A 57,671-nucleotide genomic window follows, 5' to 3' on the forward strand; every position below is an offset into this window, starting at 1 on the left:
GCGCGACGGCCTCGCCGCCGGTGAACGTCAGCCCGCGCACCCCCGTCGGCCCGTCGGAGAAGGCCATCGGCTCCAGCCCGATCCGCGGCTCCCCGGCGAGGGTGAACATCGTCGCCCCGGTGAGCAGCCGCACCTTGGTCGGCAGGTCGAGGCGGGCGACCAGCTCGCCGTACGGCGTCTCGTCGGCGGTCATCCGCGCTCTCCTCGGGGTCGGGGGTCGGCACGACCCGGAAACTGAACGACACGTTAATTAGTCCGCCGGCGGGTGTCCAGCCGCGGACTTGTAATCTCGCGAGGTGAGCACCGAGGCGGCGTCCCCGCACCCCTGGCTGCGCGTCGAGCGCGGCGGACCGGGCGGGGTCGTCCGGACCGTCACGCTGGCCAACCCCGCCGAGCGCAACGCGATGACCCCGAGCCTGTGGCGCGCGCTGGCCCAGGTCGCGGAGCAGACCCCGGACGACGTCCGCGTCGTCGTGCTGCGCGGGGAGGGACGCTCGTTCTGCGCCGGCCTGCACCGCGCGCTGCTGACCCCCGGCGGGCTCGAGGGCGAGGACGACATGCTCGCCGTCGCCGGCTCCGGGCAGGAGGCGGCCGAGGCGATGATCGAGCAGTACCAGGCCGGCTTCACCGCCTGGTCGCGGCTGCCCGCGGTCGTCGTCGCCGCCGTCCAGGGGCACGCCATCGGCGGCGGCTTCCAGCTCGCCCTCGCCGCCGACCTGCGGGTCGTCGCCGACGACGTGCAGCTCGCGATGCGCGAGACCGCCCTCGGCATGGTCCCCGACCTCGCCGGCACGTCGCCGCTCGTGCACCTCGTCGGCTACGCCCACGCCCTGGAGATCTGCGCGACGGGCCGGTACGTCGGCGCCGAGGAGGCCCACGCGCTCGGCCTGGCCAACGTCATCGCCCCCGCCGGCGGGCTCGACGCCGCCGTCGAGCAGGTCGTGGGCGCGTTGCTGGCCGCCCCCGCGGCGGCGCTGCGCGAGCTCAAGCCGCTGCTGCGGCACGCCGTCGACGCGGCGCCCGAGGACCAGCAGGCGCTCGAGCGGCGCACCAACGCCCGGCTGCTCGGGGCGATGGCCCGTGGTGCCGGCCCGTCCGGCCCGGGTGCCGGTCCGGGATCCGGGTCGGAATAGCGGTGCCGCGCCGTGACGCTGAGCACCAGGTGACGCCGAACCCCACCCCGTCCGAGCAGGGGACCCGATGAGCCAGCACGCCGGCTGGATGATGATGCGCTCGCTGTCGTCCGACTCCTCGGTGAAGAAGCAGGCGCTGCCGCCCGGGACGGGGCGGCGGGTGCTGGGCTACGCGACGCCGTACACCCGCTCGCTGCTGGCCTTCCTCGTCCTCGTCGTCGCCGACGCCGTCGTCCTCGTCGCGACCCCGCTCCTGCTGCGTGACATCGTCGACCTCGGGGTCACCCCGAAGGACAGCGGCGTCGTCGTGCGGCTCTCGCTGCTCGTGGGGCTGCTCGCGCTCGTCGACGCCGGCCTCACGGTCTGGCAGCGGTGGTACTCAGCGCGGATCGGCGAGGGGCTCATCTACGACCTGCGGGCCGAGGTCTTCGCGCACGTCCTGCGCCAGCCGATCGCCTTCTTCACCCGCGCGCAGACGGGCTCGCTGGTCAGCCGGCTCAACACCGACGTCGTCGGGGCGCAGGCCGCGTTCACCACCGTGCTGTCGTCGGTGGTGAGCAACGCGGTGAGCCTCGTCCTCATCGTCGGCGCCATGCTCAGCCTGTCGTGGCAGCTGACCCTGGGCGCGCTGCTGCTCGTCCCGTTCTTCCTCGTGCCGGCCAAGCTCATGGGGCACCGGCTGGCCGACTTGTCCTACCAGCAGATGACCCTCAACGCCGACATGGGCACCCGGATGACCGAGCGCTTCAACGTCGCCGGCGCCCTGCTCGTCAAGCTCTTCGGCAACCCCCGCCGCGAGGACGAGGAGTACGCCGTGCGCGCCTCCGCCGTCCGCGACGCCGGCGTCGCCATCGCCATCAACCGGACCTTCTTCCTCGTCGGCCTCTCGCTCGTGGCGTCGCTGGCCACCGCGATGGTCTACGGGTTCGGCGGCGTGATGGCCGTCTCCGGCGGGCTCACCGTCGGGACGCTGCTCGCGCTCGCGGCCCTGCTGGCCCGGCTCTACGCGCCGCTCACCGCGCTGTCGAACGTGCGGGTCGACATCATGACGGCCCTCGTCTCGTTCTCCCGGGTCTTCGAGGTGCTCGACCTCCCGCCGCTGGTCAAGGAGCCCGAGCACCCGCGGCCGCTGCCGGCGGGCGCGCTCGGTGTCGAGCTGGACGACGTGTCCTTCCGCTACCCCGGGGCGGACGAGGTCTCGCTCGCCTCGCTCGAGGCGATCGGCACCGGTGACCGGGCGGCGGGCTCCACCGTCCTGCGGGGCGTCTCGTTCACCGCCCGGCCGGGCGAGCTCGTCGCCCTCGTGGGCCCGAGCGGCGCGGGCAAGACGACGATCACCTCGCTCGTCGCGCGGCTCTACGACCCGACCGGCGGTGCCGTCCGGCTCGGCGGGGTCGACCTGCGCGAGGTCCCCTCGACCGACCTGCGCGAGGCCGTGGGGGTCGTCACCCAGGAGGCGCACCTCTTCCACGACACCATCCGCGCCAACCTCGCCTACGTCCGCCCCGACGCCACCGAGGCGCAGATGCGCGACGCCCTGCGTTCGGCGCACGTGCTCGCGCTCGTCGACGCCCTGCCCGAGGGCCTGGACACCGTCGTCGGCGACCGCGGCCACCGCCTCTCGGGCGGCGAGAAGCAGCGCCTGGCCATCGCCCGCCTGCTGCTGCGCGGACCGCGCGTCGTCGTCCTCGACGAGGCGACCGCCCACCTGGACTCGGAGTCCGAGGCGGCCGTCCAGCGCGCGCTCGACGCCGCCCTCGACGGCCGGACGGCGCTCGTCATCGCCCACCGCCTCTCCACCGTCCGCGGCGCCGACCAGATCCTCGTCGTCGACGGCGGGCGGATCGTCGAGCGCGGCACGCACGCCGAGCTCCTGGCCCGCGGCGGGCTCTACGCGGACCTCCACGAGACCCAGTTCGCCGACCCCCAGGGGATCGTGACCGCTCCGTGACCTGACGCGTCTAGCGTGCCCGTATGGACGAGGTGGAGGCCTACGTCGCGGGGCTCGAGGAGGCCGACGCGTCAGCCCTGCGGCACGTCGTCGACCTGGCCCGCGAGGTCGCGCCGACGGCGGTCGAGGGCCGCAGCTACGGCATCCCCGTCCTCAAGCTCGACGGGCGCCCGCTCGTGGGCGTGCTGGCCGCCAAGGGGCACCTCAGCCTCTTCCCGTTCAGCCCCGAGGCCATCTCGGCGGTGGCCGACCGGCTGACCGGCTGGTCGCGCTCCACCGGCACGGTGCGCTTCTCCGCCCAGGCGCCGCTGCCCGACGACGTCGTGCGCGACCTCGTGGCGGCCCGGGCCGACGAGATCGCCCGCGAGCCGGCGCGCTAGCCGTCCTCCTCGTCCCAGATCCGCACCTTCCTGGGCTTGCGCGGCGCGGCGGCGGGAACCAGCTCGCGCTCGCCGGTGGCGACCTTCACGGGCGCGCCCTCCGCCGCGAGGGCGTCGCGCTCCTGGCGCCACAGCCGGATCCGGTAGCCGTAGAACACGAAGCCGAACACGGAGAAGAGCCACCACTGGAAGGCGTAGGCCTGGTTCGGGCCGAGGTCGGTGTCCGGGGCCTCCAGCGGGGTGGGCCGCGGCGGCGTCGCCCCGGCGGGCGTCCGCTCGCTCTCCAGCTGCAGGTACGTCGGCGCGAGGTCGGCCCCGCCGAGCGAGCGCTGCGCGTCGGGCAGCGCGATGCTCGCCAGCTGGTCGCGGGGCAGGTCCTTGCCGAGCGACGGCTCGGTCCGGCGCAGCCAGCCCTGCACGGTCACCGTGCCGGTCGGCGGCGGTGGAGCGGTCGGCAGGTCGGCGGCGGTGTCGCCGCTGGCCACCCAGCCGCGGTCGACGAGCAGGCGCAGCGGCCTGCCGTCGACGCTCGTGGTGAACGCCGACAGCAGCTCGAAGCCGGGGTTGTCGCTGAGGGCGCGGTTGCGCACGTAGAGCACCGGGGCGACGTCGTACGAGCCCGTGGCGGTGACCCGGGTCCACTCCGTGGTCGCGGTGGGCGGCAGCCGCCCGGCCACCGCGGCGAGCGGCACCGGCGTCGCCGCGTAGTGGGTGTGCACGGTCGTCGCGCGGGTCTGCTTGTCCTCGTACTTGCCCCACTGCCAGCGGCCGAGGAACACGCAGGCCACCGCGAACAGCACGGCCACGAGCAGGCCGAGCAGCCAGCGCGGGGAGACCAGCGTGCGGACCACCCTTCGACGGTACGCGACCCCGTGGGGCGCGATCGCCCCGGGCCGTGCGGCCACGTGCCGTAGGTTGGGGGGTATGACACAGCTGGTCGACACCTTCGGGCGGGTGGCACGGGACCTGCGGGTGTCGGTCACGGACCGGTGCAACCTGCGCTGCACCTACTGCATGCCCGCCGAGGGCCTGCCGTGGATGCCCAAGGACGAGATGCTCACCGACGAGGAGCTGCTGCGCCTCGTCGGGGTCTTCGTCGGCCTCGGGGTGCGCCAGGTGCGGCTGACCGGCGGCGAGCCGCTGCTGCGGCGCACCATCGTCGACGTCGTCGCCGGGATCACCGCCCTGACGCCGCGGCCCCAGGTCGCGATGACGACCAACGGCATCGGGCTGGCCCGGCTCGCGCAGCCGCTGGCCGAGGCCGGGCTGGACCGGGTCAACGTCAGCCTCGACACCATCGACCCGGAGGTGTTCCGGCGGCTCACCCGCCGCGACCGCCTCGACGACGTCGAGAAGGGTCTGGCCGCCGCGGCCGAGGCGGGCCTGACGCCCGTCAAGGTCAACGCCGTCGCGATGCGCGGGGTCAACGACCACGTCGTCGCCGACGTCCTCGGCTGGTGCCTCGACCGCGGCTACGAGCTGCGGTTCATCGAGCAGATGCCGCTCGACGCCCAGCACGGCTGGGACCGGACCGAGATGATCTCCGCGCAGGAGCTGCGGGAGCGGCTGTCCGAGCGCTACACCCTCACGCCGCTGCCGGACCGCGAGCGCGGCAGCGCCCCGGCCGAGCGGTTCCTCGTCGACGGCGGTCCCGCGACGGTCGGGATCATCGCCAGCGTCTCCGAGCCGTTCTGCGGCTCGTGCGACCGGACCCGGCTCACCGCCGACGGCCAGGTGCGCAACTGCCTCTTCAGCCACCGCGAGACCGACCTGCGCGGACCGCTGCGCGACGGCGCGAGCGACGAGGAGCTCGCCGGGCTGATCCGCGGGGAGATGTGGCGCAAGGCACGGGGTCACGGCATCGGCGAGCCGGACTTCGTCCAGCCCGACCGGCCGATGTCGTCGATCGGCGGCTGAGACCCGGTCGTCAGGCCGACGTCAGGTCAGGCCGACGTCACCCGTCGGCGGGCTCGAGCTCGCCGACGGGGACGGCGTCGCGCAGGAAACCGCGCATCGACAGGAAGTCCGACAGCGAGCCGACGTGCTCGTCGCACGCGAGCCAGACCTTGCGGCGGTCGGCGTCGTGCAGCCGCGGGTTGTTCCACCGCAGGCCGGTGGTCGCGTGCTGCCGGCACCCCTTGGCGCTGCAGAGCAGCTCGGGCGTCACCGGTGCTCGGCGTCGCGCACCTGCTCGCCCGGCAGGGGATCCTCGACCACCGTGCCGGTCAGGGCCTGCGGCTGCGTTCTGCGCGGGTCGACGGTCGTCCGGCCGGTGGCGTTCTTGCCGGGGCCGACCGCGTTGGCGAGGACCACCGCGATGTAGGGCAGGACGACGGCCCCGGCGACGAAGGTCCAGCGCAGCCACCCGGAGGTGAGGATGGCGCCGACGAAGCACAGGCCGCGCAGACCCATGGCGGTGAGGTAGCGCCGGGCCCGGTCGGCGCGGTCCGCACCGGGGGAGGACGGCACGTCGGTCACCGACTGGACGGGCTGGTGAGGGGCCCCGTGGAGCACGTGCGGGGACCCGTGGGACCCCTGCGACCCGTGCGTCCCGGGGGTGGGTGTCGGGCTGCTGGTCACCCTGCCAGCCTACGTCGGGGGTCCGACACCCGCCCCCGTGGGACGGCAGGCCGCAGGCGTGGCCCCGGTCACGCCGCGAGTCGTCGTACCGCGGGGTAGTCGGCTAGGTTCGTCGCCGTCCGGACCACGGGCCGCGCACCCCGCCGACCCCACCCAAACCCCCCGATCCACCCGACCCGACCGAGAGCGAGCCCGCCATGTCCGACACCGCGAGCAGCCCGACCCCGCAGCGGGTCCTCGTCACGGGCGGCAACCGCGGCATCGGCCTGGCCATCGCCCGCGCGTTCGCGGACGCCGGTGACGACGTCGTCGTCACCTACCGCTCGGGCGAGCCCCCGGAGGGCCTGCAGGGCGTGCGCTGCGAGGTGACCGACACGGCCTCGGTCGACGCCGCGTTCGACGAGGCCGAGCAGCTGCTCGGCGGCCCGGTCGAGGTGCTCGTCGCCAACGCCGGCATCACCCGCGACGGCCTGCTCATGCGGATGAGCGACGACGACTTCGACGCCGTCCTGCAGGCCAACCTCGCCGGCGCCTTCCGCTGCGCCCGCCGCGCCACCAAGGGCATGATCCGCGCCCGCAAGGGCCGGCTGATCTTCATCAGCAGCGTCTCCGGGCTGACCGGGGCGCCCGGGCAGGCCAACTACTCGGCCAGCAAGGCCGGCCTCGTCGGCCTGGCCCGCTCGGTCGCCCGCGAGCTCGGCGGCCGCGGCATCACGGCCAACGTCGTGGCCCCCGGCTTCATCGAGACCGACATGACGGCCGCGCTGTCGCAGGACGTGCGCGACGGGTACGTCGCGACCATCCCGATGCGCCGTTTCGCGCAGGTCGAGGAGGTCGCCGGGGTGGTCCGCTTCCTCGCGAGCCCCGCCGCGGGCTACGTCACCGGCGCCGTCGTGCCGGTCGACGGCGGTCTCGGCATGGGCCACTGAGACACGACCAGCCCGTACGACGACCCCACCTCCACCCCCCGCACCCGTCCCACCCCACCCCGCCAGAAGGGCAGCACCATGGGAATCCTCGAGGGCAAGCGCCTGCTCGTGACCGGTGTCCTCATGGACACCTCGATCGCCTTCCACATCGCGAAGATCGCCCAGGAGGAGGGCGCGCAGGTCGTGCTGACCTCCTTCGGGCGGACGATGAAGATCACCTCGACGATCGCCAAGCGGCTGCCGACGACCCCGCCGGTCGTCGAGCTCGACGTCAGCGACCAGGCGCACCTCGACAGCCTCACCGACCGGCTGCGCGAGCACGTCGACGGCCTCGACGGCGTCGTGCACTCCATCGGGTTCGCCCCGCCGGGCGCGTTCAACTTCATGGAGGGCACCTGGGACGACGTGTCCACCGCGGTGCAGATCTCGGCCTACTCGCTCAAGGGCCTCGCGGCCGCGGCGCTGCCGATGATGTCCCCCGGCGGCAGCGTCGTCGGCCTGACCTTCGACGCGAAGTTCGCCTGGCCGGTCTACGACTGGATGGGCGTGGCCAAGGCCGCCTTCGAGGCGACCAACCGCTACCTGGCCCGCGACCTCGGCGCCAAGGGCATCCGCTCCAACCTCGTCTCGGCCGGCCCGATCCGCACGACGGCGGCCAAGTCGATCCCCGGCTTCGACCAGTTCGAGAAGGTGTGGGGCGACCGCGCCCCCCTGGGCTGGGACCTCACCGACCCGGTGCCGGCCGCCCGCGCCTGCGTCGCGCTGCTCAGCGACTGGTTCCCGGCGACGACGGGCGAGATCGTCCACGTCGACGGCGGCGTGCACGCGATGGGCCAGTGAGCACGACCCCGCAGACCCCGCAGACCCCGGAGAGCGAGCGGGCCGGCGGCGTCACCGTCGCCGAGGTCCGGGTGCTCGACGGGCCGAACCTCTACTTCACCCGGCCGGCCGTCAAGGTCAGCCTCCGGCTGCCGGGGTACCTCGCGCTCGACCGCAAGGCGGCCACGGAGCTGGCCCGGCTCGTCGGGCTCGGCGCGTCGAGCCCGGGCAAGCCGGGGACGGCGCAGCGCCAGCGCTTCGTCATGCGCTTCGCCGCGCACGTGACGCGGCGGCTGGCCACGCTGGTCGGGGTGCAGCGGATCGCCGTACGGACGCGGACCGGGCGAGGCGTCGACGAGGTCGTCGTGGCCATCCCGTGGCGGCACCGCGAGTGGGGCCGGGCGACCGGCGAGGAGCTCGGGCCGGTGCTCGAGGGGCTGCTCGAGGTGCACGCGCAGGACCCCGTGGACGCCGCCGACGTCGAGGACGTCCTCGAGGCGGCCGCGGAGCGGGTCCGCGAGACCGACCCCGGGCCCGCCAGCCAGGTCGTCGTCCCCCAGGTGCCGGTCGTGTCGATCACCGGCACCAACGGCAAGACGACGACGACGCGGCTCGTCGCCCACATCAGCATGACCGCGGGGTTCGTCACCGCGTGGAGCTCGACCTCCGGCGTCGTCGTCATGGGCGAGACGATCGAGGCGGGCGACTACTCCGGACCGAGCGGCGCGCGGGCCGTGCTCGCCACCCCGGGCCTGGAGATCGGGGTCCTGGAGACCGCGCGCGGCGGGATGCTGCTGCGTGGCATGGGCGTCGCGAGCAACGACGTCAGCGTCGTCACCAACGTCACCGCCGACCACCTGGGTCTGCAGGGCATCGACACGCTCGACCAGCTCGCCGAGGTCAAGGCCATCGTCACGACGGTGACCAAGCCCGACGGGTGGGTCGTGCTCAACGGCGACGACCCGCGCGTGTGGGCCATGCGGCACCGGATCCGGGCCCGGCCGTGGGCGTTCAGCCTCGACCCGGACTCGCCGGCGCTGCGCGAGTCGCTCGACGCCGGGGGCCGCGGGGTGACCCTGCTCGACGGCGAGATCGTCGTCCTCTCGCGGGGCAAGGACCCCGACCGGCTGGCCCGGGTCGTCGACGTGCCCGTCACGCTGTCGGGGCTGTCGCGGTTCAACATCGCCAACGCCCTGGCCGGCGCCGCGGCGGCGCTCGGGCTGGGGATGCCGCGCTCCGCCGTCGTCGAGGGGCTGAAGTCCTTCGCGCCCGACCCGGTGCTCAACGAGGGCCGGCTCAACACGTACTCCGTGCCGGTCGGGGCGGACGACGCGGCCGCCGCCGAGCGGGGGACCGCCACGGTCATCCTCGACATGGCCCACAACGAGGCCGGCCTCGAGGCGCTGCTCGAGGTGGCCCACGGGCTCAAGACGCCGGGGGCGCGGGTCCACGTCGGGATCGGCGCGACGGGGGACCGGCCGGACGAGGCCATCGAGGGGCTCGGCGAGATCGCCGGCAAGTCGGCCGACCGGGTCGTCATCGCGCACAAGCCGAAGTACCTGCGCGGGCGCACCATCGAGGACATCGACGGCCACCTGCGCGCCGGTCTGGCCCGGGTCGGCACGGTCGACGTCGAGACGTACGAGACCGAGCTGGGCGGGCTCGAGGCCCTGCTCGACGCCGCCCGTCCCGGCGACGTCGTCGCCTACATGGCGCACGACGAGCGCCCCCGGTGCGCGGCCCGGCTGGTCGAGCTCGGCGGCTCGTCCGACGACCCGCGGACGATCCGCCGCAAGGTCGTCGAGGCCCGCGGCGGGCACGAGCTCGACGCCGAGATCGCCGAGCTGTGGGCGCTGGACGACGCGGCCGAGCGGGTCTCGCGGTTCCGGGCGCTCGTGGGCGACCGTCCGCGCGACCTGCGGCTGGCCTACGAGCTGGCCTGCGCGCTGAGCGAGGCGGGCGAGGACTCGGAGGCGGTCGAGCTGCACGTCGCGACCGTCGCCCGGGGTCTGCGCGAGCCCTTCCGGCACCGTGCGCAGCTGCGCGCCGCCGCGGGTGTGCGCACCCTCGGCCGCCTCGACGAGGCCCTCGACCTGCTCGACGAGGTGTCGACCACCCACCCGGGCAGCGTCGCCGCGGCCGCGCTGCGCGGGCTCGTCCTCGCCGACGCCGGCCGGGAGCGCGAGGCCGTCGCCGACCTGCTCGACGCCCTGCTCGACCACGCCGCCGACGAGGACGCGACGTCGTACCGGGCCGCCGTCCGCGCCCAGGCCGAGGCCCTGCGCGAAGGCTGACCCCCGCGAATCGGATTCGGTGCGCCTGGCTCGGGTCGTGACCCGAGCCGAGTGGGCCGGATCCGATTCGGATCGCTCGGCTCGGACTCACCCGAATCGGATTCGAGGCGCCTGGCTCGGGTCGTGACCCGAGCCGAGTGGGCCGAATCCGATTCGGGTCGCTCAGAACAGCGTGCGGACGAGGTCGACGACGACGGGGTCGGCGGCGTCGGCGTCGTCGACGACCGGGATGAGCGACCAGCGGTCGAAGGCCGTGCACGGGTGGGACAGGCCGAGCCGGACGACGTCGCCGACGCGCACCGGGGCGGGGGTCCCGGCGTCCCAGCGCAGGAACGCGTGCTGGTCGGCCAGGGCGGTCACCGCCACCCCTTCCAGCCGTACGACGCCCTGATCGCCCACCGGCTCGTCGGGTCGCGCGCGACGCCGTTGCACCGTCGGCAGGCCGAGGTCGAACGGCACGTCGCGCTTGCCCGCGTCGGCGAGGGCGAGGCCCGGCTCGGGCTGGGACAGCACCCGCGCCCACGCGTGCATCGCCGCCCGCAGCCGGGGACCCTCTCCGCGCGCGTCCCCGCCGAACGGCGACAGCCCCTCGTAGTGGCCGTCGTCGTGGACGAGCGACGCGCCGCTGCGCAGGACCACGTCCGCACCGGACGGGGCGAGCGGGGCGAGGACCTCGGCGACGACGTCGGGGTAGGCGCTGCCGCCGCAGGTGACGAGCGGCCGGCGGCCGCCGGCCCGCAGGGCGTCGTACGCCTGCTCGGCGTCGAGGCGCTCGTGCAGGGCCCGCAGGTCCTCGACGTAAGCGCGCACCGCGGCGAGGTCGTCGGCGCCCGCCCCCGACGCGACGACGCCCTCGTACCCGCCGACGCCGCCGAGGCGCAGCACCGGGCTCGCGACCAGCGCCCGCGCGACGGCGACCGCCGTCTCGAGGTCCCGCGCCCCGGTGCGCGCACCGGCCCGCCCGAGCTCGACGAGCACCGTCGGGCCACGGGCCCCTGCGAGGGCGTCCTCCATCAGCGCGACCGCCTCGAGAGAGTCGACCCAGACGACGACCTCGACGTCCGGGTGCGCCGCGAGGTCGTCGGCCAGCCAGCGCAGCGTGCCGGGGGAGAGCAGCTCGTTGGCGACGAGGACGCGCCGTACCCCGAACCGGCGCGCCACGGCCAGCTGGGCGCCCGTGGCGACGGTGATCCCCCAGGCGCCCGCGTCGAGCTGCTCGGCCCACAGCCGCGGCGCCATCGTCGTCTTGCCGTGCGGCGCCAGCCCCAGCCCGCGCTCGGCGCACCAGGCGGCGACCGCGTCCCGGTTCGCGGTCAGCGCACCCCGGTCGAGGGTGAGCACCGGCGTCGACAGCTCGGCGAGCCGCGGTCGTCGCTCGCGCACCTGCGCGACCGTCAGCCCCCACAGCGACGGCGGTATCGCCTTGGACCGCTCGTCGACGACCTCGTCGTCGAGGGCGGCGACCGCCGCGACGTCGTACGGCGCCGCGTCGCTCACCCCCGCCTCACACGACCCCGGGCGCGCGGTCGGGCTCCGCGGCCCTGCGGGCCTTCTTGTCGTCGCTGGGCAGCGGCTCGTCGACGACCTGGACCGCGTCCGCCCCGTCCGCGCTGGGAGCCTCGGCCCCGTCCTCCGCGGACGCGGAGCTGCCGATGGCCTCCTCCTCGGCCTCGGTGCCCTCGGCGGTCGCGGTCTGCGACAGCTCGGTCGGGTCGAGGTCGGGGTCGCCGACGAGGTCGCCGGCGTGCGAGCCGGCCTGCGCCCACGACGTCCGGGTCTCCAGCTCGCCGAGGACCGTCGCGTGCTGGTCGACGCAGAGCATGACGAGGTCGCCGGCGTTGGCGCGGGCCATGACGTGCGCGACGGCGGTCAGCTCGTCGAGGACGACCTCGACCTGGCGGCACCGGGCCCCGGAAGCCATCGCCGACCGGACGCCCTCGGCGATGAGCGTCGCGCTCTCGCCCGCGGGGCGGCCGCGCAGCCGCTCGTCCTCGCGGACGACGACGACGTCGAAGTGCTGCGCCGCGACCTCGCCGAGCTCGCGCAGGTCGTCGTCGCGGCGGTCGCCGGCGGCACCGATCATCCCGATCCGCGACATCCGCTGCTCGGTGCGGCCCTGCTGCTGCTCGGCGTAGGCGTCGACGAAGCCGCCGAGCGCGCGCATGCCGGCGGCGTTGTGGCAGTAGTCGATGAAGACCTCGACCCCGCCGACCTGGACCTGGTTCATCCGCCCCGGCGACAGGTAGTAGTTCGTCGTGAAGGTCCGCAGGCCCTGCCGGATGTCGTGCAGCGGCGCGCCGGCCGCGAACGCGGCACCGGTGGCCGCGAGGGCGTTGGCGACGTTGAAGCGCGCCGTCCCGCCGAAGGTGCTGGGCAGCAGGTGCGTCCACGCCAGCTGCATCGAGCGCCGGCCGTGGCGGATGACGATCATCTCGCCACGATCGGTCGGCTCGAGGACGACGGCGCGGCCGCCGCGCCGGCACGCCTTCTCGATGAACTCGCGCGGCTCGCTGCCCGGAGCCTCGAGCGAGAACCAGACGACGTCGCCGCGGCAGCGTCGGCGCATCTCGCGCACGAGCGGGTCGTCGGCGTTGAGGACGGCGAAGCCGTGGCGCGGGACGGCCTCGACGATGACCGCCTTGACCTCGGCGAGCTGCTCGAGGGTGTCGACGCCGCGCAGGCCGAGGTGGTCGGCGGCGACGTTGGTCACGACGGCGACGTCGTTGCGGTCGTAGCCGAGCCCCTCGCGGATGATGCCGCCGCGGGCGACCTCCATGACCGCGAAGTCGACCCGCGGGTTCTGCAGGACCATCCGCGCCGACTTCGGTCCGGACGCGTCGGCCTTGATGACGAGCCGCTCGTCGATGACGACGCCGTCGGTCGAGGTCATCCCGACCTTGCGGCCGAGGCCCTTGAAGATGTGCGCGATCATCCGCGACGTCGTCGTCTTGCCGTTGGTGCCGGTGACGGCGACGATCGGCACGCGCGACGGCGCGCCCGGCGGGAAGAGCAGGTCGACGACCGGCTTGGCGACGAACTGCGGCACGCCGACCGTCGGGTGCGTGTGCATCCGGAAACCCGGCGCCGCGTTGACCTCGCAGATCGCGCCGCCGGTCTCGCGCACCGGCGAGGCGATGTCGGGCGCGATGAAGTCGATCCCGGCGACGTCGAGCCCGACGACCCGCGCGGCCTCCTCGGCGATCTCGACGTTGTCCGGGTGGGCGTCGAAGGTGCGGTCGATGGAGATGCCGCCGGTCGACATGTTGCCGGTGAGCGCCAGCTTGACCATCTCGCCGGCGGCGGGCACCGAGGTGAGCGAGTGGCCCTGGTCGGCGAGCACCTCCTCGGCGGCGGCGTCGACCTTGATCTTCGTCAGCACCTTCTCGTGACCGACCCCGCGGCGGGGGTCGGCGTTGGTCTGCTCGACCAGCTCGGCGACCGTGTGCTCCCCGTCGCCGACGACGTGCGCCGGGACGCGCTCGGCGATGGCGACCATGTGCCCGCCGACGATGAGGCAGCGGTAGTCGCGGCCGGTGACGAACGACTCGACGATGAGGGTGCCGCGCCGGGACTCGGCCTTGGCGACGTCGTACGCCCGCTCGACGTCCTCGACCGACTGCAGGTCGAGGCAGACCCCGCGCCCGTGGTTGCCGTCGAGCGGCTTGACGACGACGGGGAAGCCGATCTTGCGTGCCGCCTCGACCGCCCCGGCCATCGTGCGCACGGTCTCCTGGCGCGGGACCGGCAGGCCGGCGCTGGCCAGCAGCGTGCCGGTGAGGTCCTTGTCGCTGGCGATGTCGACGGCCAGCGAGGAGGTCTGGGACGTCATCGTCGCCCGGATGCGCTGCTGGTGCACGCCCTGCCCCAGCTGCACGAGCGAGGCGCTGTTGAGCCGGATCCACGGGATGTCGCGGCTGGCCGCCTCCTCGATGATCGCCGCCGTCGACGGCCCGAAGGCGGTGCGCTGCGCCAGGCGCAGGAAGTCGTCGAGCGCCTCGCCGAAGACGAAGTCGTCCTGCGGCTGCACGAGGTGGTTCACCAGCCGTACGGCGAGCCGTCCGGCCGCCAGCCCCACGGTCTCGTCGGTGTAGCCGTAGATGACGTTGTAGTGCCCCGGCCGACCGCGGACCGCGCGGGTCTTGCCGCGCCGCTGGTCGTGGCCGGCCTCGCTCTGCAGCTGCAGGGCGATGTGCTCGGCGACGTGGCCGAGCCACGTCCCCTCCTCGAGCCGCTCGACGAACCCGCCGGCGTGCCCGCGCGAGCACCCGTGCCGGCGCAGACCGGGCAGCGCCTCGAGCAGCCCGTCGGTGAACCCGGGCAGCGTGTCGCTGGGGTAGCCCTCGAGGACGCCGAGGTCGACCACGAGGTGGATCGCCCGGTCGTAGGACCACAGGTTCGGCCCGCGGTAGACGCGCGACTCGACGACGCGCAGGTCCGGGGCGGCGGGGCCGGTCGGGGTGGGGCGCTGGGCGGCCACGGGGACCTCCTGTCGGGCCGAAGGGGGGTGTCGCGGTGGGCGGGGGCCCACCGCGGGTCAGGAACTCTCGTGCTGCTGCTCGGGCTGCTGCTCGTCGTGCGGGGAGTGCTCGGTGGTGCTCGGTGCCGGCGGGGTGGGCTCGGCCTGACGCTCGCGCGCGGACGCCCCGCGCACGTCGACGTCGGGGTGCCGCTCGACGAAGTCGGTCAGCCGGGCGTCGCGCAGGTCGAACGTAGCGCCCGCGGGCAGGCTGTGCACGACCGCCCCGGAGACCAGCAGGGGGGCTCGGCGACGCGCGTCCGGCGCGTCGGTGACGGCCTGGCGGGCGTCGACGACGAAGACGCCGCCGGCGCCGTGGACGCGCAGCTCCTGCTCGTCGCGGATCTCGGCGGCGGTGTTCTCGTCGATGCCCACGCCGAGCAGCTGCGGCGAGTTCGCGACGATCGACAGCAGCCGCCCGTAGCGGCCGCGCTGGTCGAAGTGCTGGTCGAGCACGACGTCGTCGAGCAGCCCGAGCCCGGCCGTCAGCTGGCTCATCCGCTGGCGGGGCGTGATGCCCTCGTCGCCCATGGAGATCATGAACCGGCTCATGATCGAGGCCCCGGCCGAGGTACCGCCGACGACGACCCCCCGCTGGTACGCCGCGTGCACGGCGTCACCGACGGGGGTGCCGGGGTAGTACTGGCTCAGCTTGAGCTGGCTGCCGCCGGAGAAGAAGATCCCCGTCGCCGAGGCCATCCGCTCGACCAGCGCGGGGTCCGCGGCCTCCTGGCGCGACTCGACGTGGACGACCGACACCTCGACGCTCGCGTGCAGGCGGGTGAAGACCCGCGTGTAGGTCTCGACGACCTCGTCGACGAACGACGAGGCCGTCGGGACGACGACCACACGGGCCTTCCTTCCGCCGGCCAGCGACAGGAAGCGCTTGAGGACGACGGAGCTGCCGACCTTGTCCTCCGCCCCGCCGATGACGTAGAGGGTGCGCCGCTTGCGCGACTTCGCCTTGCCGGACGTCGACCTCGCCATCCGGCAACCCTAGGGGGCGCCCCGTCGGTCACGTCGACCACGTCCGCGCGACGTGCTCCAGCGTGTCGACCACTGAGGCCGGCAGCCGCCGCCGCCGAACCGTGCGGGCCGCCACCGCGAGGGCGCCGGTGACCTCCGCGCCGCGGCGCAGCGGGACGGCGACGGCGACCGCGCCGGGCAGCAGCGGTCCGCTGTCCCCGTGCTCGTGGCCGTCGCGCCGGATCCGCTCCAGGGCCCCGGTGAGCCGGGCGGAGGCGGCCGGGTCGCCGCCCGCCCCGAGGGCGACCCGCCGTCGCTCGTCGGCCGGCCGCCAGGCGAGCAGGACCCGGCCGGCCGCCGTCGCCGCCAGGGAGGTGCGCACCCGCGCCGACAGGGCGACGTCGAAGGCCTCGTCGGTGCCGGCCCAGTCGACGTACACAGCGGTGTCACCGACCCGGGCGGCCAGGAGCACGGGCAGCCCGGTGGCGGCCGAGAGGTGCTGCAGGGCCTCGTGCGGGATGGCGGGCACCGGCGCGCTGCCCGCCCGCGTGGCCAGCACCCAGGGCGCGGGGCCGAGGACGTACCGCCGGTCGCGCTCGTCGAGGTAGCCCGTGGCGACGAGGCCGTCGACGAGCTTCTGGACCGAGGAGACCGGGGCGTCGAGCCGGCCGGCCAGCTCCGTGAGCGAGAGGCCGGAGCCGTCCCCGGCCACCGCGTCGAGGAGAGCCGCGACGCGGTCGACCGTCCGGTGGTGCTTCCGCATATGGGTAAACGTAGCCCCATATGCGGAAGGGTCTACGGCTCCCGGTCGTTGCCCGGGACATGACGTCGTCCCCCGCCCCCGCAGTCCCGTCCACCGACGACCTCCCTGACGGTCCGCTCGCCGGGCTGCGCGTGCTCGACCTCGCCTCGGTCGTCATGGGCCCCTACGCCTGCCAGATCCTCGGCGACCTCGGCGCCGACGTCGTCAAGGTCGAGCCGCCGACCGGGGACATGACCCGGCGCACCAGCCCGCAGGTCCGCCCCGGGATGAGTGCGCTGGCCATGCACGTCAACCGCAACAAGCGCTCGCTCGCGCTCGACCTCAAGACGGAGCAGGGCCGGGGCGTGTTCGACGACCTGCTCGCCACCGCCGACGTCCTCGTCACCAACATGCGCCCGGCCGCGCTGGCGCGGCTCGGTCTCGACCCGGACACCGTCGCCGAGCGCTTCCCGCGGCTGGTGCTCTGCCGGGCCCAGGGCTTCCGCAGCGACTCGCCGCTGGCCGACCGCGCGGCGTACGACGAGATCGTCCAGGCCTCCTCGGGGATGGTCGACCTCGTGCGGCGGGCGACCGGCACGCCGTCGTACGTGCCGTCGATCCTCGCCGACAAGGTGTGCGCGTTGACGATCGCCTACTCGGTCCTCGCCGCCGTCGTGCACCAGCGGGCCACCGGTCGCGGCCAGGTGGTCGAGGTCCCGATGACCGACACCCTGCTCGCCTTCAACCTCGTCGAGCACCTCGCAGGGGAGACGGCGGTGCCCGCGGTCGGTCCGACCGGCTTCCCGCGCTCGATGGCGCCGCGGCACGAGGCGGTCCGCACCGCCGACGGCTGGGTGTGCCTGCTGCCCTACACGCCCCGGGACATCGCCTCGCTCTTCCGCGCCGTCGGCCGCGACGACCTCGCCGCCGACCCGCGCTTCGCCGACCCCTCCGCGCTGGCCCGCCACCTCGGCGACCTCTACGCCCTGCTCGCGGAGCTCGCGCCGAGCCGCACCACCGAGCAGTGGGCGGCGCTGTGCGCCGATCACTCGGTCCCCTTCGCGCCGGTGCTCGAGGTGGACGACGCCGCGCACGACCCGTACGTCGTCGAGGGCGGCCTGCTCGCCGAGCGCCCCGACGGGGCGGGTGGGACGTACCGCTCGATCGGCCAGCCGATCCGCTTCTCGCGCACCCCGGCGGGCGAGCGGCGTCCCGCGCCCGCCCTCGGCGCCGACGACGACGACCTGCTGCGCGAGCTGGGGTACGACGCCGCGAGGGTCACCGCCCTGCGCGACGCGGGCGTCCTCGGCGGGCCGGTCAGCCCCCGCTGACCGGCGCGACCGGGGCCGGCGTCGGGGTGCCGTCGAGGTCGTCGGCCTCCTCGATCTCGTCGCGGGTGATCCCGAGCAGGTAGAGCACCGTGTCGAGGTAGGGCACGGTCACGGACGTGTCGGCCTGCTCGCGCACGACCGGCTTGGCGTTGAAGGCGATCCCGAGGCCGGCGGTGGCGAGCATGTCGAGGTCGTTGGCCCCGTCACCGACGGCGACGGTGCGCGCGAGTGGCAGCCCGGCCTGCGCGGCGAACCGCTCCAGCGCGCGGGCCTTCCCGGCCCGGTCGACGACGTCGCCGGTGACCCGTCCGGTGAGCCGGCCGTCCACGACCTCGAGCCGGTTGGCCTCGGCGTGGTCGATCCCCAGCTCCTCGGCGATCGGCCCGACGACCTCGATGAACCCGCCGGAGACGACGGCGACGGTGAAGCCGAGCCGTTTGAGGGTCCGCACGAGGGTGCGTGCCCCCGGGGTGAGGACGACGGAGCGCCGTACGGCGTCCAGCACGCCCACCTCGAGCCCCTCCAGGGCCGCGACCCGCTCGCGCAGCGACGCGGCGAAGTCGAGCTCCCCGCGCATCGCGCGCTCGGTGACCGCCGCGACCTCGGCCTCGCGGCCGGCGTGGGCGGCGAGCAGCTCGATGACCTCCTGCTGGATGAGGGTCGAGTCGACGTCCATGACGACGAGGCGGCGTCCACGGCGGGCGAGGCCGGCGGGGGAGACGGCGACGTCGACGCGCAGGGCGGCGGCCTCGAGGGCCAGCTCGCGGCGCAGGCGCGGCACCTCGGCGCCGGAGATGTCGAACTCGACCGTCGTCACGGGGTAGCGCGAGAGGCGCCGGATCCGGTCGATGTTGGCGCCGTGACCGGCGATCGTCGCGGTGAGCGCGGAGACGGCCCCGGCGGTGAGCGGGTTGCCGAGCACGGTGACGGCGGCGCGGCCGCGGCGACGACGGGTGAAGTCGCCGGTCCCGCGACGGACCCGCACCTTCATCCCCAGGCCCTCGCCGACGCCGCGGACGACCCGCTCGACCTCGTCGGTCCGCCCGCCCGCGGCGAGCAGCATGCCGAGCGTGAGGTGCTCGCGGACGACGACCTGCTCGAGGTCGCGCACGTCCGCGCCGACGGCGGCGATGGCGTCGAAGAGCGCACTGGTCACGCCGGGCCGGTCGTCGCCGGAGACGGTGACGAGCAGCGTCGGCTCGTCGTCGTGGGCGTCGGGGGCCGGGGGCGGCGTACGGGCCTCGGTCACCCGGCCACCCTAGAGCGGGGGTCGGGACGGCGACCGGGCGAGGCCACCTGGCGAGAAACGGACTAACCAGACACTGGGGGAGGGCTGAACGAACGATCCGTCGGGCCTGGGAGCACCCCTACGGTTCCCGGCGTGATCTCGACGCACCGTCCTGCCCTCCGGTCCGCCCTGCCGCTGCTCGCCCTCGGCGCGCTCGCGCTGCCCGCCCTCGGTGCGTGCGGCCCCGCCGCCTCCGCCTCCTCGGCGAAGGCCACGAGCCCCGCGACCTCGCCCGCGACCCCCTCCGCGACCCCTTCCGCGACGCCCACGACGACCGCGCCGAGCACCACCGCCGCGCCCGTCGCCGCGGCCCCGCGCACCGCCACCGAGCTGACGTCCGCCCTGCTCGGGCTCTCCGACCTGCCGACCGGCTACTCGGTGGAGAAGGACACCGGCCGCGACAGCGGGCAGCCGACCTTCAGCGCGTCCGCCGCGGCCTGCCGCGACCTGGTGAGCCTGCTCAACACGCCGGCGCCGCCCGGCTCGGTCGCGGACGCGACGGTCGGCTTCTCCGGTGGCCAGGACGGTCCGTTCGTCAGCGAGCAGCTCTCCGCGTTCCCCGGTGCGAGCGGGGCGACCGCGGTGCTGCGCAGCCTCGACGCCGCGGCCGGGGCCTGCGACAAGGCGACGATCTCGATGCCGGGGTCCGGCAGCGCCGCCGTCACCATCGCCCAGGTCAGCCCGCCCCAGGCGGGCGAGCACGCCACCGCGTTCCGCGTGACCGCGGCCGCCGGCAGCGCGCTCGAGGGGTTCGAGGTCACCTTCGTCGCGACCCAGGTCGGCGACGTCACCGCCGCGCTGACCTTCCTCGGCGCCCTGCCCGACGAGGTCGACGGCGCCACCCAGGCCGCCGTCGACAAGGTCACCGAGAAGCTCGGCGCCGCGTCGGGCTCGGCCTCGACGACCTGAACGGGTCGGCTCAGCCCGTGAGGCCGTCGCGCCAAGCCACGAGGTCGCGCACCTTGGCCAGGCTCTCGCGCCAGTCCGCGGCGCCGTACTCCTCGCCGGAGATGCCGACCGTGAACAGGCGCACGCCGGCGTCGTACAGGGTCTGCGCGCTGGCGGCGTAGTCCTCGACCTGCTCGGGCATCCGGCCCGGGGTCGGCGCCACGCCGGCGGACCACGTGATGGCGCCGGGGTCGCGGCCGACCTTCGCGCACCAGTCGTCGAGGACGGCACCCTTGCGGGCGAGGGTCTCGGCGTCGCCGAAGGTGTGCCAGATGTCCGCGTGCTCGGCGACGATGCGCAGCGTCTTCTTCTCGCCGCCGCCGCCGATGAGGATCGGGATGTCGCGGGTCGGGCGCGGGTTCATCGCCGCCCAGCGGTCCTTCATGACCGGCAGGTCGCGGGCGAGGTCGTCCAGGCGGCTGCCGGCGGTGCCGAACGGGTAGCCGTACTCGTCGTAGTCGCGCTGCGCCCAGCCCGACCCGATGCCGAGGACGAGCCGGCCCTGGCCGCCGTCACGGGCGCTGATGTGGTCGACCGTGCGGGCCATGTCGGCGAGCAGCTGCGGGTTGCGGTAGCTGTTGCAGGTGACGAGGGCGCCGATCTCGACCCTCTCGGTGGCCTCGGCCCAGGCGGCGAGCATCGTCCAGCACTCGAAGTGCAGCCCGTCGGGGTCACCGCTCAGCGGGAAGAAGTGGTCCCAGTTGAGGATCTGGTCGACGCCGGCCTCCTCGAGCCCGGCGCAGACGCGGCGGATGGCGTCGTACGGCGCGTGCTGCGGCTGGACCTGGACGGCGATGCGGGCGGGGGCGGAGAGGTTCGGCACCTCGCCATCCTGGCACCCGGCACCGACGTCGGCGCGGTCAGTCGCGCCAGGCGAGCACGTAGAGCCAGTCCCACTGGTAGCCCTGGTCGCGGCCCATGTCGACCTCGACGTCGACGCGGGCGAACCCGGCCTCCTCGAGCAGGGCGACGAGCGGCGCCTCGCGCCAGTACTGGTAGAAGCGCGGCAGACCGAGCTTGTGCTCGCTCCACTCCTGGCCGTCGCCGACCTTGACCGTGAAGGCGAGGACGCCGCCGGGCGCCAGCGCGGCGTGGATCTTGGTGACCACGAGCGCCAGCTGGGCCGGGGTCAGGTGCAGCAGGACGGCGTTGGCGAGCACGGCGGCGTACGGGCCGTGGGTGCCGGCGCCGAGGTCGTCGGTGAGGACGTCGAGCCGGTGCGCCTCGCGGCCCTGCCGGCGCAGCATGTCGACGAAGGCCCGCGTGGCGTCCGTACGGCGCACGCGGCGCCCGTGCCGCTCGAGGTACGCCGCGTCGCGGCCCTGCGCGCTGCCGACCTCGAGGACGAGCCCGGGCGGGGCGACCCGGGCGAGCCTCCGCAGGAAGGTGCGGTGGGCGATGCTGCCCGCGTTCTCGGTCTGCGCGGCGTAGACCTCGGCGCGGGCCTCGTAGGCGGCCAGGGTGAGGGCGTTCGTCCCGGCCGCGTCGTGCGGTGGGTACGGCGCGCTCGACCCTCCCGCGGGGGCCGCGGACGCGGCGCCGGGGGGGAAGGCGGGCTGCGTGCTCACCCCACCAGCGTGGCACGCCGGGCGGCGCCCGCCGCGCCCTCGACGGCGACGACCGCCGTGGCGCTCGACACACCCGCCGACCGCACAGGACTAGAGCGGGACGTGCTGCCCCTTGCCGACGACGACGATCCCGTTGTCGCTGACGTAGAACCCGCGTGCGCGGTCGTGGTCGTGGTCGATCCCGATCTTGCAGTGCTCGGGGACGACGACGTTCTTGTCGATGATGGCGCGGCGGATCGTGGAGTACCGGCCGACGTCGACGCCGTCGAGCAGGACGCTGTCGACGACCGTCGCGAAGGAGTGGATGCGCACCCGGGGCGCGATGACCGAGCCGTTGACCTGCGCGCCGGAGACGACGACACCGGGGGAGACCATCGAGTTGAGCGCCTCCCCGACCCGGTCGCCGTGACCGTGGACGAACTTCGCCGGCGGCAGCGAGCCGGTCGACGTGTAGATCGGCCACTCCTCGTTGTAGAGGTTGAAGATCGGCTGGATGTTGATGAGGTCCATGGTGGCGTCGAAGTACGAGTCCATCGTCCCGACGTCGCGCCAGTAGCCGCGCTCGCGGTCGGTCACCCCCGGGACCTCGTTGTCGCCGAAGTCGTAGACGTAGGCGCCGCCCTGGTCGACGAAGGACGGGACGATGTCGCCGCCCATGTCGTGCTTGCTGCCCTCGAGGTCGTGGTCGCGGGTGACGGCGTCGACGAGCACGTCGGCGTCGAAGACGTAGTTGCCCATCGAGGCGAGCACCTGGTCGGGCGCGTCGGGCAGACCCTTGGCGTCGGTCGGCTTCTCGCGGAAGGCCCCGATCTTGCGGCGGTCCTCGTCGTCGACCTCGATGACCCCGAACTGGTCGGCCAGCGAGATCGGCTGCCGGATCGCCGCGACGGTGACGCCCGCGCCGGTGGCGATGTGCTGGTCGACCATCTGCGAGAAGTCCATGCGGTACACGTGGTCGGCGCCCACGACGACGATGTAGTCGGGCTTGTCGTCGGCGACGAGGTTGAGGCTCTGGAAGATCGCGTCCGCGCTGCCGAGGTACCACGACTTGCCCACGCGCTGCTGGGCCGGCACCGACGCGACGTAGTTGCCGAGCAGGGTCGACATGCGCCACGTCGAGGAGATGTGGCGGTCGAGGCTGTGCGACTTGTACTGGGTCAGCACGACGACCTTGAGGTACCCGCTGTTGACGACGTTCGACAGCGCGAAGTCGATGAGCCGGTAGATCCCGCCGAAGGGCACCGCCGGTTTCGCCCGGTCGGCCGTGAGGGGCATCAGCCGCTTCCCCTCGCCCCCGGCCAGGACGATCGCCAGCACCTTCGCGTTCTGCGTCCGTCGCGCCATGGCCTCACCCTAGGGGCGCGGGTGAGCGCGGGTCTATCGTCCTCCCCGTGCGCGTCGACATCCTCAGCAAGGAGTACCCCCCGGCGGTCTACGGCGGCGCGGGGGTGCACGTGGCCGAGCTGGTCCGCGCCCTGCGCGACCGCGGCGACGTGGACGTGCAGGTGCGGTGCTTCGGCGCCCCGCGCGACGAGACCGGCACGACGGCGTACGGCGACCTCGCGGAGCTCGCCTCGGCGAACGCCGCCCTGCAGACCCTCGGGGTCGACGTCGCGATGGCGCAGGACTGCGTCGGCGCCGACCTCGTGCACTCGCACACCTGGTACGCCAACTTCGCGGGCCACCTCGGCTCGCTGCTCGGCGGGATGCCGCACGTCGTCACCGCGCACTCGCTCGAGCCGATGCGGCCGTGGAAGGCCGAGCAGCTCGGTGGCGGCTACCGCGTCTCCTCCTTCGCGGAGCGGACGGCGTACGAGGCCGCGGCGGCCGTCGTCGCCGTCTCCGCCGGGATGCGCGCGGACATCCTCGCCAGCTACCCCTCGCTCGACCCGGCGCGGGTCCACGTGGTGCACAACGGGATCGACAGCCAGCTGTGGCAGCCGGCGCGCGACGAGGACGTCGTGCGGCAGCACGGCATCGACCCCGACAGGCCGTCGGTCGTCTTCGTCGGGCGGATCACCCGGCAGAAGGGCCTGCCCTACCTGCTGCGCGCCGCGGCCGCCCTGCCCGAGGGGGTGCAGCTCGTGCTGTGCGCCGGCGCTCCGGACACCCCGGAGATCCTCGCCGAGGTCGAGCAGCTGGTGGCCGACCTGCGGGCGCAGCGCGACGGCGTGGTGTGGATCCAGCAGATGCTTCCCCGGAACGAGGTCGTCGCGATCCTCAGCGCCGCCACCGTCTTCGCCTGCCCATCGGTCTACGAGCCGCTCGGGATCGTCAACCTGGAGGCGATGGCGTGCGAGCTCGCCGTCGTCGCCACCGCCACCGGCGGCATCCCCGAGGTCGTCGTCGACGGCGAGACCGGCTGGCTCGTGCCGATCGAGCAGGTGACCGACGGCAGCGGCACCCCGGTCGATCCGGACCGCTTCGTCGCCGACCTCGGTGCGGCGCTGGTCGACGCGGTCTCCGACGGGGAGCGGGCGAAGCGTTTCGGCCTGGCCGGGCGGCAGCGCGCGGTCGAGCACTTCTCGTGGGCCTCGATCGGCGACCGGACGATGGAGGTCTACCGGTCGGTCCTCGGGTGACGGGCGTCCCTGTCCGGCCGCTCGTCCACCCGCCCAAGGCGCGCCCGGGCGACCGGGTCGCGGTCCTCTCCCCGTCGTTCGCGGCGCCCGCCGTCGCGCCGGAGATCCACGAGCAGGCGATGCGCCGGCTCACCGAGGTCACCGGGCTCGTCCCGGTCGAGTACCCCACGACCCGCCGGCTCGACGCCGACCCGCGCGACCGGGCCGCCGACCTCATGGCCGCGTTCGGTGACCCGAGCATCCGGGCGGTGCTCGCGACGATCGGCGGGGAGGACCAGCTGACGGTGGTCCCGCACCTCGACCCGGACGTCGTCCGCGCCGACCCCAAGCCGTTCCTCGGCTACAGCGACAACACCAACCTGCTGTCCTGGTTGTGGACCCACGGCGTCGCGGCCTTCCACGGCGGCTCGACGCAGGTGCACCTCGGCCCCGGACCGGGCGTCGACCCGGTGCACGCGGCGTCGCTGCGCGCGGCGCTGCTGACCGGCGAGCGGCTCGAGGTCACCGACCCGGGGGAGTCGGCCGACCTCGGGCTGCGCTGGGAGGACCCGCGCGCGCTCACCGAGTCCGGCGAGCGCGAGCCGACCGAGCCGTGGACGTGGGCCGGCCCGGCCCGCGCCGTCACCGGACCGACCTGGGGCGGCTGCCTCGAGGTGCTCCAGTGGGTCCTCGCTGCCGGCCGCTTCCCGGACGACGCGGGCGTCCTCGACGGCTCCGTGCTGCTGCTCGAGACGAGCGAGGAGCTGCCGCCCGCCGACACCGTCCGGCGGATGGTGCGGGTGCTCGGCGAGCGCGGGCTGCTGGAGCGGGTGGCGGGGGTCGTCGTCGCGCGACCGCCGGCGCAGAGCTTCGAGCAGCTGCGCGGGCCGGACGAGCGGGCCGCCCACCGGGCCGCGCAGCGCGACGCGGTCCTCGACGTCGTGGGGCGGTACGCACCGGACGCGGTGGTCGTCGTCGACGTGCCCTTCGGGCACACCAGCCCGCAGTGGGTCCTCCCGTACGGCGGGCTGATGACGGTCGACGGGGTCGAGCGCCGCGTCTGGGCCGACTACTCCTGAGAGGCGACCACTCGGGAAACGGGTTCCCGGACGGCGGTGTCCGCGGAAGTGGTGTCCGGGGGCGTCGTACGGGCCAGGGCCTGCGTGCTCACCACCTGCTGCGCGATCCGGCGCAGCGTCGCGAGCACCTCGTCGACGAGGACGGTCCCGACGATGACCGTGTGCAGGGCCTGCGCGGGGGAGTCCGCGCGCCGCGCGACCGCGACGTCGGTGACGGCGGCGCGGTACGCCGCATCGGCGTACCCCGTCAGCTCGTCGGGGGTGAGCGCGAGCCCGGCCGCGCGGACGGCGGCGACGGCCTGGGCGAGCGAGGCCAGCAGCGAGGGCGGGAGGCAGTCGCCCCAACCGACCCCCTCCAGGAACCGCTCGACCTCGGCGGTGTCCGGCGGCGGGTCGCTCGCGGCGACCGGGGGCGGGAGCGCGGCGTGGGCGACGCCGAGGAGCTCGTGCGGGGAGGTCGGCGGGTCGTCGAGCGCCGCGAGCACCGAGCGGACCTCGCGCAGACCGAGCCCACCGGTCTCGACGAGCGCCCGCACGAGCCGGAGCCGCTCGAGGTGCTGCTCGTCGTAGTTGGCGCGCGTCCGGCTCGTGGCCGTGCCCGGCATGAGCAGACCCTCGCGCAGGTAGAACTTCACGGTCGCGAGCGGCACGTCGGCCGCGGCGGCCAGCTCGGAGACGCGCACGCTCACCCCTTGACATCGGATAGTGCTGATATCCAACATGGACCTCAGCAGATAGTCACACTATCCAATCAGGAGCCCGTCATGGCGAACCCCGCACCGCGCGTCACCCACGCCTACGAGGGCGACGTCGTCCTCTTCCTCGTCGGCCTGCGGATCCACCAGCCCTGGCGGCTCGACGTCGTCGCGCGGGTCGGCGGCGCCATGGGCCCGATGCTCGCCGAGCTCGCGCGGAACGCCGACGAGCTGGGGTACCTCGGCGGGCGCACCGTCCTCGACACCGGGGGGCCGACGGTGATGACGTGGTGGCGCAGCGCCGAGGACCTGCACCGCTACGCCTCCGCCGGCGACCGGCGCCACCGACCGGCGTGGAGCGCGTTCTACGGCTACGCGGCGAAGGCGCCGAGGGCCGTGACGATCTGGCACGAGACGTACGCCGTCCCCGCCGGCGGCCACGAGTCGGCGTACGTCGGCCCGAAGCCGCTCGGTCTGGCCTCCATCGCCGGCATGGTACCCATCGCCCGCCGCGGCGAGCGGGCCCGCGAGCGGATGCGGCTGACCGGCGACCGGGGCTGACCTCAGGCCGGTCGCGGCAGACCGAGCTGCTCGGCCAGACCGGCCGACCTGTGCAGCACGGCCGCGAGCACGTCAGGCCGCTGCCGGTAGAACGCCAGGTGGGCGCGCTCGACCTCGTCGGGGTCGACGTCCTGCCCGCCCACCCTCCAGGTCGCACGCGCGGGCTCGTCGACGCTGACGCCCGACGTCGCCGGCTCGACGGGCGCGTGCACCGCGTCGAGCAGCGGCCGCGTCACCCGCGTCGGGCGGGCCTCCAGCCCGAGCGCCTCCCGCAGCCGCAGCGCCCCGGCGGCGAAGAAGGATGTGCCGGGATGGTTGACCGTCCGCATCTGCGGGCGGGCCGGCGGCTCGAGCAGGTCGGCAAGGGGCACGGCGCCGTACCGCTCCTCGCGCTCGCGCACGGCCGCCACCGAGCCGTGGACGGCGGCCAGCACCAGGTCCCGCGTCAGCGGGGGAGCATCGGGTGCGGCGCGCCCCGTGGCCGCCCAGGCGGCCCGGGTCGCGGTGCGCACGTCGTGGTAGGCGACGACGGGTGGGTCGGGATCCGCCAGGCCGGGCGGGTGGACTAGCACGTGGTGGGGGGAGCGGGCGGCGTACCGGACCGGCGCGACGAGCGCGAGCCGCGCGTCCGGCCGCAGCAGCGGGGCGAGCTCGTCGGTGCCGACGGGTAGCCCGCGGTAGCCCGCCCGCACCGGCTGGGTGAGCAGCAGGTCGACCCGCGCCAGCAGCGCGCGCAGCGGCCCGAGGTCGTCGACCGTCCACTCGTGGACGGGCGGCACCCGCACCGTGGCGACGTCGTCGTCCTCCAGGACGAGGCGCCACGACTCGGCCTGGCAGTTGCCGAGGACCGCGAGCAGCGGCCGCCGGCCCAGGTCCCCGTACGTCGCGTCGTAGAAGGTGCCGTAGTGAGTCCGGCGACCCGCGTCCACCGGCTCCCCGCTCAGGCCGGCCGCCAGCCGGCGACGGCCATCACCGCGACGTTCGCCGCGGCGGCGAGCGCGTGGTCGGCGGCGCCGGCGAGGCGCCGCAGGCCCGTCTCGCGGTGGCCGGAGGAGTGCACGTCGAGGGTCGGGCCCGCGGCGGCCAGCGCGAGGCCCTCGTCGGCGATGAGCGCGACCCGCGCGGCCGTGGTCATGACCCGGACGGCCCGGGGCGGGAGGTCCGGCGGCAGGCCCCACCCGCTCGCGGCGAGCGACCGCTCGGCCGACTCGCGCGGGGCGGCCGACCACGGCCGGCCCTCGACCCGCTCGAGCGCCTCGGCGCCCTCGGCGACCGCCAGCGAGAGCTGCCGCTCGACGTCGCCGAGGTCGATCATCTCCAGGGTGTGCCGGGCGACGGGCTGGGCGTCGTGCGCCGTCCACCGGGCCAGCACGCCCTCGTCGCCCGCCGGGCCGTAGGCCTCGAGCTCGGGCACGAGCAGCCCGCCCATCCCGGCGACGAAGACGCACTCGCCGGCCGCCGCAGCGGCGCCCGCGACCTCGGGCGAGCACCGCGGCAGCCCCGAGACGTCACCGGGGCGGGGGAGCGCGACGAGCAGGGCGCTCTCCCCGAAGTCGCGCCACAGCGCGATCCGCGCGAGGTCGCCCTCGACGTGGTCCAGGTCGGGGTGCGCGCGGGCCAGCGCCTCCTCGACGTCGTCGACCCCGTGGCGGTGCCAGGCGGCAGTCACCCACAGCGCGGCGCGCACGGACAGGGGGAGCGAGGACACCCGCAGGAGTCTAGGAGCGGGCTCCCGGACCGTCCGCCACGCCTCCCGTAGGGTGGCGCCATGGTGGTGGCATGACGGACGTGCTGGCCTTCGCGGGGGTCTGCGTGGAACGGGGCGGCAACCTCCTGCTCGACGAGGTGTCGTGGGAGGTGGAGGAGGGGGAGCGCTGGGTCGTGCTCGGTCCCAACGGGGCCGGCAAGACGACGCTGCTGCAGCTCGCGTCCGCGCGGATCCACCCCACGAGGGGCGTCGCCGGGGTGCTCGGGGAGGTCCTCGGCGCCGTCGACGTCTTCGAGCTGCGCCCGCGGATCGGCCTGGCCAGCGCGGCGATCGCCGAGCGCATCCCCGGTGACGAGCTCGTCGGCAACGTCGTCGTCACGGCGTCGTACGCCGTCGTGGGGCGCTGGCGCGAGCAGTACGACACCGTCGACTACCAGCGCGCGATTGAGCTGCTCGAGGAGCTCGGCGTCGGCCACCTCGCCGACCGGCGCTACGGCACCCTCAGCGAGGGGGAGCGCAAGCGGGTGCAGATCGCCCGCTCGCTCATGAGCGACCCCGAGGTGATGCTCCTCGACGAGCCCGCCGCCGGGCTCGACCTCGGCGGCCGCGAGGACCTCGTCGCCCGCCTCGGCGCGCTCGCCGAGGACACCGACGCGCCGGCGCTCGTCCTCGTCACCCACCACGTCGAGGAGATCCCGCCGTACTTCACCGACGTCCTGCTGCTGCGCGAGGGCAGGGTGGTCGCGGCCGGTCCGATCGAGACGACGCTGACCGCCGAGAACCTCTCGGAGACCTTCGGGCTGCCGCTCCTGCTCGAGCGGCACGGTCGCCGCTGGGCGGCGCGCGCCGCGGGCTGAGGCGCCCGCCCGGCGTCACGCGAGCGTCATGCGCGCCGGGGAACCCCCGGTCGGTACGGCGCGTCATACTGGCAGGACGGTGGGCGCAGGGGGCGCGGACCGACGAGGAGGTGGACCGGTGGGCGACGGGAACGGCTGGCTGGTCTGGGTCGGCGTGGCACTGGCCCTCGGGGCCGTCGAGGCGGCGACCGTCGACCTCGTCTTCATCATGCTGGCCGGCGGCGCGCTGGGCGGCGCCGTGGCCTCCGCCTTCGGGGCGGGCTTCGCGATCCAGGTCGTCGTCGCGGTCGTCGTCTCCGGGATGCTGCTCGGGGTCGTGCGCCCGCTGGCCAAGAAGCGCCTGACCACCGCCCCGCACGCGCCCATGGGCGTCAAGGGGTACGCCGGCCGCCCGGCCACCGTCATCGAGGAGGTCACCGACCACTCCGGTCGCGTGAGCATCGGCGGCGAGACGTGGACGGCCCGGGTGCTCGACCACCAGGTCGCCCGACCCGGCGACCAGGTGACCGTCCTGCGCATCGAGGGGGCGACGGCGGTCGTCGAGACCGCCCCCGCCTCGCCCCAGGACGAGGTCCTGCCCCCACCGGGGACATGACCGTCTCGTGACTGTTCGACCGTCCCGTGCACCGCGCACGGGCTGGACATGGCCGGCCCCGGGGGGCGGGCAGAAGGTAGGTAAGCCGTGGGAGCGACCGTGACGCTCGTCGTCGTGCTGGTCCTCGTGGTCTTCGCGCTGGTGACGCTGTTCCGCACGGTGCGGATCGTGCCGCAGCAGACGGCGCAGATCGTCGAGCGGCTCGGCAGCTACAACCGCACGCTGGACGACGGGTTCCACATCCTCGTCCCCTTCATCGACAAGGTGCGGGCCAACATCGACCTGCGCGAGCAGGTCGTGACCTTCCCGCCGCAGCCGGTCATCACCTCCGACAACCTCGTCGTGAGCATCGACACCGTCATCTACTACACGGTGACCGACGCGAAGTCCGCGGTCTACGAGATCGCCAACTTCATCCAGGGCATCGAGCAGCTGACGGTGACGACGCTGCGCAACGTCATCGGCTCGCTCGACCTCGAGCAGACGCTGACCTCGCGCGACCAGATCAACGGCCAGCTGCGCGGCGTGCTCGACGGCGAGACCGGGCGCTGGGGCATCCGCGTCAACCGCGTCGAGCTCAAGGCCATCGACCCGCCGCACTCGGTGCAGGACTCGATGGAGAAGCAGATGCGCGCCGAGCGCGACCGCCGCGCCGCCATCCTCAACGCCGAGGGCGTCAAGCAGAGCCAGATCCTCACCGCCGAGGGCGAGAAGCAGAGCCAGATCCTGCGCGCCGAGGGCTCGGCGCAGGCCCGCATCCTCGAGGCGCAGGGCCAGGCCCGGGCGATCCAGCAGGTGTTCGCGGCCATCCACCGCGGCAAGCCCACTCAGCGACTCCTGGCCTACCAGTACCTCCAGGTGCTGCCCCAGCTCGCCCGCGGCGACTCGAACAAGATGTGGATCATCCCCTCGGAGGTCACCGACGCCCTGCGCGGCATCAGCGGCGCCCTCGGCGGGGACAAGCCGCTCATGGGTGACGACGAGGAGGTCGACCTCTCCGCGCTCGGGCTCGAGGAGGACGCGTTCGGCGACACCGCCCTCGAAGACCCGGCCAAGGCCCTGGCCGAGGCCCGCGGCCAGGCCGGCCAGGCCAGCGCCGAGGCCACCGAGCACGCCTCGCCGGTCGGGCACCGCCGTCCGCTCGCGACCGCGGACCCCACGGCCGGGATGACGCCGCCGTCGGCGCCCGAAGCGGGTGCCCCCGCGGAGTCGACGCCGCAGGCGAAGCCGCAGTCGGCTGCGCCGGCTCCGGGGCAGGCGCCGGCCTACGAGACCGAGGCCATGCCGGGTCAGCCGTCGGGGCCGACGTACGGCCAGCCGGCCCCCGGCCAGCCCTGGCAGCAGCCGCCGCCGCGCTGACGCACCCGGCGGGCGGCACCCGGTCACCCTCACCTAGGGTGACCGGGTGTCGCTCACCCACGCCGTCGTCGTCGTCCTCGCCGGCGTCTTCGCGGGGACCATCAACACGATCGTCGGGTCCGGCACGCTGGTGACGTTCCCGACGTTGCTGCTGCTCGGCATCCCGCCGGTGACGGCCAACGTCAGCAACAACATCGGTCTCGTCGCCGGCGGCGCGACCGGGGCGTGGGGCTACCGCTCCGAGATCAAGGGCAGCCGCGCCTACCTCGCCCGGTTGGCGCCGATGTCGTTCCTCGGCTCGGTCGTCGGGGCGCTGCTGCTGCTCACCCTGCCGGCCAGCGCCTTCTCGGCGATCGTGCCGGTCCTCATCGCGATCGGCCTGCTGCTCGTGGTCTTCGGCCCGGCGCTGCAGCGACGGTTCCGCCACGACGAGGAGGACGGCCCGGAGCCGTCGTGGACGCGGTGGGCGATGCTCGTCGGCGTGTTCGTGGCCGGGGTCTACGGCGGGTACTTCGGCGCCGCCCAGGGGGTCATCCTCATGGGCCTGCTGTCGGCTCTGAGCGCGGAGCCGCTGCAACGGCTCAACGGCTGGAAGAACGTCCTCAGCCTCGTCGTCAACCTCGTCGCCGCGCTCGTCTTCGTCATCGTGGCGTTCGACCGGATCGACTGGCTCGTCGCCCTGCTCATCGGGATCGGGTCTTTCGTCGGCGGTTTCGTCGGGGCCAGCGTCGGTCGCCGGATCCCGCCGCTGGCCCTGCGCGGACTGATCCTGCTCATCGGCATCGTCGCCATCGTCAAGCTCGTCTTCTTCCCGTGACGGGCCGCTGATGGTCGGGCAGCACTGATGGTCACCGAGGTCACCGCGCAGGACGTCGCCCGGGCGGGCGAGGACCGCGAGGGGCTGCTGGCGGACTACGTCGGGCTCACCGACGTCGTGCTGCGCCGGCGCACCGAGCCCGAGCGCGGGCTCTACGTGGCCGAGTCCGAGAAGGTGATCCGCCGGGCCCTGGCCGCGGGGCACCGGCCGCGGTCGTTGCTCATGGCACGGCGGTGGCTGGACGACCTCGCCGACGTCGTCGCCGACGCGGAGGCCTCCGGGGTGCCGGTCCTCGTCGCCGACCACGAGGTGCTGGAGGCGCTGACCGGCTTCCACCTGCACCGGGGGGCACTGGCGTCGATGCAGCGGCCCGAGCTGCCGTCGGTCGCCGACCTCGTCGCCGACGCGCGCCGGGTGGCCGTCCTCGAGGACGTCGTCGACCACACCAACGTCGGCGCCGTGTTCCGCTCCGCCGCCGCCCTCGGCGTCGACGCCGTGCTCGTCACGCCGCGGTGCGCCGACCCGCTCTACCGGCGGGCCGTACGCGTCTCGATGGGCACCGTCTTCCAGGTGCCGTGGACGCGGATCGACCCGTGGCCGGGTGGGGTCGAGGTGCTGCGCGAGGCGGGCTTCACCGTCGCCGCCCTGGCCCTGACCGACTCGTCGGTGTCGCTCGACGACCTGTCGGCCGACCCGCCCGAGCGCCTCGCCCTCGTCCTCGGCACCGAGGGGGACGGGCTGGCGCGGCGCACCGTCGAGGCGGCCGACGTCACCGTCCGCATCCCCATGGCGGGTGGCGTCGACTCGCTCAACGTCGCCGCCGCGGGTGCGGTGGCGTTCTGGGCGCTGCGCCCCCGCCTCACCTGACGACCGGACACAGGGAACCCCACGTCCTGACCGCCGGAGGCGGGCCAGGACGTGGGGTTCCCTGTGTCCGGTGGGGCGGCGTCAGCCGGTGACCTCGGCGACCTCACGCTGGGGGGCGCCGACCCGGTGGCGTCCGGCCGGCAGGCCCGAGCGCTGGAAGCCGGGGCGGGTGAGGAAGAGCGCGGCGACGAGGCCGAGGACGATGACCGCTGCGGGCAGCAGGATGGCCTGCGCCATCGACGTGGCGAACGGGCCGGCGACGGCGGCGGGCAGCGAGGTGCCGCCGGTCGTCTGCATCTGCCCCGCGTCCGCCCCGGCGCCAGGCAGGTTGGCGGCCAGGCGCGCCGAGATGACGGCGGCGATCGCGGCGCTGCCCAGGACGGCGCCCACCTGGCGGGTCGTGTTGTAGATCCCCGACCCCGCTCCGGCAGCCGACATCGGCAGGTTGCGGGTGGCCGTCGCCGCGAGCGGCGCCCAGAGGAACGCGTTCGACGCCCCGAAGAACGCCATCGGCAGCAGCAGCTGCCAGGTGGCGCTGGTCGGCGTCATCTCCCGGCTGAGCCACACGAGCGAGGCCGCGCACAGCACCATGCCGACGGTCACGAGGGTGCGCGGGTGCGCCTTGTCGGTCAGCCGGCCCACGACGGGGGCCAGCCCTCCCGACAGCAGCGCCATCGGCACGAGCAGCAGCGCGGACCCGGTCGGGCTGAGCCCGCGCACCGCCTGCGCGTAGAGGATGAACGGGAAGGCGAACGCCGTCACCGAGAAGCCGACGGCGGTGATGGCGAGGTTCGACACCGAGAAGTTGCGGTCGCGGAAGAGGCCGAGCGGGACGAGCGGCTCGGTGCGGACCTTGCTCTGCCACCAGACGAAGACCGCGAGGACGACGACGCCGACGGCGATGAGCAGCGGCACCGACAAGATCCCGGTGATGGTGCCCCAGTCGTACTTCTCGCCCTCCTGGAGCCCGAAGACGATGAGGAACATCGCCACGGCGGACAGGACGACGCCCACCCAGTCGAAGCTGTGGCTGCGGGTCTCGAGGTCCGGGACGAGCCGGGCGGCCAGCACGAAGGCGACGATGCCGACCGGGACGTTGACGTAGAAGATCCACTCCCAGCCGGGGCCGTCGGTGAGGACGCCGCCGAGGATCGGCCCGACGAGGGTCGCGACCCCCGCGGTGGCGCCCCACAGCGCCGTCGCCTGCCCGCGCGACTCCGCCGGGAAGGTTCGGGTGATGACCGACATCGTCTGCGGGGTCATGAGCGACGCGCCCAGGCCCTGGACGACGCGCGCGACGACGAGCAGGGTGATGGTGCCCGTCAGCCCGCACCACAGGGACGCCGCCGTGAAGACGGCGAGCCCCACGAGGTACAGCTTCTTCGGCCCGACCCGGTCGCCGAGCCGTCCGGTGATGAGCAGCGGGACGGCGTACGCGAGCAGGTAGGCGCTGGTCACCCACAGGACGGTGTCGACGTCGGTGTCGAGCGCCCGCATGATCGCGGGCGTCGCGACGGAGACGATCGTCGAGTCGACGAGGATCATGAAGAACCCGATGACCAGGGCCCACAGCGCGGGCCAGGGGTTGGTCGTGGGGGCGTCGGCGCGCGCGGGCACGGACGGAGCGGACATGGGTGGGACACCTCGGGGGACGGCGGGTGGGACGGACCTCATCCCAGCATGAGGGTCCGACAGCCCTCCCGCAGCCGTCTGGGGACCGTCAGCCGTGCAGCCGCAGGGCGGCCACCACGTGCGGCCACGCCAGCCGCCCGAGCTCGGCGTCGGCCTCGGGCGACCCACCCCGCCGCATGACCGCTCCCGCGGTCACGGGGCTCTCGCCGGGCAGCACGGTGCGGTGCCCGGCGGCGGGGAGGGTGACGACGGTCGTCCCCCGGCCCGCCGTACGGCGTCGGGCGGCGACGTCGTCGGCGAAGGCGACCGACGGCCAGACGCGGTCGTCGCCGCCGGCGACGAGGACGACGTCGCCGGCGATGTCGCCGACCGGGATGGCGGCGGCCGCGACGAGGTCGGGACGGGCGGTGAGCGAGGCGACGTACAGGCCCCGGAAGGCGGGGGGCTCGCTGTCCGGCGCCCACGTCTCGTCGAGCGGGACGAAGGGCAGCGGGACTCCGCCCCGGGTCCAGTGCGACGTCTGGCGCGGCTCCCCGCCGGGACCGTCGACGGCGACGCCCGCCCACACCACGGACGAGGGGGCGAAGGCGACGACCGCCTCGACCCGAGGGTCCTGGGCCGCGAGCAGCAGCGCGGCCTCGGCCCCGAACGACGTCCCGACGACGGCCAGCCGGTCGCTCTCCCCGGCGAGCGCGTCGAGGCACTCGGTGAGGGTCTCCAGGGGGACCTCGTACGGCGCCGGCTGCTGCCCCTGGCCGCCGAACCACCGGATCGACATGGCCAGCGCCCCGTGCTCCGCGAGCAGCCGGGCGCGCTCGTCGTCGACGCGCCCGCTCGACCCGGCGAGGACGAGCACGCCCGTGCCGCACGGCTCGTCGGGCCGCAGCAGCACCCCCTCCGGGTGGTCGAGGCGGTGCTCGATCACGCGCGGTCCCCGGTCATGCGTCGGACCCTGTCACAGCCGGGCGGACCTGTTGTACCGGTCGATGGCCTTCTGGATCACGCCGACGGAGCCGCTGAGCGCGGTCTTCGGGTCGGACCCGTTGAGGACCTCCTCGATCGCGTCCTCGGAGGCCTTGCGCGACTGCGGCATGACGCCGAGGGCGCAGCCGCGGCTCGCCACGCTGAGCGGGGTCTGCTCGAGCTGCTTCACGGCGACGTCGAAGAGCGGGTTCTTCTGGCGGTAGGCGACGTCGACGGGCTCCTGGAGCGCGCCCTTGCTGATCGGGAAGTAGCCGGTCCCGGTGTGCCACTGCGCCTGGATCGTGCTCGAGGCGAGGTACTTGACGAACTGCCAGGAGGCCTCCTTCTCGGCGTCGTCGTGCCCGGGACCGTCGACCCACAGCGAGGCGCCGCCGATGGCCGGGCCGCCCTGCCCGGCGCGGATCTTGGGGTAGAACGCCACGCCGAGGTCGAACCCGCCGCTCTTCGCCGCCTTGCTGTAGGCGCTGAGCGTGCCCGTCGACTCGAGGTTCATCGCGACCTGCTGCGACGTGAAGGCGTTCTGCGCGGCCTTGGTGTCGCGGCCGGTGTTGGCGGCCAGACCCTGCTGGACCAGCTCCTGCCACCACGTCATGACGGTCACCGCGTCCGGCTGGTCGAACTCGGCCTTCGAGGCGAGACCGTCGCGCCCGTTGCCCTGGTCGCAGTAGGTGTCGCCAGCGGTGGCGAGCAGCTGCTCGAGGAACCAGCCGTAGATGGCCGCCCCGAAGCCGTACTTCGCGGGCCCCCCGTTCCGCGCCGACAGCTTCTGCGCCGCGGCGGTCATCTCCTCGAGCGTCGTGGGCGGGCGGTTCGGGTCGAGCCCGGCCTTCTCGAACATCGTCTTGTTGTAGTAGAGGACCGGCATCGAGGTGTTGAACGGCATCGAGGCGAGCTTGCCGCCGACGGTGTAGTAGCCGGTGATGTTCGGCTGCAGGTCGGACACGTCGTACCGGTCGCGGTCGACGAAGCCCTGGACGGGGACCGTCTGCCCGGCGTCGACCATGAAGCGGGTGCCGATGTCGTAGATCTGCACGACGTTCGGCGTGCTGTTGCTCATCACCGACGCCTTGTACTTCGTGATCGCGTCGTCGTAGGTGCCGATGTACGTCGGGTCGACCTCGATCGACCCCCGGTGCTCGGCGTTGAACTGGTTGACCAGCTGGGTGAGGACCTTGGCGTTGGTGCCGTTCATCTCGTGCCAGAAGGAGATCCTCGTCAGCCCCCCGGCCTTGCCGAGGGCGTCCGCCGGCGGGACGGCCGTACTGCCACCGTCGCCCGGGCTGCATGCGGCGAGGCCGGTGGTGAGGACCAGCGCGACGGCGAGCGCGGCGCCGCGCCGACGGCTCACTTGACCGCTCCGGCCGTGAGGCCGCGGACGATGAAGCGCTGGCCGAAGATCACGAGCAGCAGGGTCGGGACGAGGGCGAGGACGACGCCGGCGAGGACGAGCCCCGGGTCCTGGCCGTCGGACGTCTGCAGCTGCCCGATCCCGATCTGGATGGTCTGGTCCGAGGGGGCCTCGGTGACGAGCAGCGGCCAGAAGTACATGTTCCAGGCGGACAGAGCGGAGTAGATGCCGAGGGCCGCGAGGGTGGGGCGCGACAGCGGCAGGAGGATCGACCAGAGGAAGCGCAGGTGCCCGGCCCCGTCGACCCGCGCCGCGTCGCGCAGCTCGGTGGGGAAGCCGAGGAAGGACTGGCGCAGCAGGAAGGTCCCGAAGCCGGACGCGAGGAACGGCAGGGCCAGCCCGGCGATGGTGTTCTTCAGCCCCCACGTCGAGACGGTGAGGTAGTTGGGGATGATGATCGCCTCGAACGGGATCATCATGGTCGACAGGAACAGCCCGAACCACAGGCCCCGCTTGCGCAGCGGCAGGAAGACGAACGCGTACGCCGCGAGGGCGCTCGTGACGACCTGCCCGACGGTGATGGCCGCGGTCTGCAGGACCGAGTTGGCGTACTGACGCCCGAGCGGGATGACCGACAGGACGTTGCCGAAGTTCTCCGGGTGCAGACCGCTGACGGGGAAGAGCGCCGGGGGGAACGAGTTGCTGTCCTTGGTGCCCATGAAGCTGCCGACGACCCCGTAGTAGACGGGGAAGACGACGAGCAGGAAGAGGACGCCGAGGAAGAGGTACGTGAAGACGCGCGAGCCCGCGCCGGAGGTCCTCATCGGTAGAACACCTTCCGCTCGAGGATGCCGAACTGCACCGCGGTGACGGCGAGCACGACGAGGAGGAGGACGACCGCCTGCGCCGAGGCGTAGCCGAAGTTGCTGTTGTTGTTGTTGAACGCCTGGTCGTAGATCGAGTAGACGAGGGTCGTCGTGCGCCGCTCTGGGCCGCCGACGGTGAGGATCTTGATCTGCCCGAAGCTCTGCAGCGCCTGCACCGTCCCGGTGACGACGAGGAAGAACAGCTGCGGGGTGACGAGCGGCAGGATGATCGAGCGGTTGAGCCGCCAGCCGGCCGCGCCGTCGAGGCGGGCCGCCTCGACCACCTCCTCGTCGACGGCGCCGAGACCCGCGCTGAGGATGAGCAGGTTGTAGCCCAGCTGCATCCACACCGACGTCGCGCACACCGACCACAGGGCGAGGTCGGGGTTGGTCAGCCACTGGACGGGACCGGCGCCGACGTACGACAGCAGGCCGTTGAGCACGCCGGACGCCGGGTTGTAGAGCACCTGGAAGACGACCGAGGCGGTCGCCACCGAGAAGGCGAAGGGCAGCGCGAAGGCGGTGCGGAAGAAGCGGATCCCGCGGATGCGCCCCTGGAGCGCCAGCGCGATGGCCAGGGCGATGGCGATGCTGGGGACGACGGTGGCCACGACGAAGGCGATGGTCACGAGGATGGTCTGCCCGAAGTCCGGGTCGGAGAACATCTGCGCGTAGTTGTCGGTGCCGACGAAGCCGGCCGGGCGGCCGATGATGTCGGTGCCCTGGAACGACAGGACGATCGAGCGGACCAGCGGGTAGAACACGAAGAGCGCGAAGACGAGGAGCGCCGGGGCCAGGTAGGCCAGGCCCAGCCACCCCCCGCCGCGCCGTCCCGGGCCCCGGGGTCGGCCTCGGGCCTCCTCGGTGGTGCGCGCGGGGGCGGGCGCGGTGGGCGTCGTCGCGGTCACGGTTGGCGACCCTAGCCCACGGGCCGGCAGTTATTCCTGCGTCGGGGCGACGAGCCGGCCGACGAGCCGGTCGAGCTCGGCGGCCGGGTCCGCGCAGACGCCGCCGTGCCGCGGGCCGGGCTGGACGACGGTCGACCGGGAGGCGGTCAGCCACCCGAACCGCTGACCCGGTGTCTCGAGCGTCGGCAGGCCGCGACCGGTCTCGCCCCGGCACACCGCCCGGACGGCGTCCAGCGCGCGCCGGACCCCGTCGAGCGACAGCCCGGGGGCGAAGGCGGTCAGCCGCTGCTCGTCGAGGGCGAAGCCGGCGCCGAGGAAGTCGGCGCTCTGCGCGAAGAGGACGACGCCGACGTTGACGAACTCCTCGCGCTCGACGCGGGGGACGCAGCGCAGGACGACGTACTGGTAGGGCACGAGGTCACCCTTATCGGCGGTCGAGCCGCTGGTGCGGATGTTGGTCGAGCCGGTCACCGAGGGCACGTCAGGCTCCCGGCACCCAGGCGGTGGACGCCAGGCGTGCGGCCAGCAGGTCGCCGTACGCGGCGCGGACGGCCGCGACGTCGGGCAGGTACGGCGTCGTCTCGAGCCACTCGTCGGGCACGTCGGCGACGACGGCGGCGACCGCGTCGGGCGTGAGCCGCGCGGCGAGCTCGTCGTGCCGGGGCGCGACGGGGGCGGCGACGTCGCGCAGGACGTGGCGCGAGACGTCGTACGGGAGCCCGGCGAAGCGGGCCGGGTCGGGCGCCTTCGACGGCCACGAGTGGTGCACGTAGAGCGCCGCGCCGTGGTCGATGGCCCAGGTGGCGCCGTTCCACACGAGCAGGTTGGGGTTGGCCCAGGTGCGGTCGACGTTGGCGGTGAGCGCGTCGAGCCAGACGATCCGGGCGGCGAGGTCGGGCGGCGGGGGAGCGCTGCCGTCGTAGCCGAAGGCGCCGGGCAGCAGGTCGACCCCGAGGTTGAGCCCGAGGCTCGCGGTGAGCAGGTCCTGGACCTCCTCGTCGGCCTCGTAGCGCGCGATCGGGGCGTCGAGGTCGAGCAGGACGAGGCGGGGTACGGGCACGTCGACGAGTGCGGCGAGCCCGGCGACGACGATCTCGGCGACGAGGACCTTGACCCCCTGGCCGGCCCCGCGGAACTTCGCGACGTAGGTCCCGAGGTCGGCCGCCTCGACGACCCCGGGCAGCGAGCCGCCCTCGCGCAGCGGCGTGACGTAGCGCGTCACCGTGGTCCGCTCCAGCACGCGTGCAGCCTAGGGGAGCGCCGCCACGACCTCGTCGCGGGACCGCCAGCGCCGCAGCACGACGACGGCGAGGACGGCGTACCAGGCGGCGGCGCCCAGCAGCACCGGCACGGACGCCCCGTCGGCCGGCAGGACGAGCGCCGCGACGACGACGCCAAGGATGAGCGCCACGTTGAACAGGACGTCGTACAGGGTGAACAGGCGCCCGCGGTAGACGTCGGGGACCACGCGCTGCACCGTCGTGTCGATGGTGATCTTCACCGCCTGGGTGGCGACGCCGGTGGCGAACGAGGTGACGGTCACCGACCACGGGCTGAGCACGGCGGCGGGCAGCAGCAGCGCGACCGCGCCGACGAGGGAGGCGGCGGCGACGTACCGCCGCGACCCCAGCCGCGGCTCGAGCACGGGGGTGAGTACGGCGGCCAGCCCGAAGCCGAGCCCGGCCGCGCCGACCGCGATCCCGACCCCCTCGAACCCGGTGCCGCCGCCGGGGAAATGCCGCCGGTAGAGCAGCACCGTCGCGACGATCATCACCGCGTAGGGCACCCGGACCGCCCACGCCACCCCGAGACCGAGCCGGGCCAGCGCCGGCAGGTTGCGGACGGCGTCGACCAGCCCGGCCACGACGTGCCGCACGGCCTCGCGGACCTCGTCCCCGGCCTCGCCGAGGGCCGGGCCGAGGAAGGGCAGCCGCAGCGCGAGCAGCGCCGCCAGCCCGTACGACGCCGCGCCCGCGAGCAGGATCGCCGCGTCGCTCCCGCCGACGGCGCGGACCGACCCGCCGAGCCCCAGCCCGATGAGGTAGGTGAGGCTGCCGCAGGTCGGTCCCACGGAGTTGGCGACGACGAGCAGCGCCGGGGGCGTGACGAGCGGCAGCCCCGCCGACAGACCGGCGAGCAGGAAGCGGTTGACCGAGAAGGCGACCAGCACGAGGACGTAGAACAGCGGTCCGGCGTCACCGCGGGCGACGTCGGCCGCGACGAGCCCGAGCAGCGCCACCCGCACCGCGTTGGAGAGCACGATCGTGCGCCGCCTCGGCCACCGGTCGAGGACGACCCCGACGAAGGGGCCGAGGGCGGTGAACGGCAGCAGCACCAGCGCGAACGCGACGGCGATCGATGGCGCGTCGGGCGCCCGCTCGGGGGAGAAGAGGATGCTCGAGGCGAGCGCGGCCTGGAACACGCCGTCGGCCGTCTGCGAGACGAGCCGCACCGCGAAGAGCCGGCGGAAACCCGGCAGCCGGAGCACCGCGGCGAGCTGGCGCAGGAAGGTCACGTACGAGGAGCCTAGAGCGGCGACGCCGCTGCCGTGTCGGGTTCCGGGTGCGCGGGTAGCGTCGTACCGGCCGGTCCGCCGGCCGTCCCGCTCCCGAGACCGAAGGAGAGTCCGTGCCCGACTACAGCCACGACCCGTACGCCGCCCTGCCGCAGGTGCCGTCGTTCGAGGTCACCTCCACCGACGTCGCCGACGGCGAGACGCTGAAGAGCCCGCAGGTGAGCGGCATCTTCGGCGCCGGCGGCGAGGACGTCTCCCCGCAGCTGAGCTGGTCCGGCTTCCCGGAGGGGACCAAGAGCTTCGCCGTCACGGTCTACGACCCGGACGCCCCGACCGCGGCCGGTTTCTGGCACTGGGCCGTGTTCGACATCCCGGCCTCGGTCACCGAGCTCCCCACCGGCGCGGGCGACGCGCAGGGCTCCGGTCTGCCCGACGGGGCCAAGCAGCTGACGGTCGACGGCGGGGTGCGCCAGTACCTCGGCGCCGCGCCGCCGCCCGGGCACGGCCACCACCGCTACTTCGTCGTCGTCCACGCCGTCGACGTCGAGCACCTCGACGTGCCCGACGACGCGACGCCGACCATCCTCGGCTTCAACCTGTTCTCGCACACGATCGGCCGCGGCCGGATCGTGCCGGTCTACGAGGTCGCCGGCGACTGACCGGCGTCCGACGACCGCACGACCGCGGCGGCCTGCCGCGCGATCTCCCGCTCCTCGTCGGTCGGGACGACGAGGACGGTGACCGGGCTGCCGGGGGTGGAGACGACGTGCTCGCCCCCGGTGGCCCGGTCGTTCGCGTCCTGGTCGAGGTGGATTCCCAGGATCTCCATTCCCGAGAGGGCACGCGAGCGCACCACGGGAGCGTGCTCGCCGACGCCCCCGGTGAGGACGACGGCGTCGAGCCGGCCCAGCGCGGCGGCGTACGCGCCGACGTACTTGCGCAGCCGGTAGGTCATGACGCCGAGGGCGAGCTCGGCGTCGGCGTCCCCGCCGCGCGCCGCCGCGACGACCTCGCGGACGTCGCTGCGTCCGGCCAGCGCCAGCAGCCCGGAGCGGGTGGAGACGTCCCGGTCGAACTCCTCGGCGCCGATCCCGGACCGGGCCAGGTGCCCCGGCACCGCCGGGTCGAGGTCACCGGAGCGGGTGCCCATGACGAGTCCCTCGACCGGACCGAGCCCCATCGAGGTGTCGATGCTGCGCCCGCCGAGGATCGCGGCGGCGCTGGCCCCGTTGCCCAGGTGCAGCACGACCATCGCGGTCTGCTCGAGCGGGCGGCCGAGCAGCTGCGCCGCCCGGCGCGAGACGAAGGCGTACGACGTCCCGTGGAAGCCGTAGCGCCGCACGCCGTGCTCCTCGCGCCAGGCCCGCGGGACGGCGTACGTGTGGGCCCGGGCGGGCAGGTCGTGGTGGAAGGCCGTGTCGAAGACGGCGACCTGCGGCACGCCGGCGAAGTGCTCGCGGGCCAGGCGGATCCCCTCGAGGTTGGCCGGGTTGTGCAGGGGCGCGAGCGGCACGAGCTCCTCGACCGCGGCGAGGACGTCGTCGTCGACGAGGACCGGGTCGGCGAAGCGCTCACCGCCGTGGACGACCCGGTGGCCGACGGCGGTCAGCTCGAGGTCGTCGAGGTCGGGGCCGTACTGCGCGAAGGAGTCCAGCAGGGCGGCGAAGGCCTCGCCGGCGTCGGCGCAGCGCTGCGAGCGCGGGTGCTCGTCGTCGCCGACGGTGTGGTGGACGTTCTCGTCATCACCGCCGTCCTCGCCGATCCGCTCGACCAGCCCCGAGGCCAGCGGCGCCGACCCGTCGGGCGCGTCGGCGTCGAGCAGCTGGTACTTGAGCGACGACGACCCGGCGTTGACGACGAGGACGAGGGTGCTCACGGGTTCTCCTGGTGTTCCTCGGCGGCCTGGATCGCGGTGATGGCCACCGTGTTGACGATGTCGCGGACCAGGGCGCCGCGGCTGAGGTCGTTGACCGGACGGCGCAGGCCCTGCAGCACGGGGCCGACGGCGACCGCGCCGGCGCTGCGCTGGACCGCCTTGTAGGTGTTGTTGCCCGTGTTGAGGTCCGGGAACACGAGGACCGTCGCGCGCCCGGCGACGAGCGAGTCCTTGAGCTTGGTGGCGGCGACGGCCTGGTCGACCGCGGCGTCGTACTGGATCGGCCCCTCGACGGACAGCCCCGGGGCGCGGTCGCGGACCAGCGCCGTCGCGGCGCGGACCTTGTCGACGTCGGCGCCGCTGCCCGACCCGCCGGTCGAGTAGGAGAGCATCGCCACCCGCGGCTCGACGCCGAACTGGGCCGCCGTCCGCGCCGAGGAGATCGCGATGTCGGCCAGCTGCTCGGCGGTCGGGTCCGGGTTGACGGCGCAGTCGCCGTAGACCAGGACCCGGTCGGCCAGGCACATGAACATCACCGACGACACGACGCTCGTCCCCGGCACGGTGCGCACGACCTCGAGGGCGGGGCGGATCGTGTGCGCCGTCGTGTGCACCGAGCCCGACACCATCCCGTCGGCGAGGCCGTCGAGGACCATCATCGTGCCGAAGTAGGAGACGTCGACGACGGTGTCCCAGGCCTGCTCGGCGGTCACCCCCCGGTGCGCGCGCAGCTCGGCGTACTCGCGGGCGAAGCGCCGCCGCAGCCCGTGGGCGACCGACGCCTCGTCGGCGTCGTGCGGGTCGAGGACGGTCGCGCCGGACACGTCGAGTCCCAGCTGCGCCGCCCGCGCCCGGACGACCGCGGGGTCACCGAGCAGGGTGAGCCGCACGACGCGGCGCCGCAGCAGCTCGTCGGCGGCGGCGAGGATGCGCGGCTCCTCGCCCTCGGGCAGGACGATGTGCCGGTCGGCGGCGCGGGCCCGGTCGAGGAGCCGGTGCTCGAACATCAGCGGGGTGACGACGTCGCCGGCCGACACGTCGGCGGCGTCGAGCAGGGCCTCGGTGTCGACGTGGTGCTCGACGAGGGCGAGCGCGGTCGCGACCTTGCGGGTCGAGGTGCGGGTCAGGCGCGGCGTCACCGCCGACAGCGCCGCCGCCGTCTCCATCGTCCCCGTCGCGCAGCGCACCACCGGGACGTGGACCTCGAGGCCCTCGACGAGCCGGCCCACCGTCGGGGGCAGGTCGAGGCCGCCGTTGAGGACGATCCCCGACGGCGTGGGGAAGGTGGCCGACCGGTGCGCCAGGAGCAGCCCGAGCAGGACGTCGGCGCGGTCGCCCGGGGCGACGACGAGGCAGCCCTCGACCAGTCGCTCGAGCACGTTCGGCATCGTCATCGCCGCGACGACGAGGCCGGTGGCCTCGCGGTCGAGCAGGCCGTCGTCGCCGACGACCAGCTGGCCGCCGACCGCCGCGGACAGCTCGCGGACGGTGGGCGAGTCGAGGACGACGTCGGACGGGACGACGTACGCCGGCGCGTCGCCACCCCGGGCGAGCCGCTCGCCGACCGCCGCGGCCGACGCCGGGTCGACGCGGTTGGCGACGACGGCGAGGACGCGGGCGTGGTGCGCGCGGGCCTCGTCGAGGGTGACGGCGGCCGCCGTCGCGACCTGCTCCGGGGTGCGCCCGGACCCCGCCACGACGAGGACCATCGGGGTGCCGAGGTTGGCGGCCAGCGTGGCGTTCCAGGCGAACTCGGTCGGCGACGCGATGTCGGTGTAGTCCGAGCCGACGACGAGGACGGCGTCGCACCGGTCGGCGACGGCGTGGTAGCGCTCGACGACGGTGGCCATCGCGGCCTCCGGGTCGCGGTGCACGTCGTCGTAGCCGACGCCGGCGGCGTCCAGCGGCGCGAGGGTGCCCTCGGGCAGCCGCGACAGCAGCAGGTCGAGGACGTGGTCGGCGGCCGGGTCGACGTCGCGGACGATGGGGCGGAACACCCCCACGCGCCCGACGCGCCGGCTCAGCCGGTCGAGCAGCCCGAGGGCGACGGCGGACTTGCCCGACCGTCCCTCGGCGGAGGCGACGTAGAGGCTCGTGGCCATGCGCTCACGCTAGCGGCTGCGGGGCGAGCGGCCGGTCCCGGACGAGGAGCCACGACGTGAGTGCGCCGACGAGCAGCAGGACGCTGCAGGCGAGCATCGCCGTCCGGTAGCCCGCGGTGAGGACGCCCGGCTGGGTGTAGTCGGCGCCGCCGAGCCCGACCGCGGCGGGCAGCACGGCGACGGCGAGCAGCCCGCCGGTGCGCGCGACGGCGTTGTTGACCCCGCTGGCCGTCCCGGCGTAGCGGTCCGGCGCGGCCGCGAGGACGGTCGCGGTGAGCGGCGCGACGAGCAGGCACAGCCCGAGCCCGAAGACGGCGACGCCGGGCAGCACCCCCAGCCAGTACGACGACCCGTCGTCGACCCGCGCGAGCAGCGCCACCCCGGCCGCGCAGAGCACCGGCCCGGCCGCCATCGGGCGGCGCGGTCCGATGCGGGCGGCGAGCTCACCGCCTCGTCCAGCGAGCAGCAGCATGAGGATCGTCAACGGAAGCGTCGCCGTCCCCGCCTCGAGCGGCGTGTAGCGCAGCGAGGTCTGCAGCTGGAGGGTGAGGAAGAACAGGACCCCGCCGAGGGCGGCGTACGTCAGCAGGGTCATGACGTTGGCGCCGGTGAACTGCCGGTCGGTGAACAGGCTCGGCGGCACCATCGGGTGCCGCTCGCGGTCCTCGAGGACCACGAAGCCGCCGAGCAGCAGCAGCCCGACGGCGACGACGAGCGTCGTCCCGAGCGCCCCGAGGCGGGTGGCCTCGACGAAGCCGTACGTCGTCGTCGCGAGGGCGACCGCGGCCAGCGCCGCGCCGCGGACGTCCAGGTGCCGGTCGGCCTGCTCGTCGCGGGTCTCGGGGACGCACCGGCGGGCGACGACGACGGTGACGACGGCCAGCGGGACGTTGAGCAGGAAGGCCCAGCGCCAGCTCGCGGCCTGGACGAGGTAGCCGCCGACGAACGGGCCGGCGGCGCCGGCGATCCCGCCGAGCCCGGTCCACCGGCCGATGGCGCGGGCCCGGTCGGGCCGCGCGATCGTCGCCTCGACCATGGCCAGGCTGCCGGGGGTGAGCAGCGCCGCGCCGACGCCCTGCAGCACACGGGCCACGATGAGCTGCCAGGGCGTGAGCGCGACCCCGCAGAGCGCTGACGCGACGGCGAACCACACGACCCCGACGACGAAGACGCGGCGGCGGCCGAGCCGGTCGCCGAGCGAGCCGCCGAGCAGGATGAGCGAGGCGAGGGTGACGAGGTAGCCGTTGGAGACCCACTGCAGGTCGGCGAGGCTCGCGTCGAGGTCGTCGCCGATCCGGACGACCGCCACGTTGACGACGGTCGAGTCGAGCATGGCCATGCCGCTGCCGAGCACGGCGGCGGCGACGATCCCGCGACCGCGGGCCGAGGCGAGCGGGACGAGTCCGGGCCCGCCGGACCCCGCGGAGCCGCCGGCCGGGAGCGCGCCGTGGGCCTCGGGCGGGGGCGTGGTCACCGCCGTAGTGTGGCACCGTGCCGACGCCGCCACCCTCATCCGCGTCCCCCGGACGCGCCCGTCAGGACGCGGTCTACCGCGCCGGCGTCCTCGGGCGCCGCCCCGTCGTGCCGGCCGGTCCCGACGAGCTGGCCGAGCGGGCGCGGCGGGTGATGTCGCCGGAGGCGTGGGCGTACGTCGCCGGTGGGGCCGGGGCCGAGCGCACGGTCGCCGCCAACCGGGCCGCCTTCGACCGGTGGTCGATCGTGCCGCGGATGGGCCGCGACGTCTCGAGCCGCGACCTGTCCGTCGAGCTGCTCGGACGGCGGCTGCCGGCACCGGTGCTCGTCGCGCCGGTCGGCGCGGCCGGTCTCGTCGCCCGCGACGCCGACGTCCTCATCGGCGGCGGGGCGGCCGACGTCGGGCTGCCCTACGTCATCTCCACCCAGGGCAGCTCGCCGATGGAGGAGACGGCCGCGGCGATGGGGGACGCGCCGCGGTGGTACCAGCTCTACTGGTCGACCGACGACGCCCTGGTCGACAGCTTCGTGCGCCGGGCCGAGGGGATCGGCGCGGACGCGGTCGTCGTCACGCTCGACACGACGCTGCTCGGCTGGCGCCCCCGCGACCTCGACCTCGGCTCGCTGCCGTTCGCGCGGGGCATCGGGATCGCCCAGTTCACGTCGGACCCGCGCTTCCTCGAGGTCGTGCGGGACGTCGTCCAAGAGAAGGGCGGGGCGGGGCGCGGGGGAGCCGAGGTGACGCTCGGGGCGCTGCGGTCGCTGCTGTCGATCGCGCGGGAGACGCCGGGGGCGACGCTGGATAACCTCCGGTCGCCGTACCCCCGGGCGGCGGTCGAGACGTTCCTGCGGATCTACTCCAAGCCGTCGCTGACGTGGGACGACATCGCGACGCTGCCCGGACGGACGCGGCTGCCGGTCCTCGTCAAGGGGGTGCTGCACCCCGACGACGCGCGGCTCGCCCTGGAGGCCGGGGTGGCGGGGATCGTCGTGTCGAACCACGGTGGCCGGCAGGTCGACGGCGCGATCGCCTCGCTCGACGCGCTGCCCGACGTCGCTGCTGCCGTCGGCGGGCGGGTGCCCGTCCTGCTGGACGGCGGCGTGCGCACCGGGGCCGACGTGGCCAAGGCCCTCGCCCTCGGCGCCGACGCGATCCTCCTCGGCCGGCCGCACGTCTACGGGCTCGCGCTCGAGGGCCGGGCCGGGGTGCGGACGGTGCTGGAGAACCTCGTCGCCGAGCTCGACCTCACGCTGGGCCTGAGCGGCCTGACGTCGGTGTGCGAGCTGCGCGAGCGGGGCGCCGAGGTGCTGCGCCGGGTGTGACACCACAGTGACGGGTGGGGCGCGTCGGACGTGCGGCGGGGGATACCCGTTTGGGAGGTTGAGCGGCCTGCGTGCTACCGTTTCGGGCGCAGCGAGGGAGGCCGACAGGCCCCCGAAGCTCCACTCGTCCGGGTGGCGGAATGGCAGACGCGCTAGCTTGAGGTGCTAGTGCCCTTTATCGGGCGTGGGGGTTCAAGTCCCCCTCCGGACACCGTCGCGAACGGGCCCGGACCATCATGGTCCGGGCCCGTTCGCCGTCCCTCCCGTACGACGCCCCGCCCGTAGGTCGTTCACAGGCCCACGTCATCGAGTCCCTCTCGCACGGAACTCGCTCGGGGTGACTCCGTACTCCCGCTTGAACTGGCGGTTGAAGTTGGAGAGGTTCGTGTAGCCGACGTCGAGGCTGATGGACGACACGGAAGCGTCCGTCGCGGCCAGCAGCCGACAGGCGTGCGAGAGGCGCATCTGCCTGACGAGGTCGGTGAAGCGCATGTTGCTGGCCCGCAGGAAGTACTTGCTGAAGCCGGACTCGCTCATCCCCACCGCGGAGGCGACCCGGCTCATGCGGATCTCGTCCGACAGGTTCTCCGTCACGTAGCCGAGCACGTTCTCCATCACGTCGGCCACCCTGGCGTCCTGCTGGGGCATGAACCACTCCCGGGCCAACAGCCTCCTCTCGTGCGGCGGCGCGGAGGCCATGACGGAGAACAGGCCGAAGATCTCCTGCAGACGGGTCGCGCCGTCGGTCCGACCGACGCGGTCCACGTGGCGTGCCGCGGCGACGGCGGTGCTCCCCGCGAACTCGATCCCCCTCGCCGCATCCGACCACAGTCCGCGCAGCGCGTCGAGCTCGGGGAGCACCGCCTGACAGCGCACCAGCCAGTCGGATCGGAACTGCAGGACGACGTCACGCTTCTCGATGTGCTGGTCGCGAGGGTCGCTGATCCAGTGGTGCGGCAGGTTGGGCCCCACGAGGACCAGCTGTCCCGGGCCGAACGTGTCCACCCGGTCACCGACGATGAAGCGTCCGACGCCGGAGCGGATCAGATGGACCTCGAGCTCCGGGTGGTAGTTCCAGCGGGACAGGGGGCTGGGGTAGTCGTGCTCGTGCCATCGCACCGACTGCCGAGGGTCCGACGGCACCAGCTCGCGCTCGGGTGCCCGGTCCATCAGCTGGTGCGCAGCGCGCAGGGCGTCCTGGCGAACCTTGAGCCGCTCGGTCATGCCCGATCCTCTCGTGCCGGCTGGGGCCGACGACATGACCTGGGATGGCAAATCAGTACCACATCTCGTCCAGCGAGGGGCTAGATGGCCTCTCGCTGTCGACCTACTGTTGCCGTCGTCACCTCGCAGAGGTGGGGAGCTGTCAACGACGACACGTGGAGGTTCGAGCCGATGATCCGGACTCTCGAGACCGCCGCTTCGTGCTCGCCCTACCCGGCCCACCCCTCCAGCGAGCCACGCCGACGCAGCATCGGACACGGCTGACCGCGCTCGCGCTCTCGTCGACGTGTGGCAGGACGGACCAGCTTCCGCCCAGCGCCGCGAGCCGAAGGACCTTGGCTGCTCGGTCGAGCACTCGGTGACGTCGCCGCCATACCCACGTGTCCATTCCTCGTCAACACCACACCACTCGGTCCGCACGGGCCGCACGACAGCAATCCCCAGGAGGAACAACGATGTCACGCCTGAAGTACACGATGTTGGTGGGCGCCACCGCGGTCATGGCGACCGGGCTGTCGGCCTGCGCCGGAGCCGGAGGCGCCGGTGGCGCTGGTGGTGGTGGGGGCGGGTCGGCGGACAGCATCAACGTGTTGATGGTGAACAACCCGCAGATGGTGGACCTGCAGAAGCTGGCTCCCGAGTTCACCAAGGAGAGCGGGATCAAGGTGAACTTCACCGTCCTGCCGGAGAACGACCTGCGCGACAAGACGAGCCAGGAGTTCTCCAGCCAGGCCGGGCAGTACGACGTCGCGACGCTGTCGAACTTCGAGATCCCGATCTACGCCAAGAACAGCTGGGTCGCGGACCTGACGTCCTACACGAAGTCGGACACGGCGTTCGACCAGTCCGACATCCTCGAGCCGATGACCAAGGCGCTGTCGGTGGACGGGAAGATCTACGGCGAGCCGTTCTACGGCGAGTCGTCGTTCCTGATGTACCGCAAGGACGTCCTCGCCGCGAAGGGCGTGACGATGCCGGCGAAGCCGACGTGGCAGCAGGTCGCGGACATCGCGGCGAAGGTGGACACGCCGGGGGGGATGCGCGGGATCTGTCTGCGTGGGCAGCCGGGCTGGGGTCAGCTGTTCGCGCCGCTGACGACCGTGGTCAACACGTTCGGGGGGACGTGGTTCGAGAAGGACTGGACCCCGAAGGTCAACGGCACCGAGTTTAAGGCGGCGACGAACTTCTACGTCGACCTGGTCAAGGCGCACGGTGAGGCCGGGGCGTCGCAGGCCGGGTTCACCGAGTGCCTCAACAACATGACCCAGGGCAAGACGGCGATGTGGTACGACGCCACCTCGGCCGCGGGGTCGCTCGAGGCGTCCGACTCGCCGGTCAAGGGCAAGATCGGCTACGCGCCCGCGCCGGTGGTCAAGACCGACTCCTCGGGCTGGCTCTACACGTGGGCGTGGGCGGTCGAGCAGAAGTCGGCCAAGAAGGACGCGGCCTGGAAGTTCGTCTCGTGGGCCTCGAGCAAGAAGTACGAGGAGCTCGTCGGCGCCCAGCTCGGCTGGTCCAAGGTCCCGGCGGGCAAGCGGGCCTCGACGTACTCCAACGCCGACTACGTCAAGTCGGCCGAGGCCTTCGCGACCGAGACCAAGAGCGCGATCGAGTCGGCCAACCCGGACAACCCCGGGGTGCAGGAGCGCCCGGCCCCCGGCATCCAGTTCGTCGACATCCCCGAGTTCCCCGACCTCGGCACCAAGGTGAGCCAGTACGTCAGCTCGGCCATCGCCGGCCAGGGCAGCGTGGACTCGGCGCTGGACCAGGGTCAGCAGCTCGCCGAGGCCGTCGCCAAGAGCTACAAGAAGTGAGCTGACCGGCCATGTCCGCGACCTCCGCGACCACTGTCTCTGCTCGGGGCGCCACCAATGGCGCCCCGAGCGGGGGCACCGGCGCCGCCATGCGCCGCACCGGCGAGTGGGCCCGTCGAGCCCCGCTCCTGCCCGCCCTCGTCCTGACCGTGATCGTCACCCAGCTGCCGTTCGTCGTCACCATCGTCACGTCGTTCATCAGCTGGAACGCCTACTACCCCGACCGGCGCCACTTCGCCGGGCTGGAGAACTTCCAGACCGTCGTCTCGGACCCGGATGCGCGCAGGGCGATCCTCGTCAGCGTCACCCTCACCCTCGCGGTGGTGCTCGTCTCGCTGCTGCTCGGCCTGGTCTCCGCTCTGCTCCTGGACCGCAAGTTCCTCGGCCGCAGCATCGTCCGGACGTTGATGATCACGCCGTTCCTCGTCGTGCCCGTCGCGGCGGCGCTGCTGTGGAAGCACGCGCTCTACAACCCGGAGTACGGCCTCTTCGACGGGCTGCTGCGGATGGTGTTCGGGTCCGGGGCCCCGCAGGTCGACTGGATCGGTCAGTACCCGTTCCTGTCGGTGATGTTCGCGATCGTCTGGCAGTGGACGCCGTTCATGATGCTCATCCTCCTGGCGGGGCTGCAGTCCCGCCCGCTGGACGTCGTCGAGGCGGCCCGGATCGACGGCGCCAGCAGCTGGCAGATCTTCCGGCACATGACGCTGCCGCACCTGCGCTCGTACATCGAGCTCGCCGGCCTGCTCGGGACGATCTACGTGGTGCAGAACTTCGACCACGTCTTCACGATCACCTCCGGCGGCCTCGGCACGGCCAACCTGCCCTACTACATCTACCAGACCTTCTACACGGCCCACGACTACGGCCTGGCCTCGGCGGCCGGCGTCATCGTCGTCGTCCTCACCATCGCGGTGGCGACCGTCGCCCTGCGCACCGTGTTCAGCCTGTTCAAGGAGGAGAACCGATGAGCGCCACCACCGCGTCCACCGCTCCGGCGCTGCGTCACCGCAAGCGGTCGTGGGGCGAGCGCTCGCTCGGCCTGGTCGCCTGGCTGGTCGGGCTGATCTTCTTCTTCCCCTTCCTGTGGATGGTCCTCACCTCGTTCCACTCCGAGGCCGACGCGGCGACCAACCCGCCGTCGTTCTTCGCGCCGCTGAGCCTCGAGGGCTACCGCGACTTCTTCGCCGCCGGCCCGCTGCCGCCGCTGATCAACTCCGCGACCGCGAGCATCGTCTCGACGCTGCTCGTCATCGTCCTGGCCTTCCCGGCCGCCTACGCCCTGTCGATCCGCCCGGTGCGCAAGTGGACCGACGTGCTGTTCTTCTTCCTGTCCACCAAGTTCCTGCCCGTCGTCGCCGGGCTGCTGCCGATCTACCTGTTCGCGCAGCAGGTCGGGCTGCTGGACAACATCTGGCTGCTCGTCCTCTTCTACACGGTGATGAACCTGCCCATCGCCGTGTGGATGCTGCGCTCGTTCCTCGCCGAGGTCCCCGTCGAGATGCTCGAGGCCGCCCAGGTCGACGGGGCCGGGCTGCTGACGACGATGCGCAAGATCATCGCGCCCGTCGTCACCCCGGGCATCGCGGCGGCCGCGCTCATCTGCTTCATCTTCAGCTGGAACGAGCTGCTCTTCGCCCGCGTGCTGACGGCGACCGTCTCCGAGACCGCGCCGGTGTTCCTCACCGGGTTCGTCACCAGCCAGGGACTCTTCCTGGCCAAGGTCTGCGCCGCCTCCCTCGTGGTCTCCCTCCCGGTCCTCATCGCCGGGTTCGCCGCCCAGGACAAGCTCGTCCAAGGCCTGTCCATGGGGGCCGTGCGCTAGCGCCAGGCCGTTCATGGCGACGCCGCGAGTCCGTGGTGGCGTCCAGCACTCCCCCCAGCCTGCAGCCACCGAGGCCCGCATGCTCCTCTTCGAAAGGTAGTTCTGTGTCATCACACGCTCGAGACCTGCAAGGAACGACGATCGTCGTCACCGGAGCCGGTGGTGGAATCGGCGGGGCCACGGTTCGTCTGGCCCTCGACTGCGGCGCCAACGTCGTCGCCGGTGACCTCAGAGCCGAATCCCTGGACTCTCTGGCCACCGACACCAACCGGGACCGCCTCGTCACGGTGTCAGGCGACGTCCGTGACGAGGCCGCGGCCGACGCTCTGGTCGCGGCCGGAGTGTCCGCGTTCGGCCGGGTCGACTCGGTCGTCGCCAACGCCGCCGTCGGCTACTACGGCGGCATCCTCGACTACTCGGCCGAGGACGTCTCGAGGATGATCGACGTGAACGTCAAGGGAAGCGTGTGGCTCGCTCGCGCAGCCGTGCAGCAGTTCCGCGCTCAGGGGGACGGCGGCGACATCGTCATCATCGGATCCGTGGCCGGCCTGCTCATCGGTGGCGGCATGGAGGCTGTGTACGCCGCGACCAAGGGTGCCCAGATCAACCTGGCCTACGCACTGGATCGAGAGCTTCGACACGAAGCCATCAGGACCACGGCGATCGCGCCCGCCGGTGTCAACACCGCCTTTGCCGCCGCCGATGGTCGTTTCGGTGGGAAGGACCCGGCATCGGGGCACTTCATGGCGACGACGGACATCGCCCACGCCATCCTCACCACCCTCCGGCAGCCGCGCCGCATGCGGACCGAGCTGTGGACCATGTGGAGCATGTCCGAGACCCACTGAGTCGGGGGCAGGACGCGGGACCGACGGAACGGCCGGTCCGGACGCCCCATGGCGTCAGGGAGAGTCACGTCCCCTCCGGACACCACCTCGAACGGCCCCGACCCTGCCGGGTCGGGGCCGTTCCCCGTTCAGGGGAGTCCGCTCGCCACGGGCACATCGCGCTGCTTCCCGCAGTCGAGACACTCCTGGTAGCGCGGGCCCGGTTCGCCGTCGTGCGTGGGATACCGGTGGCTCCGCCACCGGTGCCACACGTGCAGCCGACACGTCCACCGACCACGCCGACGCTGCTCCTGCCCGGGCTCCCGCACCCTCCCGACGGTACGCCGGGGCCCGGGCGTGGAGTGCTCGTCGTCCCGATCGGACGCCGGACGGATGGGCGTTGCCCTCAGGTCACTCGTTGAACGGTCGAATACCCGACCATGACCGCCCTGACCCCGCGGCCGCGTCCGCGCGCCCTCGGAGCCGCACGCCGCGCCGTACGGACGTCCCCCGACCGGGTCGCCCGGCTGCTGCGCGCCGCCCTGGCCACCGTCTGCCTCGCGACGTCGTCGGTGGGGCTCGTCGCCGCGCCGGCCGACGCGGTCGCCGCGGCGTGCAACGGCAGCAACGGGGTGACGGTCACCTCGCTCAACGCCCCGCGTTTCTACATCGACTCCGGTGTCACGCCGAAGCTGACCTCGGGCTACGCCGGGTACGACGTCTCGGCGACCGCCGCGCGGCACGACCTCTACGTCCAGCTGTCGGGGTTCACCGGCGGGTCGATCGCCCTGGCGGCGTCGCAGCCGACGTCGATGCCGTTGGGCGCCACCGCAGCCGGCGCGCACACGCCGGCGTTCTTCCTGCTCGACGCCTCCGCCGCGTCGCTGACCGCGCAGACCCACACCGTCCAGGTCTGGTCCGGCAAGCCCGGCGCCGCGGGCTCGAGCCTGCTCTGCGCCACCTCCGGCGGGTTCGGGGGCGTCGACGAGACCATCAAGGCGGCGGCCAACAAGGTCCAGGACACCACCGGGGACGGCGTAGCCGTCACCCTGTCGACGGCCACCCCCCGCCTCGGCGGGTCGATCAGCGTCAGCGTCGAGGGCTCGACGGGCACGGTCGGGTCCGGCACCACCGCCGACCCCAACGGCCTGTACATGACGCCCACGGCCCTGCCGTCCTGGCCGGCGGGCGCCTTCCGCCTCACCGGCACCAGCCTGCTCATCTCGCCCGACGGCTCCGCGCCCGCGCAGACCTACACGAACCTGCTGCACCTGGGCTCGCTCGGCTCGTCCTCGCGCAGCTACGTCGCCACCTACACCTTCACCATCACGGGGACGACGAGCACCGGCTCGCAGCTCTACCCGTTGCAGCAGATCGCGTCCGGCACCCAGATCAAGCACACCGACACCGGCTCGTTCTCGACGCTCATCCCGGCGATCCCCGCGGCGACGAACCCGCTCACGGTCGCCCTCTCGGCGTCGCCGACGACGCTGCCGGCGGCCGGCGGCACCAGCCGCTTCTCGCTCCAGCTGCGCTCGACCGCGTCAACCGCGTCGATCGCCGACCAGCTGCAGGCGCAGCTGCCGTCCGGGGCGTCGTACGTCGCCGGGTCGACGACGATCGGCGGCGTGTCCGCCCCGGACCCGGCCTCGAGCGCCGGGCTGCTCTCCTGGACCGGACCCTTCACGACCAGCTCGAGCGCGCCCACGGATCTGCGCTTCGACGTGTCCCTCCCGTCCGGCGCCGCCACCTACCCGGTCTCCGGGTGGGGCCTGCTCGGCAGCACCGTGCTTGACACGACCGCCGACACGAGCGACACCGCCGCCGCCTCGGTGACGCTCACCGTCCCCGCGACCGACGCGCAGACGATCGCCTTCCCCACCCTCGCCGACACCGTCGTCACCGGCGCCGCGCCGACCCTGTCGGCGACCGCGTCGTCGGGTCTGCCGGTGACGTACGCCGTCTCGACCCCGGCGGTGTGCACCGTCTCCGGCGGGGTGCTGACGCTGGTCTCGGTCGGGACCTGCACCGTCACCGCGTCGCAGGCCGGGAACGCCTCCTGGGCGGCGGCGACCCCGGTGAGCCGGTCGTTCGCGGTGACCGAGGTCCCGAGCACCCCTTCGCCGCAGTCGATCTCGTTCCCGGCGCTCACCGACACCGTCGTCACCGGCGCCGCGCCGACCCTGTCGGCGACCGCGTCGTCGGGTCTGCCGGTCTCGTACGCCGTCTCGACCCCGGCGGTGTGCACCGTCTCCGGCGGGGTGCTGACGCTGGTCTCGCCCGGCACGTGCACGGTCACCGCGACCCAGCCCGGGGACGCGACGTACGCGGCCGCGACCCCCGTGGACCGGTCCTTCGACGTCACCGCACCGCCGCTCCTGCCGGTGCCGCAGACCATCACCTTCCCCGTCCTCGCCGACACGGCCCTCGACGCGACCGCGCCGGCCCTCGGCGCCACGGCCACCTCCGGTCTGCCCGTCGCCTACGCCACCAGCACCCCGACCGTCTGCACCGTCTCCGGCGGTGTCCTGACCCTGGTCTCGGTCGGCACCTGCTCGGTGACCGCGAGCCAGCCGGGGAGCGCCTCGTGGCTGCCCGCGGCCCCGGTCACCCGCGACCTCGCGGTCCTGCCGGTGCCGCAGACCATCACCTTCCCGACCCTGCCCGCCACCGTCCTCGGTGACCCGGCGCCGGGCCTGTCGGCCACCGCGTCGTCGTCCCTGCCGGTGACCTACACCTCGACCACCCCGACGGTGTGCACCGTCACCGACGGGGCGCTCACCCTCGTCTCCGTCGGCACCTGCACGGTGACCGCGACCCAGACGGGTGACGCGACGTACGACGCCGCCACCCCGGTCGACCGGTCCTTCGCCGTGACCGCCCCGCCCGCCCTGCCCTCGCCGCAGACCATCACCTTCCCCGCTCTCGCCGACGTGCTGCGCGACGGGACCGCGCCGGCCCTCGCCGCCACGAGCGACTCGGGGCTGCCGGTCGCCTACGCGACGACGACCCCGGCCGTCTGCACCGTCTCCGACGGCGTCCTCACGCTCGTCTCGGTCGGCACCTGCTCGGTGACCGCGAGCCAGCCGGGGAGCGCCTCGTGGCTGCCCGCCACCCCGCGGACCCGCAGCTTCTCCGTGCTCGCGGTGCCGCAGAGCATCACGTTCCCGGTGCTCACCGACACCGTCCTCGGTGCCCCGGCGCCGACCCTGTCGGCGACGGCGTCGTCGCACCTGCCGGTCGGCTACGCCTCGACCACCCCCCTCGTCTGCTCGGTCTCCGGCGGCGTCGTCACCCTCGTCTCCGTCGGCACCTGCTCGGTCACCGCGACCCAGCCGGGCGACGCGACGTACGCGGCCGCCACCCCGATCGGCCGGTCCTTCGTCGTCGGCACCGCCCCGGTCGTGCCGTCGCCCCAGACCATCACCTTCCCGGCCCTGCCCGACACCGTCCTCGGTCACCCGGCGCCCGCGCTGTCCGCCACGGCCAGCTCCGGACTGGCGGTCACCTACACCTCGAGCACGCCCACCGTCTGCACCGTCACGCAGGTCGGCGGACTCGTCGACCTGGCCCTGCGCGCGGCCGGCCCCTGCTCCCTCACCGCGACCCAGCCGGGCGACAGCCACTGGTCGGCGGCCACCCCGGTGGTCCGCACCTTCACGGTCACCCGGGCCGCGCAGACGGTGACGTTCCCCGACCTGCCCGACACCGTCCTCGACGCGACGCCGCCGGCGCCGGTCGCGGCGGCCTCCTCGGGCCTGCCGGTGGTCGTCACCTCCATCACCCCGGCGGTCTGCACCGTGACCGACGGCCGCCTCGTCCTCCTCGCGGTGGGGACGTGCCGCCTCGTCGCGACGCAGGCGGGCGACGCGACGTACGCGCCGGCCGCGCCGGTCACGCGCACGCTCACGGTGCTGCCACCCGCCGCGCCGCCGTACCGGACCTCCGGCGTCGGCACGGCGATCCAGTCGACGAGCCTGCAGGTGCCCGCCGGCTTCACGGTGGCCCTGCTCGACGGCGACCGCGCCGTCACGACGCTGACCGTGCCGGGTCAGGGCACCTACACCCTCGTCGGACCCTCCGCCTCGACGACGCCGCCGACCGGGCTCGCCGCGCTCCTCGCGGGCCCCGCGACGCGCGCCGCCACCGCGTCGGGCCCGACCGTCGACCGGATCGACTTCGCCCCCGTCCTGGGCTTCGTCGGGGTGGCCCGACCGGCGACGTACCGGCTCACCGACCCGATGGGGCAGACCGCGACCGCGACCTACACCCCGACCGTGACGGTGCCGGCGGCCCCGCCGTCGGCGCCGAAGGCGACCCGGTCGCACGACAGCTCGACGCAGACGACGACCATCCCGGTGCCCCCGGGCGGCACCGTGACCCTGCTCGACCACGGCCGTCCCGTGCGCT

General features: G+C 74.0%; 51 protein-coding genes and 1 tRNA gene (2 of these 52 cut by a window edge). 25 read left to right on the plus strand and 27 right to left on the minus strand.

Going from position 1 to position 57,671, the window contains the following annotated elements:
- Positions 1–193 carry the beginning of a beta-glucosidase family protein gene (locus tag FB458_RS16405; protein WP_141849449.1) on the minus strand. It extends 2,231 nt beyond the left edge of the window, so 193 of the gene's 2,424 nt are visible here — the first part of the coding sequence; the start codon lies at positions 191–193; its stop codon lies beyond the left edge, outside the window.
- Between the two features lie 103 nt (positions 194–296).
- Here FB458_RS16405 and FB458_RS16410 point away from each other — a divergent pair, with 103 nt between their 5' ends.
- The 3 genes from FB458_RS16410 to FB458_RS16420 all read left to right on the plus strand — a co-directional run bounded on the left by FB458_RS16410 (position 297) and on the right by FB458_RS16420 (position 3,464).
- Entirely contained in the window at positions 297–1,133 is an 837-nt protein-coding gene (locus FB458_RS16410; RefSeq protein WP_246061289.1) for an enoyl-CoA hydratase/isomerase family protein, read from the plus strand.
- Positions 1,134–1,200: 67 nt separating this feature from the next.
- Positions 1,201–3,084, plus strand: a complete 1,884-nt coding sequence (locus tag FB458_RS16415) for an ABC transporter ATP-binding protein (protein ID WP_141849450.1) — start codon at positions 1,201–1,203, stop codon at positions 3,082–3,084.
- A gap of 23 nt (positions 3,085–3,107) precedes the next feature.
- Positions 3,108–3,464, plus strand: coding sequence for an iron chaperone (locus FB458_RS16420; protein WP_141849451.1), 357 nt, complete (start codon positions 3,108–3,110; stop codon positions 3,462–3,464).
- Here the strand turns inward: FB458_RS16420 and FB458_RS16425 are convergent.
- Positions 3,461–4,315: an SURF1 family cytochrome oxidase biogenesis protein gene (locus FB458_RS16425; RefSeq protein WP_170185709.1), complete on the minus strand. Its 855-nt coding sequence runs from the start codon at positions 4,313–4,315 to the stop codon at positions 3,461–3,463. The two genes, FB458_RS16420 and FB458_RS16425, sit on opposite strands and share 4 nt — an antisense overlap.
- Positions 4,316–4,388: 73 nt before the next feature.
- On the opposite strand from FB458_RS16425, the gene moaA reads away from it, so the two are divergent.
- Positions 4,389–5,381 (plus strand): GTP 3',8-cyclase MoaA, encoded by a 993-nt coding sequence (gene moaA, locus FB458_RS16430; RefSeq protein ID WP_141849453.1) that lies wholly within the window; start codon positions 4,389–4,391, stop codon positions 5,379–5,381.
- A 37-nt stretch (positions 5,382–5,418) separates the two neighbouring features.
- Here moaA and FB458_RS16435 read toward each other — a convergent pair whose 3' ends face one another.
- Both FB458_RS16435 and FB458_RS16440 read right to left on the minus strand, forming a co-directional pair.
- Entirely contained in the window at positions 5,419–5,631 is a 213-nt protein-coding gene (locus FB458_RS16435; protein WP_141849454.1) for a hypothetical protein, read from the minus strand.
- Complete coding sequence (locus FB458_RS16440; RefSeq protein ID WP_141849455.1) at positions 5,628–5,942, minus strand: DUF3099 domain-containing protein; 315 nt, start codon at positions 5,940–5,942, stop codon at positions 5,628–5,630. Before FB458_RS16440 ends, FB458_RS16435 begins: the two co-directional genes overlap by 4 nt.
- 299 nt (positions 5,943–6,241) lie before the next feature.
- Between FB458_RS16440 and fabG the strand changes: the two genes are divergently transcribed.
- From fabG to FB458_RS16455, 3 genes are all read left to right on the plus strand, one after another.
- A complete protein-coding gene (gene fabG, locus FB458_RS16445) occupies positions 6,242–6,973 on the plus strand; it encodes a beta-ketoacyl-ACP reductase (RefSeq protein ID WP_141849456.1) in 732 nt (243 codons plus the stop codon).
- Positions 6,974–7,051: 78 nt separating this feature from the next.
- A complete protein-coding gene (fabI, locus tag FB458_RS16450; protein WP_141849457.1) occupies positions 7,052–7,813 on the plus strand; it encodes an enoyl-ACP reductase FabI in 762 nt (253 codons plus the stop codon).
- Positions 7,810–10,086, plus strand: a complete 2,277-nt coding sequence (locus tag FB458_RS16455; RefSeq protein WP_211356072.1) for a tetratricopeptide repeat protein — start codon at positions 7,810–7,812, stop codon at positions 10,084–10,086. The genes fabI and FB458_RS16455 overlap by 4 nt, the downstream gene beginning before the upstream one ends.
- 162 nt (positions 10,087–10,248) lie before the next feature.
- On the opposite strand, the gene FB458_RS16460 is transcribed toward FB458_RS16455, so the two are convergent.
- From FB458_RS16460 to FB458_RS16475, 4 genes are read right to left on the minus strand one after another with little or no spacing between them, the layout of a single operon-like run.
- The gene (locus FB458_RS16460) at positions 10,249–11,583 is read right to left on the minus strand and encodes a type III PLP-dependent enzyme domain-containing protein (RefSeq protein ID WP_141849458.1); all 1,335 of its coding nucleotides are present in this window, start codon (positions 11,581–11,583) and stop codon (positions 10,249–10,251) included.
- A 7-nt stretch (positions 11,584–11,590) separates the two neighbouring features.
- Entirely contained in the window at positions 11,591–14,563 is a 2,973-nt protein-coding gene (gene cphA / locus FB458_RS16465; RefSeq protein ID WP_141849459.1) for a cyanophycin synthetase, read from the minus strand.
- A gap of 57 nt (positions 14,564–14,620) precedes the next feature.
- Positions 14,621–15,589, minus strand: a complete 969-nt coding sequence (locus FB458_RS16470) for a cyanophycinase (RefSeq protein ID WP_141849460.1) — start codon at positions 15,587–15,589, stop codon at positions 14,621–14,623.
- A 28-nt stretch (positions 15,590–15,617) separates the two neighbouring features.
- The gene (locus FB458_RS16475) at positions 15,618–16,331 is read right to left on the minus strand and encodes an IclR family transcriptional regulator (RefSeq protein ID WP_141849461.1); all 714 of its coding nucleotides are present in this window, start codon (positions 16,329–16,331) and stop codon (positions 15,618–15,620) included.
- A gap of 59 nt (positions 16,332–16,390) precedes the next feature.
- Here FB458_RS16475 and FB458_RS16480 point away from each other — a divergent pair, with 59 nt between their 5' ends.
- Positions 16,391–17,641 (plus strand): CaiB/BaiF CoA transferase family protein, encoded by a 1,251-nt coding sequence (locus tag FB458_RS16480; protein ID WP_141849462.1) that lies wholly within the window; start codon positions 16,391–16,393, stop codon positions 17,639–17,641.
- On the opposite strand, the gene serB is transcribed toward FB458_RS16480, so the two are convergent.
- Positions 17,628–18,890: a phosphoserine phosphatase SerB gene (serB, locus tag FB458_RS16485; protein WP_141849463.1), complete on the minus strand. Its 1,263-nt coding sequence runs from the start codon at positions 18,888–18,890 to the stop codon at positions 17,628–17,630. The two genes, FB458_RS16480 and serB, sit on opposite strands and share 14 nt — an antisense overlap.
- 132 nt (positions 18,891–19,022) lie before the next feature.
- On the opposite strand from serB, the gene FB458_RS16490 reads away from it, so the two are divergent.
- Positions 19,023–19,838: a sensor domain-containing protein gene (locus tag FB458_RS16490; protein WP_170185710.1), complete on the plus strand. Its 816-nt coding sequence runs from the start codon at positions 19,023–19,025 to the stop codon at positions 19,836–19,838.
- Positions 19,839–19,848: 10 nt separating this feature from the next.
- Here FB458_RS16490 and FB458_RS16495 read toward each other — a convergent pair whose 3' ends face one another.
- The 3 genes from FB458_RS16495 to glgC form a co-directional block, all read right to left on the minus strand.
- Positions 19,849–20,700: an LLM class F420-dependent oxidoreductase gene (locus FB458_RS16495; protein WP_141849465.1), complete on the minus strand. Its 852-nt coding sequence runs from the start codon at positions 20,698–20,700 to the stop codon at positions 19,849–19,851.
- 37 nt (positions 20,701–20,737) lie between these two features.
- The gene (locus FB458_RS16500) at positions 20,738–21,445 is read right to left on the minus strand and encodes a class I SAM-dependent methyltransferase (protein WP_141849466.1); all 708 of its coding nucleotides are present in this window, start codon (positions 21,443–21,445) and stop codon (positions 20,738–20,740) included.
- Between the two features lie 90 nt (positions 21,446–21,535).
- Complete coding sequence (gene glgC / locus FB458_RS16505) at positions 21,536–22,789, minus strand: glucose-1-phosphate adenylyltransferase (protein WP_141849467.1); 1,254 nt, start codon at positions 22,787–22,789, stop codon at positions 21,536–21,538.
- A 47-nt stretch (positions 22,790–22,836) separates the two neighbouring features.
- Between glgC and glgA the strand changes: the two genes are divergently transcribed.
- The gene (gene glgA, locus FB458_RS16510) at positions 22,837–24,027 is read left to right on the plus strand and encodes a glycogen synthase (protein WP_141849468.1); all 1,191 of its coding nucleotides are present in this window, start codon (positions 22,837–22,839) and stop codon (positions 24,025–24,027) included.
- Positions 24,024–25,085: a S66 family peptidase gene (locus tag FB458_RS16515; RefSeq protein ID WP_141849469.1), complete on the plus strand. Its 1,062-nt coding sequence runs from the start codon at positions 24,024–24,026 to the stop codon at positions 25,083–25,085. The genes glgA and FB458_RS16515 overlap by 4 nt, the downstream gene beginning before the upstream one ends.
- Here FB458_RS16515 and FB458_RS16520 read toward each other — a convergent pair.
- Positions 25,076–25,768 (minus strand): MerR family transcriptional regulator, encoded by a 693-nt coding sequence (locus tag FB458_RS16520; protein ID WP_170185711.1) that lies wholly within the window; start codon positions 25,766–25,768, stop codon positions 25,076–25,078. The two genes, FB458_RS16515 and FB458_RS16520, sit on opposite strands and share 10 nt — an antisense overlap.
- Before the next feature lie 81 nt (positions 25,769–25,849).
- Between FB458_RS16520 and FB458_RS16525 the strand changes: the two genes are divergently transcribed.
- Positions 25,850–26,341, plus strand: coding sequence for a monooxygenase family protein (locus FB458_RS16525; RefSeq protein ID WP_141849471.1), 492 nt, complete (start codon positions 25,850–25,852; stop codon positions 26,339–26,341).
- A 2-nt stretch (positions 26,342–26,343) separates the two neighbouring features.
- On the opposite strand, the gene FB458_RS16530 is transcribed toward FB458_RS16525, so the two are convergent.
- The gene (locus FB458_RS16530; protein WP_141849472.1) at positions 26,344–27,270 is read right to left on the minus strand and encodes a WcbI family polysaccharide biosynthesis putative acetyltransferase; all 927 of its coding nucleotides are present in this window, start codon (positions 27,268–27,270) and stop codon (positions 26,344–26,346) included.
- An 11-nt stretch (positions 27,271–27,281) separates the two neighbouring features.
- Entirely contained in the window at positions 27,282–28,049 is a 768-nt protein-coding gene (locus FB458_RS16535; protein ID WP_141849473.1) for a hypothetical protein, read from the minus strand.
- Positions 28,050–28,120: 71 nt separating this feature from the next.
- On the opposite strand from FB458_RS16535, the gene FB458_RS16540 reads away from it, so the two are divergent.
- The 5 genes from FB458_RS16540 to FB458_RS16560 all read left to right on the plus strand — a co-directional run bounded on the left by FB458_RS16540 (position 28,121) and on the right by FB458_RS16560 (position 32,544).
- Positions 28,121–28,906 carry an ABC transporter ATP-binding protein gene (locus FB458_RS16540; protein ID WP_141849474.1) on the plus strand — a complete coding sequence of 262 codons (786 nt, stop codon included), beginning with the start codon at positions 28,121–28,123 and terminating at the stop codon, positions 28,904–28,906.
- Positions 28,907–29,024: 118 nt separating this feature from the next.
- Complete coding sequence (locus FB458_RS16545) at positions 29,025–29,501, plus strand: NfeD family protein (protein WP_246061291.1); 477 nt, start codon at positions 29,025–29,027, stop codon at positions 29,499–29,501.
- Positions 29,502–29,588: 87 nt separating this feature from the next.
- Entirely contained in the window at positions 29,589–30,860 is a 1,272-nt protein-coding gene (locus FB458_RS16550; RefSeq protein WP_141849476.1) for an SPFH domain-containing protein, read from the plus strand.
- Positions 30,861–30,906: 46 nt separating this feature from the next.
- On the plus strand, positions 30,907–31,677 hold the full coding sequence (locus FB458_RS16555) for a sulfite exporter TauE/SafE family protein (RefSeq protein ID WP_141849477.1): 771 nt from the start codon (positions 30,907–30,909) through the stop codon (positions 31,675–31,677).
- Between the two features lie 27 nt (positions 31,678–31,704).
- Positions 31,705–32,544, plus strand: coding sequence for a TrmH family RNA methyltransferase (locus tag FB458_RS16560; RefSeq protein ID WP_141849478.1), 840 nt, complete (start codon positions 31,705–31,707; stop codon positions 32,542–32,544).
- 81 nt (positions 32,545–32,625) lie between these two features.
- Here FB458_RS16560 and FB458_RS16565 read toward each other — a convergent pair whose 3' ends face one another.
- The 8 genes from FB458_RS16565 to FB458_RS16600 all read right to left on the minus strand — a co-directional run bounded on the left by FB458_RS16565 (position 32,626) and on the right by FB458_RS16600 (position 40,797).
- Positions 32,626–34,176: a DHA2 family efflux MFS transporter permease subunit gene (locus FB458_RS16565; protein ID WP_141849479.1), complete on the minus strand. Its 1,551-nt coding sequence runs from the start codon at positions 34,174–34,176 to the stop codon at positions 32,626–32,628.
- 88 nt (positions 34,177–34,264) lie between these two features.
- Complete coding sequence (locus tag FB458_RS16570) at positions 34,265–35,101, minus strand: acyl-CoA thioester hydrolase/BAAT C-terminal domain-containing protein (RefSeq protein WP_211356073.1); 837 nt, start codon at positions 35,099–35,101, stop codon at positions 34,265–34,267.
- A gap of 30 nt (positions 35,102–35,131) precedes the next feature.
- Complete coding sequence (locus FB458_RS16575; protein WP_246061293.1) at positions 35,132–36,508, minus strand: ABC transporter substrate-binding protein; 1,377 nt, start codon at positions 36,506–36,508, stop codon at positions 35,132–35,134.
- Positions 36,505–37,332 carry a carbohydrate ABC transporter permease gene (locus tag FB458_RS16580; protein ID WP_141849480.1) on the minus strand — a complete coding sequence of 276 codons (828 nt, stop codon included), beginning with the start codon at positions 37,330–37,332 and terminating at the stop codon, positions 36,505–36,507. Before FB458_RS16580 ends, FB458_RS16575 begins: the two co-directional genes overlap by 4 nt.
- Complete coding sequence (locus FB458_RS16585) at positions 37,329–38,282, minus strand: carbohydrate ABC transporter permease (protein ID WP_141849481.1); 954 nt, start codon at positions 38,280–38,282, stop codon at positions 37,329–37,331. The genes FB458_RS16580 and FB458_RS16585 overlap by 4 nt, the downstream gene beginning before the upstream one ends.
- Before the next feature lie 30 nt (positions 38,283–38,312).
- Positions 38,313–38,762, minus strand: a complete 450-nt coding sequence (locus FB458_RS16590; RefSeq protein ID WP_342778068.1) for a DUF3037 domain-containing protein — start codon at positions 38,760–38,762, stop codon at positions 38,313–38,315.
- Position 38,763: 1 nt separating this feature from the next.
- Positions 38,764–39,522 (minus strand): HipA family kinase, encoded by a 759-nt coding sequence (locus FB458_RS16595; RefSeq protein ID WP_141849482.1) that lies wholly within the window; start codon positions 39,520–39,522, stop codon positions 38,764–38,766.
- A 9-nt stretch (positions 39,523–39,531) separates the two neighbouring features.
- Complete coding sequence (locus FB458_RS16600) at positions 39,532–40,797, minus strand: MFS transporter (protein ID WP_141849483.1); 1,266 nt, start codon at positions 40,795–40,797, stop codon at positions 39,532–39,534.
- Positions 40,798–40,910: 113 nt separating this feature from the next.
- Between FB458_RS16600 and FB458_RS16605 the strand changes: the two genes are divergently transcribed.
- Positions 40,911–41,456, plus strand: a complete 546-nt coding sequence (locus FB458_RS16605; protein WP_141849484.1) for a YbhB/YbcL family Raf kinase inhibitor-like protein — start codon at positions 40,911–40,913, stop codon at positions 41,454–41,456.
- On the opposite strand, the gene FB458_RS16610 is transcribed toward FB458_RS16605, so the two are convergent.
- The 3 genes from FB458_RS16610 to FB458_RS16620 are packed head-to-tail and all read right to left on the minus strand — an operon-like array spanning position 41,435 to position 46,249.
- On the minus strand, positions 41,435–42,673 hold the full coding sequence (locus FB458_RS16610) for an acetate/propionate family kinase (RefSeq protein WP_141849485.1): 1,239 nt from the start codon (positions 42,671–42,673) through the stop codon (positions 41,435–41,437). The two genes, FB458_RS16605 and FB458_RS16610, sit on opposite strands and share 22 nt — an antisense overlap.
- Positions 42,670–44,775, minus strand: a complete 2,106-nt coding sequence (pta, locus tag FB458_RS16615) for a phosphate acetyltransferase (RefSeq protein ID WP_141849486.1) — start codon at positions 44,773–44,775, stop codon at positions 42,670–42,672. The genes FB458_RS16610 and pta overlap by 4 nt, the downstream gene beginning before the upstream one ends.
- Before the next feature lie 4 nt (positions 44,776–44,779).
- Entirely contained in the window at positions 44,780–46,249 is a 1,470-nt protein-coding gene (locus tag FB458_RS16620) for an MFS transporter (protein ID WP_246061295.1), read from the minus strand.
- Positions 46,250–46,266: 17 nt separating this feature from the next.
- On the opposite strand from FB458_RS16620, the gene FB458_RS16625 reads away from it, so the two are divergent.
- Both FB458_RS16625 and FB458_RS16630 read left to right on the plus strand, forming a co-directional pair.
- On the plus strand, positions 46,267–47,571 hold the full coding sequence (locus tag FB458_RS16625; RefSeq protein WP_141849488.1) for an alpha-hydroxy-acid oxidizing protein: 1,305 nt from the start codon (positions 46,267–46,269) through the stop codon (positions 47,569–47,571).
- Between the two features lie 126 nt (positions 47,572–47,697).
- A tRNA-Leu gene (locus tag FB458_RS16630) sits at positions 47,698–47,782 on the plus strand.
- Between the two features lie 92 nt (positions 47,783–47,874).
- Here the strand turns inward: FB458_RS16630 and FB458_RS16635 are convergent.
- Positions 47,875–48,795: an AraC family transcriptional regulator gene (locus FB458_RS16635; protein WP_170185712.1), complete on the minus strand. Its 921-nt coding sequence runs from the start codon at positions 48,793–48,795 to the stop codon at positions 47,875–47,877.
- A 455-nt stretch (positions 48,796–49,250) separates the two neighbouring features.
- Here FB458_RS16635 and FB458_RS16640 point away from each other — a divergent pair, with 455 nt between their 5' ends.
- From FB458_RS16640 to FB458_RS16660, 5 genes are all read left to right on the plus strand, one after another.
- The gene (locus FB458_RS16640) at positions 49,251–50,609 is read left to right on the plus strand and encodes an ABC transporter substrate-binding protein (protein WP_141849490.1); all 1,359 of its coding nucleotides are present in this window, start codon (positions 49,251–49,253) and stop codon (positions 50,607–50,609) included.
- A gap of 11 nt (positions 50,610–50,620) precedes the next feature.
- Positions 50,621–51,580 carry a carbohydrate ABC transporter permease gene (locus FB458_RS16645; protein ID WP_141849491.1) on the plus strand — a complete coding sequence of 320 codons (960 nt, stop codon included), beginning with the start codon at positions 50,621–50,623 and terminating at the stop codon, positions 51,578–51,580.
- Positions 51,577–52,434 (plus strand): carbohydrate ABC transporter permease, encoded by an 858-nt coding sequence (locus FB458_RS16650; protein ID WP_141849018.1) that lies wholly within the window; start codon positions 51,577–51,579, stop codon positions 52,432–52,434. Before FB458_RS16645 ends, FB458_RS16650 begins: the two co-directional genes overlap by 4 nt.
- 104 nt (positions 52,435–52,538) lie before the next feature.
- Positions 52,539–53,282 (plus strand): SDR family oxidoreductase, encoded by a 744-nt coding sequence (locus FB458_RS16655; protein ID WP_141849492.1) that lies wholly within the window; start codon positions 52,539–52,541, stop codon positions 53,280–53,282.
- Positions 53,283–53,701: 419 nt separating this feature from the next.
- Positions 53,702–57,671: the 5' portion of a hypothetical protein gene (locus tag FB458_RS16660; protein ID WP_141849493.1), read on the plus strand. It continues 344 nt past the right edge of the window; 3,970 of the gene's 4,314 nt are visible here — the first part of the coding sequence; the start codon lies at positions 53,702–53,704; the stop codon falls past the right edge of the window.

The sequence above is a fragment of the Lapillicoccus jejuensis genome (assembly GCF_006715055.1).
In the GTDB taxonomy this organism is placed as follows: Bacteria; Actinomycetota; Actinomycetes; order Actinomycetales; family Dermatophilaceae; genus Lapillicoccus; species Lapillicoccus jejuensis.

Bases quoted from the DNA above. Each gene is read 5' to 3' on its own strand.
- FB458_RS16415 (WP_141849450.1), top strand. From the start codon at position 1,201: ATGAGCCAGCACGCCGGCTGGATGATGATGCGCTCGCTGTCGTCCGAC.
- FB458_RS16420 (WP_141849451.1), top strand. From the start codon at position 3,108: ATGGACGAGGTGGAGGCCTACGTCGCGGGGCTCGAGGAGGCCGACGCG.
- moaA (WP_141849453.1), top strand. From the start codon at position 4,389: ATGACACAGCTGGTCGACACCTTCGGGCGGGTGGCACGGGACCTGCGG.
- fabG (WP_141849456.1), top strand. From the start codon at position 6,242: ATGTCCGACACCGCGAGCAGCCCGACCCCGCAGCGGGTCCTCGTCACG.
- fabI (WP_141849457.1), top strand. From the start codon at position 7,052: ATGGGAATCCTCGAGGGCAAGCGCCTGCTCGTGACCGGTGTCCTCATG.
- FB458_RS16470 (WP_141849460.1), bottom strand. From the start codon at position 15,589: ATGGCGAGGTCGACGTCCGGCAAGGCGAAGTCGCGCAAGCGGCGCACC.
- FB458_RS16475 (WP_141849461.1), bottom strand. From the start codon at position 16,331: ATGCGGAAGCACCACCGGACGGTCGACCGCGTCGCGGCTCTCCTCGAC.
- FB458_RS16480 (WP_141849462.1), top strand. From the start codon at position 16,391: ATGACGTCGTCCCCCGCCCCCGCAGTCCCGTCCACCGACGACCTCCCT.
- glgC (WP_141849467.1), bottom strand. From the start codon at position 22,789: ATGGCGCGACGGACGCAGAACGCGAAGGTGCTGGCGATCGTCCTGGCC.
- FB458_RS16525 (WP_141849471.1), top strand. From the start codon at position 25,850: ATGGCGAACCCCGCACCGCGCGTCACCCACGCCTACGAGGGCGACGTC.
- FB458_RS16540 (WP_141849474.1), top strand. From the start codon at position 28,121: ATGACGGACGTGCTGGCCTTCGCGGGGGTCTGCGTGGAACGGGGCGGC.
- FB458_RS16560 (WP_141849478.1), top strand. From the start codon at position 31,705: ATGGTCACCGAGGTCACCGCGCAGGACGTCGCCCGGGCGGGCGAGGAC.
- FB458_RS16565 (WP_141849479.1), bottom strand. From the start codon at position 34,176: ATGTCCGCTCCGTCCGTGCCCGCGCGCGCCGACGCCCCCACGACCAAC.
- FB458_RS16580 (WP_141849480.1), bottom strand. From the start codon at position 37,332: ATGAGGACCTCCGGCGCGGGCTCGCGCGTCTTCACGTACCTCTTCCTC.
- pta (WP_141849486.1), bottom strand. From the start codon at position 44,775: ATGGCCACGAGCCTCTACGTCGCCTCCGCCGAGGGACGGTCGGGCAAG.
- FB458_RS16635 (WP_170185712.1), bottom strand. From the start codon at position 48,795: ATGACCGAGCGGCTCAAGGTTCGCCAGGACGCCCTGCGCGCTGCGCAC.
- FB458_RS16640 (WP_141849490.1), top strand. From the start codon at position 49,251: ATGTCACGCCTGAAGTACACGATGTTGGTGGGCGCCACCGCGGTCATG.
- FB458_RS16645 (WP_141849491.1), top strand. From the start codon at position 50,621: ATGTCCGCGACCTCCGCGACCACTGTCTCTGCTCGGGGCGCCACCAAT.
- FB458_RS16650 (WP_141849018.1), top strand. From the start codon at position 51,577: ATGAGCGCCACCACCGCGTCCACCGCTCCGGCGCTGCGTCACCGCAAG.